The sequence below is a fragment of the Sporosalibacterium faouarense genome (genome assembly GCF_016765695.1).
Classification (GTDB): domain Bacteria; phylum Bacillota; class Clostridia; order Tissierellales; family VENL01; genus Sporosalibacterium; species Sporosalibacterium faouarense.
Genome location: NZ_JAETGO010000047.1, coordinates 1 through 56,249, shown reverse-complemented (window position 1 = coordinate 56,249; position 56,249 = coordinate 1). Strand labels below are relative to the sequence as shown.

The window sequence follows — 56,249 nt, the reverse complement described above, 5'->3', positions numbered from 1 at the left end:
CAGGTGGAGTAGAGTCTCCATCTGAAGCCCCGATGTTCTGCTTTAGCAGAACGAGTTCACTTACAGAATTATTTGAAGCACTATTAATAAAATTAAACCTGGAATTCCTAAAAAACCTACTATTACAGCATTAATGGGATTAATTCCTATAGAGAAATTTAGAAATCCCCCAATAAAGTTAACTATTATAAGGGCTATCCCACCAAGAATACCATTTATTATTAACTTTCCAATTATTTTTATTGGAACTATCAATATCCAACCTATAAAGTATAATAATATCAATCCAAAAACATATGCTAATATTACGCTTAATTCTATTCCCATTCCCATATTCCTCACCTCTATATTAAATAATATAAAGGTTCTATTAAAAATATGACTCTTTGTCTATTTTTTTATAAATCAATTTTTATATTGCTCTGCTTAGCCTGTTTTATGAGATATCTATATTTTGTTTTAGTAGCTTCAACTCTATATATTGCATAATCTATTAAATCTGGCTCAGTTGCATCTTGAAAAAAACTTTCCGCCTGTTGCCATTCATTATGAGCTTCTTTAATCATATTTACTAATTTATCCTTTTCGCTCTCTTTACTTGGAGTTACCTTTTCTTTAATACTGACTAAAAAGTTTAAAAAACCATTTTTTGATTCAAAGGATTGCTCTTGTTCCACCATTATTCTAGACATATATATACCCCCACATTTGTAATATTTTCCTATTTTTGATTATTGACAAATGTAGGGGATTTATACATAATATTTTTATTTTAAACAATCGTTGATTCTTTCTATTATTTGATTAGAAATATTATTTTTAGGTTCCTAAACTTCAAATTTAGCAATAATTTCTTGAAGATCTTGAGCCAAATTTGATAAACCCTCACTTGCGTTAGAAATTTCCACCATTGATGCAGATTGCTCTTCCATAGACGCTGAAGCCTGCTGAGTTGAAGCCGAGTTCTCCTGAGCAATAGCGGATAAGTTTTGTAGAGTATCCATTATTTCATCTTTTATTTTGTTCATTTCTCTTCCCGATACGTTTAGTTTTTTAACTGCATTTGTTGCTTCATCAATTGCCTCAGCTATGTTCATATATTTTTCTCTACTTAACTTAACACTTTCTTCTTGCTCTCTTAAAGTTAAAGATACTTTCTTCATTACTTCAACAGAAGCTTTCGAGTTCTTTTGTAACTCATTAACAACATCATCAATAGTTTTAGTAGATTCCGTAGATTGTTCTGCTAATTTTCTAATCTCTTCTGCTACCACTGCAAAGCCTTGACCTGACTCTCCTGCCCTTGCAGCCTCAATTGCAGCATTTAAGGCTAATAAATTAGTCTGCTCAGCTATGGAAGCAATGACTGTGCTGGCTTCTCCAATCTTATTAGCGCTATCATTGGTATTAATTATTCCAACATGTACCTCTTCTGTTGCCTTTTTATTTTCATCAGATATTTTTGTTAACTTTTCTATTTCCTCAAGACCTTCTTCAACAATAACAGATACCTTTTGCGATGCTTCATTTAGATTTCTCATGTGGGCTTGGTCATTTTCAACTGCTTGCCCTAGATATAAAGCTTTAGTAGATCCTTCCTCTGTACTTTTTGCTTGTTCTGACACACTAGATGCAATCTCTTCTACTGTTCTCGATACTTCTTCAATTGAAGTAGACGACTGTTGAGAAGTAGCAGTTAATTCTTCTGACGATGATGCCACTTGTTCTGATGAGTCGCTAATCCCCTTAATTATATCTCTAAAGCTATTGGTAATTGTCTGCAATGCTACAGACATCTTACCAACTTCATCTTTTTTCTTCAGAAGATTTTCTGGAACATTTTCTTTAATATTTAAATTAGCAATTTTTTCTGAATGCCTAATCATACTAATTATTGGCTTAGTTATTGAATTACCTATAAAATATGTAATAATAATACTAATTAATAGAGTAATAATGGTTAATTTTATAATATTTCTTTCTAGTACTGGTAATGCTGACAACACTTCTTTTTCATCAGCAGTAATTACTAAAAACCAATTAGTATCTTTTACCGGAGCATATCCTGCATATAAGTTTTTTCCTTGATAAGTATAATTACTAACTCCACTTTTTTCATTCAATATTTTTTTAAATAGTGTTGATGCGGTTTTTAAACTTTCATCCTTTTTTGCTTCTTCTATTGGATTGAATTGATTTAGAACCTTTTCTTTATCCTTATGGGAAATTACTGTACCACTATTATTAATCATGTATGCATAACCATTTTTTCCATAACTTATTTCATTAGTGATGCTACTCAATGCATCACCATCTTTACGCCCTACTAATACACCTACTACTCTTCCATTTTTCTTGATAGGAGCTGCATACATTACAACAGGCTCATTAGTTACTCTACTAATTAATAGTTCAGATATATTAGTAGTCCCTTCAAATGCCTTTTTTATATACTCCCTATCTCCTAAATCTGAAGTTTGCCCATCGTTATAGTAGGATTTGCCACCTGGATATACAATACCTAAAGCAAGGAAATTCGTATTTTTCAACTGTCTTTCTAATACAGGCTTCTGTAACTCCCAATCCATACTTTGTATATCTTCTATATTGGTTAACATACCTAGAGCTTGCTTCGTAGCTTCTATTTTACTTTCAATTGATTTTGTACCTTCGTTTACTAATGATTCTAGTCCTTCTTCTGCTTGTCCAACTATTGAATTATTAGCACTTATAAGTGATAAAATACTCAAAGAAAAGGATATTAACAGTATAAATATCCCAAAGTAGACAATAAGTTTTGTTTTTATACTCTTCATTTCAAATTCTCCTTCCATAAATTAGCATTGTAGATTTACATCAATTTTTTCTTTTAACTCATAGTCTTTGATTCTTAACCCTTAGGATCTATAGATAGCTAGTCTTTTATTATTTGAAATTTATATCTTTTACAAAAAATATAAAGCCCCTTATCTCTTAATCTCTAATAATAAGGGGCTCCCTAAGTATATCTGCAACCGGCTACCGTATCCTATGATGTAGGCCCTTGGCTTTGCGTCCTTACCTTTCGATAAGTTTGCCCTCTTATAAAATTCTATTACACAACTATCATAATATCTTATGTAGTGTACAGATGCAACAAATTTCTAAAATTTTTTACTTTTAACTTGTATTGAAACAGTTTTTATATGAGCCAATCCTAATAAAAGAATTTGTTTAAGGTCTAGCCCTTCGTTTACCTTTCTAATAAAAAGACTAGAAGATAGATGGGTTTCCATCTATCTTCTAGTCTCTTCTTATGCATTATTCCCTTTAAACATATTAGTTATAAAATTTAGTTTTAACTAATTATTTTGCAAATCTATTTAGCAATCCTTCTAAAATTCTTGCGTGTCTTGCTTCATCTTTAGCCGATTCATTGAAATAGTCCCTTGCTGACACTATCCCTAACTCTTCTGCCTTAATTGCTGCCTCTCTTTTTCCTTTATTGGCATTTGTTTCTCCATCTAGCATAACTCTAATATTTTCAAAAATATCCTCGGATATCATTCCATTTAACTGTGCAAACCTAGATGCATGCTCTATTTCCTCTATACCTATAGTTCTTAAAGCTTCAGCTATTTCAGGATATCCTTGTCTTTCAGCAAGCCTAGCCATGGCAAAATACATCCCCGCTTCAGCTGTTTCTCCTTTAAAGTTTTGCTTTACAATATTCTGTAATTCTGAGTCCTTAGTTTCACCTATTTTTTGTTCAATAACAAATTCTAAATTTTTCACAATAAACTCCTCCTTATATTTTATATGCTTTAACTTAACTAGTTTGATTAAAATATTCTTTAATTTTCATTCCAACCTCTGGATTTTCTTCACTTATAGCTAACAAGTACATCAGTACACTTCCCTCATACTCATGGGATTCACCTAGTATAGCTATCTCTAGTGCACTCCTAACTATATTGATGATACAATCTTCATCATGATAAGTCTTGCAGTTCCTACATTGCTTAAGTAAATTACCAATACTTTTTAATATAGTTTCTTCATCATAATTTTTTACATCATATAACGGTAATTCATCTAGTACTCCCTCTAAAAATTCTTCTCTACTCTTTAATGAATCAATTAGTTGTTTTTGAGAATATCCAATAAGACACTTTTCCCCTTGACAACTCTGACAGTAAGAATCCTTTAAGCAACAATTTGACAAGTCTTTGATTAACAAATCATAATTTATGTTACTCAGCTCCTCACCCCCTAATCTATAAAATTCTAATTTATGTCTCTTCGTAATTTGCAATGGTTTTATATTTGTTTTTATTTTATATTTGTAATGATTACAAATAATATTATAGTTTAACTTTTTCATTTTGTAAAGGGATTTTTTGGTTTTTTTTAATTAATCTTTTAGAAATAGTTAATAGAACAGCATTTAACTTGTTTTAACAGAATAAAAAAAACATGATTTTAAAGAATTAATTCTTTAAAATCATGTTTTTAGTAAAATTATATTTAGTATTTTATTATATCTTTTATATTTTAAACTTCATAATTATTGATTGTAAATCTTGTGCTAAATTTGAAAGCTCTTCACTTGCACTTGATATCTCTGTCATTGATGCATTTTGTTCTTCCATAGAAGCTGAAGTTTGCTGAGTAGATGCTGAGTTTTCTTCTGCTATAGCAGATAAGCTTTCTAATGTCACTACTATTTCTTCTTTCATCTTCTCCATTTCTTCTCCCGATATGTTTAATTTTCTAACAGTATTCTCAGTTTCATTTATTGCTTCTTCTATCAGTAAATATTTTTCTTTATTCAGATTAACGTGTTCTTCCTGAGCTCTTAATATTGTTGCTACCCTTTGCATTATTTCTACTGCTGATTTTGAATTGCTTTGAAGCTCATTAACTACTTCATCTATGGTCTGAGTCGAATTAGTAGATTGCTCTGCTAATTTTCTAATTTCATCTGCAACCACAGCAAAACCTTTTCCTGCTTCTCCTGCTCTTGCAGCTTCAATAGCTGCATTTAAAGCCAATAGATTTGTTTGTTCTGCTATTGAGGCTATAACAGTACTGGCTTGTCCAATTTTATTGGCACTATCATTTGTTCTAATGATTCCTTCTTGTACCTCACCAGTTGCTTTTCTGCTTTCAGCAGAAATTTCAATTAGTTTTTTTATTTCTTTTAGCCCTTCCTGTACAGCTGTTGATACTTTATTGGATGCTAAATTCATATCTTGTAAATAAACTTGTTCTTGTTCAATAGTTTTTCCTAACTCCACAGCCTTGAAGGATCCCTCCTCAGTACTCCTTGCTTGTTGGGTTGCGCCACTTGCTATTTCTTCAACTGTCTTAGTTACTTCTTCTATCGCTATCGCTGATTGTTGAGATGTCGCTGTTAATTGCTGAGATGAAGCTGCTACTTGCTCAGCTGACTGTATAATTTCCTTTATTATATTTCTAAAACTGCTATTAATAGTTTGTAATGCTTTTGCTAGCTTTCCAGTTTCATCTTTATATTGAATAAGTTCATTAGGAAAATCTTCTTTTAAATCTAATTCAGCCATTCTAGTTGAGTATCCTATTATACTTATAATTGGTTTTGTAATTGAATTACCTATAAAATATGCTATGACTACACCTATTATCAATACTATTATCGTCATAATAATTGTATTTCTCTGGAGTGATGGAATAGCAGATAGAACTTCTGTCTTATTATCATTAACAACTAAAATCCAATCAGTATTTTTAATTGGAGCATATCCAGCATAATATTCATCCCCTAGATATGAATATTCACTAACACCTTGTCCTTGTTCTAATATTTCTGTAAATAGCTTTGCAACAGACTCTAATTCTATATTACCCTCCGCTTCTTTAGTTGGAGTAGATTTGTTTAAAACTTTCTGTTTATCAGGATGAGCGATAACTGTCCCTTTACTATTTATGATATATGCATATCCCTTTTTACCATAAGACATTGAATTAGTAATTTCACTTAGCGCATTACCATCCCTACGTCCAATTAATACACCAACTATTTCTCCATTTCTTTTAATTGGAGTAGCAAAGATTAGAACAGGCTCATTGGTTACTCTACTGATTAATAAATCAGATATATTTGTTTTTCCCTGAAAAGCCTTTATAACATGTGCTCTATCACCTAAATCTGCAGTGGTTCCATCGTTAAAATATGTCATACCATTTGGAAAAGCAACCCCTAGTACTTGAAAACTCGTATATTCTAGTTCCCTATCTAATACTCGATCTTGAGTTTCCCAGTTCATACTTTGTATTCCTTCCATAGTCGCGATTAATTCCAAAACCTTTTCTTGAGTCTCAACTTTGCTTCCTGCCACATTAGCTCCTTCTTTAGCAAAGTTAAGAAGTCCTTTCTCTGATTCATTAATAATCGATTTACTAGCTTGTTTCAAAGATAATAACCCCAAAATGGAAGCTACTATTATTATTAATATACTAAAATATAATATCAGCTTACTCTTTACGCTTCTCATAACTACACCTCTCCTCTCATGATACTCAATTCCTTAAACTTATCTGTATAGATTGTTTTTTCTTTTTTAAATATGATATTAGTGACTCTATTATAGCTTGAATTTTATGACAGAGTTATTGATAAGAATATTAATATGATTCTATAAGTTCTGTGTATTTTGTTTTTTTAGGTCCTGTATTTTACCTTGCTAAAATTATACTTTATATTTGTAAATTTTCATCCTTCTTTTGTAAAGATTACATAAGTTTTTTTTCATATTCATTCCTAATATCTGCTAATATATCTTTTTAATAAAAAACATGCCTTAAAAACATCGTACGATGTTTTTAAGGCATGTTTTTGATAAATGTTTATATTAACTAAATTAGTTCAGCATTTTCATATATCTTTTTTACTCCTGACTCATTTGTAAGAAAGCATAAAACATGTGAAATTATGATTATCCCAGGAATATCTATAAATAATCTTGTTATGGCAAATTTTGCTCCCAAGGCCGAAAGTTCAAATAAAAACATAGGAATTTTTGTTGTAGACCATGCTCCTATAAATATTAAAATATTCCTAAATTTAACTCCTTTTTTCATAAACACTGCTGCAATAGGAAATGCGCCATACAACGGTCCTGCTGCCACAGATCCTAATAAAAAGGACAAGACAACTCCTTTTACACCTGATTTTTCTCCCATATATTTCATCATTGTTTCTTTTGGAACCCATACATCCAGTAGCCCTAAAAAAATGAAAATCGGTGGTACAATTAGAAGCATTTCCTTTAAACTATGTCCAGTAATCTTAATTGCTTTTATGCCTATCTCTTTATTGATTAAAAATATAACAACCATAGCAAAAATAGTAGTTATAGGAAATCTATATTGCTTTATTAAAGTCATATTCCACCAACCACCTTTCCAATAATATAAGCTACAATAAAACAAAATAAAAATGACAGAAAATTTCTTATAATAGTAATTCGTTTACCAAAATATTTTATTTCTACCGGTGCTGTTACAATACCTACCATCATTAAGGCAGATACAAATGCGCCTATTTGCATATACCCTGCTCCACTATTTAATAACATAGCTGATGTTGGAAATGCTACAAATCCAGGAATTAATGTAATTGCGCCGACGATAGCAGAAACTATTACACCTATCCATCCAGATTCATTACCTATTATCTTTGATATAAGTTCAGCATTAAAAACTGAAAGCAGTATTCCCACAAGTATTATTACTCCTAAAAACTGTGGCAAAATATTCTGAAATGCCTTATAAGCCTTCTTAATGACCATTCTTGTTTTGTTCTTATCTTTAAAATACGAAATTATTAATAGCATTGTAACTACTATATACATAACATAACTATTCATTTTTCAATCTCCTTAAATTTTCCGTATATTCATATATAAAAAGACATTTACTCTTTAGCAAGTGCCTCTCATTTCCTTGTAATTTCTAATTATTATCTCTCTGACAGCATTTATTTTTATTTGATTTACATGATGCTTTACATCTATCGGGTATATTTATATCTAACTTATATGCATTAATTGCTTCATCATTATTCAACTGTCCAATAAATTCTTCTATATCTAATAGTAACTTTTTTTGTAAATCATAATGGACATAATAACCGACCTTTCTTCCAATAATAATTCCTGCTTCTCTGAGAACTTTAATATGCTGTGATACTGCTGCTTCAGAAATGCTTAAGTAGTTTGCAATTCCTTTAGCACATATTCTTCTTCTAGAAAGTATTATTAATATTTTCAATCTTGTTTCATCAGCCAAGGCTTTAAACATCTGCACAATTTGATCCACAATTTACCCCTTTCTTTTAATTAAGTATTAACTTAATTAGATAATATAATACTTAATTATATTTGTCAACGCCCAGTTGTAATCCTAAAATAACGTTCTTCAAAAACATAGGATAAAATGGAGGAATAGTCATAAAAAAGAAGGAGAAATCATGGAATTAATTCCATGATTTCTCCTGACCTTTGAAAAACTTTATTTATTTTAAAAAAACTTTAGTTTTTAAAACACTCAATTGTAAAAATTATATTTCTCTTCTACCTTCAAGAGCTTTTGAAAGTGTAACCTCGTCGGCATATTCTAAATCTCCACCAACAGGTAATCCATAAGCAATTCTAGTAACCTTTATTCCCATTGGTTTTAATAACTTAGATATATACATGGCTGTAGCTTCACCTTCAATAGTAGAATTAGTTGCTAAGATAACTTCTTCTACAGTATCATGTTGTATTCTTTGGAGCAGTTCTTTTATTTTAATATCCTCAGGCCCTATGCCCTCCATAGGAGATATGCTTCCATGTAAAACATGATATAAGCCATTAAATTCCTTAGTTCTCTCCATAGCAACCATGTCTCTAGGATCTTCAATAACACAGATTACTTCCCTATTTCTTTTTTTGCTACTACAAATAATACAAGGATCTCTATCTGTTAGATTGCTACAAACACTACAATATCTTATGTTTTTCTTAGCACTTATGATCGAATTGGCTAAGCTATTTGCTTCTTCATTTTCCATATCTAAAACATGAAATGCTAGTCGTTGGGCTGTTTTCTTTCCAACTCCAGGAAGCTTAGAAAACTCTTCTATTAGCTTAGCTACTGGTATAGGAAAATATTCCATATATTCACATCCTTCACAAAAAGGAAACCTGTGAAGGTCTCCTTCTATTACAATTTAAGTAATTGCTAGAATAGTCCTGGTATGTTCATTCCTCCAGTTACTTTTTCCATTTCACCTGAAACCATTTCATCAGCTTTTCTTAAAGCTTCGTTAGTTGCAGCAAGAATAAGATCTTCTAACATTTCCACATCATCTGGGTCTACAGCTTCTGGATCAATTGTTATATCAATTACTTCTTTCTTACCATTAGCTTTAACTGTTATTACTCCTCCACCTGCACTTGCTTCTACTTCTTTTTCCTCTAATTCTTTTTGCATATCAGCCATTTTTTTCTGCATTTTTTGAACTTGCTTCATCATATTTCCCATGTTTCCCATTCCTTTAGGAAATCCACCTCTTGCCATAATATCATCCTCCTATATATTATTAGTTTTATATAAAATGTAATATTTTACTCCACTTCAACTAAATCTTCTCCAAATACTTCTTTAACCTTTTCAACTACTTTATCTGTTTTTTTTTCATCCTGTTTAATGTCTACTATATCACTATCCATTATGAACTTAACTTCTAAACCTGAATTAAAGAATTTATTCAATTTCTCTTGGACATATTCTTTATTCTGCTTTTTATCTACAGCATCTCTATGGAATCCAAACCCTTCATTAAATGATATTATAAAAGTATTACCTCTTACTTCAACAGGTTTACCCTCCATTAATAAAGCATGTATACTTATTCTTTCTTTCTTAATATCTCTCAACACCTCAGGCCACTCTTTAACTGCTTTTTCAGTAGTTATCTTGGCAGTACTTTTAAGATTGTCAGCACCTGATTCACTAATCATATTAGTCTCTTTCACATTTACATTGTTTCGTTCAATTTCAGTTTTATTATCCAAACTATTACCATTACTAGATGGTATGTTACTCTTTTTATTATAATTATTATCTTCTTTATTCTTTACACTAACTTTTCGCTTATTACTTTCATTATTACCTGTACTTATTTTTCCACTTCTTATCATTTCCTCTAACTCTTCTACCCTTGAGGATAGTTCTTCTAGCGATAAACCGGTAGCTTTGTTGCACAGCTTGATTATAGTTATCTCTAATACAATTCTTGGCTGAGATGACCATTTACTTTGATTTTCTGCTTCTGATAGTATTTTTATACACCTTAAAATACTAGCTAAGGTAGTACTAGAAGACTGCTCTTTAAGTTCCTCAATAAATTCTTTAGAACCTTCAATTATACTATCAATGTCATCTGTTGATTTTATTATCATAAGATTCCTAAAGTGAACAATCAAATCCTTAATAAATTGATTTATATCCTTTCCACTCTGCACTATATCGTCTACAATCCTAAGGGATTTATTAACATCTAAATTAATTATTCCATTAGCTATATCAAATATTATGGTATTATTTACTGTTCCTAATGTTGATATTATATCTTCATAGGTTATTTCTGATTCAGCAAAAGATATACATTGGTCTAATAAACTCAAAGCATCTCTCATAGCTCCATCTGCATTTCTTGCAATCAGATATAGACCTCTCTCATCTACTTTTATCTTTAATTGTTCACAAATATCCTGCATATGCTTAAGCATATCTTTAACACTTATTCGTCTAAAATCGTATCTTTGACACCTAGATTGAATTGTTGTAGGTAGTTTTTGTGGTTCAGTAGTTGCTAAAATAAACAACAAGTGTTTAGGGGGTTCTTCCAAAGTTTTTAATAAAGCATTAAATGCTCCTTTTGAAAGCATATGAACCTCATCTACTATATAAACCTTAAATCTACCTTTAGCTGGAGGATATTTTGCCTTTTCCCTTAGGTCTCTTATATCTTCCACACTATTGTTAGATGCTGCATCCATTTCTACTACATCCATTATACTGTCATCAAGTATACCTTTGCAAACCTCACATTCGTTGCAAGGGTTGCCATCAGTATTGTTAAGGCAGTTAACAGCCCTTGCAAATATTTTAGCAGCTGAGGTTTTTCCAGTTCCTCTAGTACCACAAAATAAATATGCATGGGCAATACTATCATTAGTAATTTGATTTTTCAATGTAGTAGTTACATGCTCTTGACCTATAAGCTCGTCAAAGTTTTTTGATCTAAATTTTCTATATAATGATTGGTATGCCATTTAATCACCTTCAAATTCATAAGTTCTCCATTTATAGCTATTTATCCATAGTACATATATTATAACAAATATAAGTGCATTCTACCAGAATTAATGCTTATATGTCCAAACTGAAAGAAACTTTGACCGATATACTGGCCTAAAAGGACCATCTATCATATATATACTTCTCTTTATATACAAAGTATTACCTAGAAAATTATTCGAATTAGAATTCTTTTGAAAACTTAATAGAAATTATCAAAACCCACAATAAAAATTGTGGGTTTTGTCATCAAGCTGTGAGCTATATATCAGCCTAACTTTTTATTTAGTATTATACGTAACTGCAACTTCCCTTATAAATTCTGCATTAACACTATATATTTTTTCCATTATACTGACGATATCAGGATGAAATTGCGTTCCACTATTACGTTCTAGTTCTTTAACAGCATCTCTAAAGCCCATTGGCTCTCTATATGACCTTCTAGATGTCATAGCATCAAAAGCATCAGCTACTCCAATTATACATGCTCCTAAAGGCAATTCATCTATATATTCATCATATGGATATCCATTTAAATCATATCTCTTATGATGATATTTTATGGAATTCATAATGAAATCTGAAAGATTTACATCCTTTAATATTTTACTTCCTATAGATGGATGCTTTGTTATTTCTTTATATTCTTCACCTGTTAAAGCTCCAGGCTTTGTTAATATATGATCCCTTACTCCAATCTTCCCAATGTCATGTAAGATTCCTGCAATTTCTATTTCATCTATTATATCTTTAGAAAACCCACCATATTCTGCAATCATAACAGCATATTTAGATACTCTTAGGGAGTGACCCTCCGTATATTTATCCTTAGCCTCTACGGCGGCAGCTAACGTTTTAATAGTCTTCATATAGCTATCCTTTAAATTTTGATATAAATAAATATTATCAATCTTCATAGTTATCTGACTAGATAGAGAAGATAATATATTTTGCTCACTTTCATCAAGAGTACTTATTGATGATACTATTAATACACCGAGCACCTTATCTCTGGCCTTTAATGGGAAAATAGTTGAATAATTTGCCTCCTTAGACTCTAATACTTTTTTATTAAAATGATTAATATGTTCTTCATCTGACACAGAAATACTAAAAACTTTTCCAGTTCTAACCGATTGTCCAATTATATCTTCATCAATATTGATATATTCTTCTGTAATCAGATGACATAACTCTCCTGCACACGCCGTTAGTTTTAGTTGTTTTTCATCTTTAATTAGCCTTATTGTGCACAAAGGAACATCCAACATTTTAGTAATACTTTCAACTATATCTTTTCCTAGTAAATCTATATCCATAACTAAGTTTAGTATACTGCCTATGTTATTTATAGTTGAAAGCTCTTTGTTTCTCTTTAATATTTCTTTTTCCATCAGCATACGTTTAGTAACATCTCTTGTTACTCCTTGAATCGCAACTACTTTACCATCTTCAAAAATCCTATTTGTGTTTAACTCCGCAATTATATTTTCATTATATTTAGATTTGAGAGTTATTATCTTATTTCTTAAGTCTACTCTTTGTATTCTTTCAACTTCTCTAGAGCTTAATATACCATCTTCATTGATATCTAACCGCCTTATATCCTTACCGATAACTTCTTTTGGTTTGTATTTTAACATTTTGTGAACATGATCATTAACATATAATAATCTATAGTCTAAATCTATAACCCAAACAAGGTCATGCATATTTTCAATAAGTGTTCTATGCTTTGCCTCAGATTCATTTAATTGAATTGTAGTTGCTTGAAGCTGTTCATACGAGGCCTCAAGCTCTGTATTCATTTCTTGAAGTTGATTGTTGTTTGTGGCAAGCTCTTCAGTTGTATTAATTAGCTTTCTATATGTTTCCTTAAAGTTTGCAGCCATAATATTAAAGGCATTAGATAGTTTACCAAACTCATCATTTCTATCAATTTTAATCCTATAGTCATAGTTTCCTTTTTGAATTTCTTGAGTCCCAAGCTGTAATTTTTCTAAAGATTTTGACAAGAGCTTGGAAAAAAATATCGATAGTAAAATTATTAAAATTACTGAAATAAGAATAGTTATTATTACAAAGGTTTTTAGATTTGTTAAACCGGAAAATAGTATATTTTTATCTACCAGTGAAACCAATTTCAAATCTAAAGAATTAATCTTACTATATACCCCAAAATATTCATTTTTTAATTTAACTGTTGTGTTTCCAACTTTATCACTTGACATAGTGTTTAAAAGCTTTTTTGCTTCTTCACTATTACTATAATAAAATTCACCTTCATCATTATCTATATCAAAAATATCTGTTCCATCTATAATTAATATTTCATTTCTAGAGTTAACTATGTATGTAGTAGCCTCAGGATGAATCTTAGTTATCTTAAATTTATCCATCAGATACTTAAATTTTATGTCAGCTCCTATTATGCCATCAATACTTCCTTCTTTATCCTTTACCGGCATGGAAACACTAACAACTCTTTCACCTGTTAATAAATCATTATATGGCTGAGTCCAAGCTATATCATCTGTTAAATATGCATTTATAAACCAATCTCTTAGCCTAGTATCCTCCGGTATGTCTGCTAACTTAGAATTGTATTGAGTTCCATCTATCATAGTAATATAAATATTAATAAATCCATCTTCTGAATTAATATGAGATTTAAGATAACTGCTAACCTGAGTAAACGCATCAGGTTGATTCATCATATCCTGCAATAGGGGATAATTTCTAGAAATAGATTTTAAAATTTGCTCCTTATCTCTAAACCAAAGTTCAATATTTTCCATTTCATAGTTCATTCCATCCATCTTCACTTGGACGCTTTCATTAGCTACTTGATTTCTAATTCTGTAATTAACACTAATACCAATAATTACGATGGGTATCATTGCAATTAAAATAAAACCGATAATCAACTTAATCCGATATGAATTAAAGAATCTCCCCACCTCCTCACCTTATGTCACATAGCTTATTTTGTCTTTTTAATTAATATTGAAATTGCTATAGGCTTACTGCAATAACTGTAACAATATGCCAATTAGCTAATCCTAATTGGCATATTCCCTTATTTTATATGTAGTTTATATAATTCTATAAAGTTTACTAAACTCCTTCTTTTTTGTACGACTATACAAGTTCATTGTAAATATTTGTCTTTTTATGTCTTTTTTTGAATTATTTTTATGCACTAAAAAAAGCCACCGTAACTTTTTTAAGCTACTGTGACTTTTTTTAGTCGTGCACCTAGAATCGACATACAAATACCAGCGTTACCCAAGCAGTTAACTCAGATCAGGCACCCCTGCGGCACACGAGAGTGTCCACTTACCGCTGCTTCCTTCCGGACCTGACGGAGTTCATGGATTCCCGTTGCGCAGGACCCAGTCTTCAACGCCACTTACCTAGGGCAGACCTAACATTGGCAGGCCTCAACCAGGACTTCAACCCTGCTATAGCGGATTGCAGGTTACAGGGCACCGCTACCTCCCCATCTAGCACGACAAACTTTTTGATGGCGGAGAGAGGGGGATTTGAACCCCCGAGACGGTTATAGCCGTCTACCCGCTTTCCAGGCGAGCGCCTTCAGCCAGACTCAGCCATCTCTCCAAACTTGTTTTTTAAAAAGATATTTTATTGCTAACAGATTTATATTATAACTAAATATAGATAATATGTCAACTATATACTACTTGTAATTTATGTAATTCATGCCAAAATTATAAGGAAACTGTGAACTAATACTCCATTGACCCCGTATAAGTGGGGTCTTGGAGTAGATATCTATATAATAAAAATTAATGATATCATATCATTTTCTTTATGTTTCTTTATATTTATATTGATCCATGAATTGATTTTTTTATATGATACCAATTTACTTAGATTTACTAAAAATATTTGAAATTACTTTTATTATTTCTCCAGCTGCCTTTATGTATGAACTGATATTTTTACTACCTTCATTAATAGTAACCACTGTATCATTAACACCTTTGCTCACCGTGCTAACTGTACCTTCTACCATGTCTATGCTTTCTCTGATATCGTCACTTATTTCAGTAACATTATCAAGTATTATAGGTAATGAATCCCCTACTTCCTTTACTTTCTCGTCCACATTTTTTGATATGCTTTCAACATTATTTGTTATATTAGGTAATGTTGATATAGAGCGTTGAAGAGCATCTTCATTTTTTTCAATTACCCTATTTATATTTTTCATAGTTGTAATTAAGTTCTTTAGAGCAATGATTAAGTATATTCCAAAAACCCCTAAAATAGAAAACAGGACAAAAATTCCTATTTCTTGAAGTGTAAAAGTATTTGCCATAATCCTTATCCCCCTTAATTTGTTTTTTTGTAAAAAGCATATATTTAAATTTCAAATATGTTTTTGATACTTTTCAATATGTAACTTCCTAACTTAAGAATTTCCTATTCTTCTTCCGAATCATTTTTTTCTGACTTTAGTTTATCCTTAACTTTATTAATGGTATGAGTCAAATCTATTTCCATACCTTCCTGATTGTTTCTAAAGCCTTCAGTAGATTCTTTTACATTCCCTTTAATCTTATTAGCAGATTCTTTTATTGTATTAATTGAACCTTTTGTGGTTTCTTTTAAGTCATTTCTAATTTCTTTTCCTGATTTAGGTGCTAATAATACTCCTGCTATAGCTCCAATAAAAGCGCCAATAGTAAGACCTGTAGCTACCTTTTTTCCAGTATTTCTTCTCTTCTTTTTCTCAATTATTTCCTTCTTCTCTTTTAACATATTCTTAATAGCCATTAAAAACCCTCCTCTATCATCTATTCAACTAATTAATCTTCCTTATTGTGTAAATACCCTTTTCTTCATGATTTTATTCTTTTTTTTACTTAACTCCATTTTTTCTATACTATATACAAAAATTGGATATTACTTTTGCAAATCCTCTTTTTATTTTTCTTTTAATTTAAATCCTTTTTGAATTTCCTTAACTACTATCTCATCGGCAGTATTATAGTTTTCTGTTTCCTTGAAAGTACGCATAAAGAAGTCATATAAATTATCGATAAGTTTTAATTCTTCTTCTGATAAATTGTCTTGTTCTTTTATTTCACTCTTGGCTTCCTTATATGCTTCATTATATATATGAAATGGAATAGTTCCAATCTCTATAGGCATAAACATAAATCTGTAATTACAATTTAACCTAAATTTTTTCATAAAATTAAATAAAATCTCCCTCTCTGTCATAAAAAACTCCTCCTATATAATTTATATATTATTATTAGCATAGTCAATAATAATAATAATTTTAATCATATATTTTCCATTTTTATTTTCAAAAAAGTAAAAGAGAGTAGGATTTATGGGGGGACCTACTCTCTTTAATAATAAAGTTTTGCTTGGGGAGTTTTAGTATAATTCAATATACTCTTGTTAAGGGGCTGAAATCTTAATGCTCCTAAACTTACAAGAATATATTATCATATTTTGTCGTATTTTGTCTAGTGGTTTTTTTATATATCTACTTTTTCCTTAGCTTCAAATGGAACTTTTTACAGAAAATGTAATAAAAATGCTTTCCCTGTAGCAACCAATTTTACCGTTTGCTACAGGGAAAGCATGCCATATTTAGTCTTTCTAATCAGTTATATTTTATTATTTCTCCATCCCATTTATATTCCTTATGATTTACTAATTTGTTTTACTTTCTTTAGCCTAAAGAAATCTTCCCTTTCCTTTTCTTCTAAAGTTTCTTCAATAAATTTTATTTGTTCACCATATTTTGGTATTTGGATTTTCTCTAGAGCATTAGCTCTTTTTTGAGTTTTCTTAATTTCCATGGCGAGCTTAAAGACTGATGTTTCAACTTCTGCTAATTCATATACTAAATGTTTAACTTCCTTAAATTTAGACACTGCAATGTCTAGAACTGGATTGCTTCTAAAAAAACCATATTGTGTATTTATTCCATTTTTCGAGTATTTAACATTAGGAATTTCTACACCCATAATACTATTTAACAATATATCATGCTCTTCTTCCTTCATTATAGATAGGGCGATTTCCTCCACGCTATTTATACCCATAGTCATATTTACTAGTTGCAGGGCCTCATAAGCATCTTCAAATATATTTGTAATTTTCTTTTGAATTTCCTTTGCTTTGTCTATAAGCTGCATCATTTCCCTAATTAAAACTGTCCTTTTTTTGTCTAACAAATCAAATCCTTTTTTTGAAAATTCCAAAGAGTTTTTTGCCTTTATTAAATTTGCTTTTGTTGGAGCTACCTTTAAGCCCATAAAAAACTTCCTTTCATTTCTCTCAATTAGATTGATTCCTTTATATTTTATAAAATTTAAATATGAATCTCTATTTATTGATTAATTTACTTTAATTTTTTAAGATACTTATCTATAAGTTTTGGATCAATCCTATCCAATTCTTCAACAGGTAGTACTTTCAGAATATCCCATGCAAGGTCAAGAGTTTCTTCGATGCTTCTATTCTCATTGAAGCCCTGACCTATAAATCTATCTTCAAAGTCTCTGCCAAAATCCATATATTTTCTATCTGTTTCCGATAAATCATCCTCACCAATTATCTGAGATAAAGCCCTAACTTCTTGCACCTTTGAATATGATGAGAATAATTGATTAGATACATCAGGATGATCCTCCCTTGTATAGTCCCCGCCTATGCCATCTTTCATTAACCTAGATAAAGAAGGTAATATGTTTACTGGTGGAACAATATGCTTTTGGTTAAGTTCTCTTCCTAATACTATTTGTCCCTCTGTTATATATCCAGTTAAATCAGGAACAGGGTGAGTTATATCATCATTAGGCATAGTAAGTATAGGCAATAATGTGATTGACCCCTTCCTATTTTTAAGCATTCCTGCCCTTTCATATAGAGAAGCTAAATCCGAGTACAGATATCCTGGATATCCTTTTCTACTAGGAACCTCCTCCCTAGCAGATGAAACTTCTCTTAATGCTTCACAATAGCTAGTTATGTCAGTCATTATAACAAGAATATGCATATCTTCTTCAAAAGCTAAATATTCGGCTGCCGTTAGAGCACATCTAGGTGTTGTTAATCTTTCAGCAATAGGATCATCAGCATAATTGATATACATTACAACTCTATTAATGGCGTCGGACTCCTCAAAGCTTTTTCTAAAATAATCTGCGTCATCATGCTTTACACCAATAGCTGCAAAAACTACTGCAAACTCTTCATTTGAATCGGCACTAATCTTTGCTTGTTTTACTATTTGTGCAGCTAATTCATTATGAGGTAACCCATTACCTGAGAAAATAGGTAACTTTTGTCCTCTTATTAATGTAGTAAGACCATCAATAGATGAAACCCCCGTTTGTATGTAGTTTCTTGGATACTTTCTAGCTACAGGATTGATAGGTCGCCCATTAATATTAAAAATTTTACTGCTGAATATCTCTCCTCCACCATCTATAGGCTCACCAATTCCATTAAAAGACCTTCCTAATATTTCCTTAGATAAATGAAGCTCAAAAGGCTTTCCTGTAAAGCTTACAGAACTATTATTAACAGATATCCCCGAGGTGCTTTCAAATACTTGAACAACAACTCTATCATTATCTATTTTAATTACCTTTCCCTTTTTTCTTTTATCTTCTCCCTTTACTTTTATATCTATAACTTCTCCATAGGATACATTCTCAATATCTGATAATTCAATTAAAGGACCTTCTATTCTATCGAGTTTTAAATATTCTTTTTTCATCTTATCACTTCCCTAATCATCTGAATACTTTCTTTCAAGTCCATTATAGAACTCATCTATTCTACTATTTAGATTTTCTAATCCTTGAAGGTCATCGTTCGGTATGTTATATTTCATCTTAATAATATCATTAAATAATTCTTCATCTTTAATCTGTGATATTGGTATACCTTTTTTTACAGCACTATAGCTCCTATCATATAAATGCTCTATAGTCTTTAACATTTGGAACTGCTTTTCAATTGGAACATAAGTGTCCTCTTTATGAAATGCATTTTGCTGTAAAAATCCTATTTTCATAACTTTTGCAATTTCAAGAATCAGTCTCTGGTCATCAGGAAGTACGTCCTCCCCAACTAACATAACAATTTCTTGAAGCTTATTTTCTTCATAAAGGATCTCTAGCATCTTTGCCCTTACATCTGGTACATTTTCAGAAACACTTTCTTTATACCAATTATCTAAGACCTTTACATATCCACTATAACTATTAAGCCAATTAATTGCAGGATAGTGTCTAGCATAGGCCAACTCTCTGTCTAGAGCTAAAAATACATTTACAAACCTCTTGGTATTCTCTGTCACAGGCTCTGAAAAATCTCCGCCTGGGGGAGAAACTGCTCCTATTATAGTAACAGACCCATCATTATCATTTAAAGTCTTTACATAACCTGCTCTTTCATAGAATTCGGCAAGTCTTGATGGCAAATATGCTGGATACCCTTCCTCAGCTGGCATCTCTTCTAATCTACCAGAGATTTCTCTTAAAGCTTCTGCCCATCTTGATGTAGAGTCTGCCATTATTGCAACATGATATCCCATATCTCTAAAGTACTCTGCCATCGTTATTCCAGTATAAATACTGGCTTCCCTTGCTGCAACAGGCATATTGGACGTATTAGCGATAAGAATAGTTCTTTCCATTATAGGTTTATCGGTTTTTGGATCTATCAGTTCGGGAAAGTCTTCTAGAACCTCTGTCATTTCATTTCCTCTTTCTCCGCAACCAACATATACTATAATATCAGCGTCTGACCATTTAGCCAGCTGATGCTGTGTCATGGTTTTCCCAGTACCAAATCCACCAGGAATTGCTGCTGTCCCACCCTTAGCTATTGGAAAAAATATATCTAATACCCTTTGTCCTGTAGCTAATAACTTACTTATAGGCATTCGTTCATCTACTGGTCTAGGTTCTCTTACTGGCCATTCTTGATACATTTTTAATTCATACTTTTCTCCATTTTTATCTTGTACAATAACTAAACTCTCTTCAACAGTATAATTTCCATTCTCTTTTACTTCAATTATTTCACCTTCCACATTTGCAGGAACCATAAGCTTGTGCACAATCAAAGAAGTTTCTTGAACTTCTCCAAAGATTAAGCCTGGTGTTACTCTATCTCCTCTTTTTACAAATATATCTACTTCCCATTCTTTTTCTGTATCAATTGATATCAATCCTATACCTTCTGCAATAAAATTTTCTGACATAGAATTCATTCTTTTAAGAGGTCGCTCTATTCCATCAAACATATTTCCTATCATTCCAGGACCAAGCTTTAAAGACAAGGGCTTACCTGTAGAAACAATTTCTTCTCCAATCTTAAGTCCTTCTGTCTCTTCGTAGACTTGAACAGTTCCTATATCTCCCTCAATAGAAATAACCTCACCTATAAGTCTTTTATTGCCTACTGTTACCATTTCTCTCATTTTATAGTCAGACATATTACTGCCTTGAATAACTGGTCCATTTATCATTGTAATTATACCTTGAGAATTATTCATTTTCATCACCTGATTCTTCTAAAGATTCATAGAGCATCTGTCCAATTAATTCTTTATTATCTTCTATTCTCGTTTTAATGGTATGATCTATGCGTATGTCCTTATCATGGTCTATAATTATAAATCCTCCTATGATATCTTCCTCAATTGGAATTATATCTATTTCATTGGAGCTTAAATCTCTTTTTTCTATCAATTTATATATTTTGTCTCTAAATCTATTAACATCTTTCTCAGTAACATATATGGAAAGATGTGTATCCTTTTTCATATTAGAAAATATATCTGATAATCCATATATTAAAAAGGCTTCATATTCATTATTTTCAATAAACCTTCTTCCTCTGTTTTTAATTTCACAAACAAGATCCGCTAGCATTCTTTTTTTCTCATTTAGAATTTTGTTTCTTGCTTCTAAACTGGCTTTAGATGTCATTTCATTTTTTTTAGTTTTAGCTTCTTTAACTTTTTTCTCTATTAATAAATTACACTTTTTAGATATTTCCTTTTTATGATTTTCAATTATTCTTTGATTTTCTTCTCTCATATTTTTTAGCTTCTCGTCAGCTTCCTTTTGTTCTTTCTCAAAAATCATCTTAGAAAAAGTATTGAGTTTTTCTTCTATAGTAATCATTATCTAACACCTCAAATCTTAATTCCTACAGACTCACTAATATATTTTGTAATCGAAAGCCCTTCTTCCCCAAATCCGTGGCGATCAGGGATTACTACGATTAATGGAAATGTTCGTTTTAACTTAATCTCCATAATCTCATCATGGGCCTTTGACATAATATTTTTTGTTATGATAATTATTCCAATTTCTTTATTTTTTAAGGCTTCATTTAATTCAGCTAGAATATCTTTCCTCTCATGGACTACAACACCTGTAATACCTGCTAGCCTCATACCAACTTGAGTATCTCTATTATCGCTAATTAAAAATGACTTCATAATATCACTACAATCTACTGATTATTAATATTGAAACTATTAAACCATAGATAGCAATACCTTCGGCTAGACCAACAAATATTAAGGTTTTACCTAATATTTTAGGATCTTCAGAAACTGCCCCTAATGCTGATGCTCCCACTGCTCCTACGGCATAACCAGCTCCTATAGTTGCCAAACCAGTTGATAATGCAGCTGCAATATAACCAAGTCCACTTCCATCTGTAGGTGCCATTCCATTAGAAACGGCAAAGGTGATTTTAGGAGCTAATAACACTAAAGCTCCTATAAGTAGCGGAATAAATGTAAACAAATTATATTTTAAAACTTTTTTAAGCCTGCTTTTAGTAGTTTTATATTCCTTATACATTAGAAACATACCTGATGAAATTGTCATTAATACCATAATGCTTGTTGTTATCATAATTAATGTCATGTTATACCTCCTTAAAAATTGAAACTTAAAGTTAATAATTTAATTTGATACTATCTTTCTATTTTTTTTAATCATTTAATTTTATAGGACTAAACTCTACACCTTCTCCCTTATAATATTTGCTGAAAAGCTCATAATATTCTAGTCTTAAGCCTTGAATAAACACTATTAAGCCTTCTAATCCTATAACTATTATATTTGCTATGATATAAGTAATTAAACTACCAGTAAAACTTCCCAATAGATGAGCTATTATTTCAAATGCTACAAATAACCCCACATGGGTTAATGTAAAAGCTCCAACTCTTATAAATGAAACTGTACTACTCAACATATTAAGCAATGTCTCTAAAATATCAAAGCCACTTTCAATATAATAGCTAGAAATAGTTTCGTGATAAAGGGGCTTCTTTCCTAATATTAAGTTTGACAGAGGCTCTCTTACCACCATTAGTCCAATTAGTACAATAAGTACAGAAACTATGACTATAGTAGGTATAATCTCAGCATTATTGACTTTACCGCCAACTAGTATAAGTAGGAGAATATAAAACACTAACCCAACTACACCATTTCTTCCAAAAAGACCTTCTTTTAAATCTTTTCGCTTTATAGCGTTTATAATACTATAAACATAACTTATAAGTAATAGTACAACTCCTATTACAACTGCACTTATCAAAATAATATTTATACTATCAAAATCCTCAAACGAAGGACTTATTAGCACAGGATTAATAATGTGCTCAAACCCAAATACACTTCCATACAATAACCCAAATACCATAGAGCTAATACCTAATCTACTAAGTATATTCCCAAATAATTCTGACTTTGTCCTTGAAAGTAATCCTCCAATAAAAAGTATTAATCCCTGACCAACATCTCCAAACATTGCTCCAAACAAGAACATATATGTTATACTTAAAAATACCGTCGGATCTATTTCATTGTAAGATGGAATTCCATACATCTTTACAAGATATTCAAATGGACTAAATAGTTTATTATTTCTAAGCTTAGTAGGTGGACTAAATCCCTCTTCAAATTCTTCCTCACCTTTAAACACTATAATTAAATTTCCGAACTGATCTAGTCTTTCCATTATTTCTTTTTCATTCTTCTTAGGAATCCATCCAGATAAATAGAAAAAATTATTACTTGAAACCATTTGATTTTTAACTTCTTTTATTTTAGATTGAAGGGCCAATTTGCTATAACATTCTTCTACTAATGCTTTACATTGACTCTTTAATTGATTAAATTTATTATTTAATTCAGATAATTTTTCGTCTATTTCTTGGTTTCTTGATTCTAATTTTTTCACTATTTCCATAGGAGTACCTGTGAAATTCATTTTCATTTCTATCTTATTAAAATTTAACGATCTCAATATTCGATTAGTTTCTAATTCCATTTCCTTAGGCGAAATAACTAGATACACCTCACCTGATTTACTAGTTCCAGTATGCAATACAATTGCTGTAATATTCTCATAATTCCGCTTAAGCTTTTTAACATTTTCTTTAGATAATATTCCAAAAGTATAAGTGAAATAATTTAAATTCTTAAATGTCTCTACCTCTACATCTAAATCCTTTATGTACATGAAGTTCCTATAAAATTCTTCTATCTTCTTCTTTTCTTCCTTCAATTCCATTATTTTCTCATAGGGTGCTATTAGTTTGTCGTATAAACTATCAACATTATCTGAACATAGCTTATAATCAAAGGATTCATCTAAATAGTTTTTATTAACTTTAAAATTCTCCTCATAGACATTACTCAAATCATCAATTTTCTTAAATGTATCTTCATAGCTAACATCATCTGACATCGGCTTTATTAGTGACATATCAACAATTTCTTCAACATTTTCTTCTTCAATAGTTAAGGTAAAATGACTTTCATTTATCTCATTTAAAGCATTGATAATATCGACGTTTTCCATCAGTACTATTTCTCTTGCCACATTATCGACAGAGTCTTTTAACCCCACCACATTCATTACTACCATCTGTTCTATAGCCATCTATAAATCACTTCCTTCTATTTTCCGAACTAGATAGCTCTTTACTTGACTTTTATCTAAGTCATATCTTATAGCTTCAGTTATAGAAATAATATCCCGAATTTCATATTCTAATAAATGAATATACGCAATTGATTGAGTTATATTCATTCTTTCCTTTCTATAATACCCTAAAAATTGAAAATAAAGATATCTCTCAATTCTTCTTTCCATAAATAAGTCGAGAGTGTCTTCATTATCAAATAAAAATCCATATTGTGAATTAATCATTCTTTCTATTAGTTCCTTTTCATCCTTAGAGTAACAAAGATTTTTTATATCATTAAAGCTTAATGAATACCCACCATTCAGAGTATAGTTAATTAATTCTTCAGGTGATAACTTATAAAATTTTATCCCTCTATATATCCATTCTAAATTTAATAAATCAATATTTTTCCCCAAAAGCTCCTTAAGGATTTTTTCATTCTTCTTATCTAAACTACCTGCTTGTTCATACAATTTAGTAAAGTATAATATATCTAGATTCATTTCTAAATAGAAAGTCAATTTACTTCCCTGTTCATCTTGATAACCCTTTAGTCCATCATAATAAATAGTACCCTTAAGATTTCTAACAAATTCGCTTATACTTTTAGAAGTTATTAATAAATCATGGTCTATAGAACTGTAAATCCCTGAATATAAGACCAGTTTTTTTACTTCTTCTAAACTTTCTCCCCTAGATAATGCCCTTATATATAATTTTAAATCTTCTATCTCATATCTCATAAATAAAATTTTAAAAAGCTTTCTATACTCACCTGTAAAGTGATGAAGTATCTTTTCAAATTGTATTATAATATGTTTTTTAAATAATAGCTCCAACCTATTTCTATGAATATTTTTTATATCTTCGTCCTTTAAAACGTCAGTGTAATATGTATTGTTCTTTAAATATTCAGCTATTTCAGGTACGGATTTTTTTGATATAAGCTTTAAATAATCCTTTTCATCAAGCATCTTACCTTTTAAAGCTCTTATTTTAGTGTTTATGGCTGCAAAATCTTTCACACTTCCCATTCCCATTTTATCCACTCCCTAGAGTATATAGAATGATTATAACCCATTAATGGTTATTGCTTTCTTTAAAGATTTTATCAAATATCATATTCTGTAATTTAGGCTTTTTTCTTTCATACATATCTTCAATTTTTTTATATTTTTCGTTCCCCTGTGTAGTTATATCCTCAGAATTTCTCTCTCCTTTAGATATTATTTCTGCATACTTGCTTTCCGCTTCATCCTTTGCATTTTTAACCATTTCTTCTTGTATTTTATCCAATTCCTTTTTAAGATTTTTTTTATTATTCTGAATAATTTTATCGGTCTTTTTCTTAATACTTAAGGCTTGTTCATCAATGGCTACTATTTTTTTTATTATCTTATCCATCTAAACACCTCTTTTAATATATTATGTAATATATTTAATTATATTTAATTTATGTTCCAATAAATATCATACCCATATTTTACTCTTTCAAATATGGGTAAATGTAAAAATTTAAAAGACCTAGGCAAGCCTAAATCTTCTTTAATAATTATATCATATTTTTTGTATTTGTTGTAATTTTTGCCATGGGTTTCCTTAAAATGTATACTATTGAGCTTCTGCTTCTCTTAACCTTACATTCATGGGTAATTCTATAGTAAATACTGTTCCTACATTTTCAAAACTCTCCACGTAAATTATTCCCTTATTTTTCTCCACTATACTTTTTACGATACCTAATCCATATCCATGCCCACTACCCGCTCCTTTTGTAGAAAAACCTCTATCAAAAACTTTTTTATATAAATCGGGAGATAGTACTGGATATGAATTTCCTATACTTATCCTATATTTATCATCTACTTCATTAATATCTAATGTCAAAACTCTTACTTCATCTCTACAGTTATCAAGTTCATATATAGCATTATCAATCAAATTAAAAAGTATTTTACATATATCTATTGGAGCAATTTTAATGTATTCTAAATTTGAATCTATATAAAGGTCTACTTCTATTCCTTTGCTCTCTGCAATTGCACATTTTCTATATAAAGTAGCGGCAATCTCCACATTTTTAATTTTAGATATAGAAAATACCTCTTCTACCTTTCCTGATATCTTAAAAATATATTCTAAAGCTTGCTTATCTTTTCCTATTTGTAAAAGTCCAGCCACAACATTAAGATGATTATTAAAATCATGTTTTTGTCCTTGAAGAGCATCAATTATACCCTTTGAATCATTTAATTTTAGTATAAAATCCTTTTCTTTTTTTAGAAATTTTATTATATAATGTACGGATATAACTCCAATAAAACCTAATATATTTATAAATATTGCTACAAATAGAGGATATCTATATGCATCTATGGTTTGGTCTAAAAAGCTAACAAAGGTCTTGTTAGCTAATAATAATACTACAACATTTTGAGCCAATATTGCTATAACTAATATATATGCTTTAGAATCAAGTTTCATTGATACACCTACATTCTTTTGGCTTCTTTAAAATAGTTTAAATCGATTATAGTAATTTTAAAAATGTAACATAGAATAAAAGCTATTATTAAAGGTATTTCAGACATAAGTCCTAATCCTATGGTCATTCCAGGCTTCCCTAAAACTACTGCAAGATTTATATGTAATAAATCTATCAATGGAAAGAGAAATACTCCTTCTCCTAGTACTATTAGTCCTAGACTAAATAATACAGCAATAGTGCTATCCAATGCCTTTTTCTTTCCTATAAGTATTAACATTATAACTAAACTAATACATAATATTATTGTATGAGTCCCGAGTGGTATTCCGCGCATTTTATAAAATGTTCTTATTCCATAAGTAAGTAATGAATAAATCGCTGATATTGATGCCATTTTTCCTTTGCTAATTCCATTTCCAGTTACACCAAGCCCAGCTCCTATCATTAAAAAAGGTTCTATGAAAAATATTATAAGTTTCTCTATAATTACCAACATAGTTTCACATCCTTTTATATAAACTTGTGATCATAGTAAAAGACTCAAAGAGTCTTTTACTATCTACTCGATGTCTTTTAATTCTTCTGGCAATTCTGGTTGATAGGCAATTACGCTTGTGGCAGCTGCCACGTTAGCAAAGGCGATTAGTGTAAAAAAAACCACTGATAGTTGTAGCATTTTTTTAAGCATACATATCCCCCTTTATAAAGAATATTTTATTTAATGCCATATCCCAGATATGACAAAACTTATATCCAATTGGAGTAAGGGTAAATGATTGCCAGATTATTCCTATTGCTGAAATATAAATAATCTGATGCATCTCCTTAAAGATAAAATGCCAAGCTATAGTACTCCCATACCAGATACATATTATTAAAAAAGACCTTTTTCTCAACTTAACTTTTTTTACCTTAGATTCTATAGGTTTACCGGGTGTATCAGCAGGAGCATATTTATTTATTGTCCAAATTGCAAATAAAAATGCTAGAAAGCAAAGTACTAAAATAATACCTTGATTAGGTAAGATCGTTTTAGAGACTAATAATCCCAATAGGTTTATTATAATCATACCATATACTGCACAATTTATCATGCTACTGCAATGGGCACCTCCTGAAAAGGATCTATATATAGATATAGTAATCATAATTGTTAGAACATAACTAAAAGTACCTAAAAAGTATGCACATACTAGTGCCAACAAATAGCCAATAATTGTGCTAATTACCAGTCGTAAGGAATATTTTACTATTGATATTTGACTTTTATCAATATCTAAATGCTTTTCATATAAACTAATAATCTTCGTAATTAAAGTTTCTATTTTATTTGAGATATAATCCATTTATTTTCTCCCTTTCAATAGTCATATTTGAGCTATATATTACTAGAAAATATTTTATAAAGCACTTTAAATGACAAATATTCTTATAAAATCATATTTCAAGATTAATCTGCATAATCCTTCAAATTTTTATCTTTTTTTTATTTTTTTATAAATTTTTTCATTAACTTTAAATATTCTTACTTATTTTTATCTATTGTATCAAATATTCTTTTTGCTTCTATCATTCTCTGAAAAGCTGTTATAGTCACAAGAATAGTAAATATGATGGTGCTCCAAACTATCAAATTATTAAATAAAATCATGATACTAAGTAATATAAATCCTTCTGTCCTTTCAGCCACTCCTGCTTGATAATAAAATGATTTTTCTCCTTTTTTTTCTGTTAATGCCCCTACTGTGAGAAAGATCGTCATTGAAAATATTATGGCAGATGTTAACATTAAAAGCTCTATTCTTATATTAGTATATTTAAAAGCTAGTCCAATAATAACAGCTAATTCTACTATTCTATCAAAAGTTATATCCATAAGGGTTCCCCAAGCTGTTATATTTTTTTTCATTCTAGCCACTGCTCCATCTACTGCGTCTAATAATCCAGAAATCCATAAAAAAATACATGCTAAAATAGGGAAATCAAAATAAATAAGAGGACCTGTTAAAACACCTATTAAAAAAGCTAATATTGTAATTTGATTAGCACTGATATTGTATTTCAAAAATGCCTTTGCAATTATTCTTATGACTGGACTTACATATCTTCTTGCATGTGTATCTAGCATACTTTACCCCCTAACCTTCTTTTCAATAAAATGTATTTTTTCAGGCATATATTCTACTAAAATATTTTGTCCTATTTTCAAATCTTCGCTAAATTTATTTTTTTGAGTAATAAATATTTCTTCTGAATTATATTTTATCTTTAAATAGAGTAAGCCTTGATTGTAATTAACCTCCTCTAAAATACCAAGAAAAGCATAATAATCCTTACTTTCTATTTGATGCATTTTTTTTATGTTTTGATTGTTTTTTTCTACAAGATTAACCTCTAGACTTTCCGAAGGGATTACTATATATCCATAGATTGACTTATTTTTTAAATAATTTTGATTAGGTAACTTAAATTTCACATTTTTTCCTACAAATTCATTTACATTTATATGACCTTGAAAAATATTCTTGTATCCCATAAATCCTGCAATATACTTAGTCAAAGGATTTTCATAAATTTCTTTAGGCGACCCTATTTGAAGTATTTCTCCACCTCTCATTATTGCCATGCGATCAAAAAGAGTAAATGCATCCTCCCTATCATGGGTAACAAAGATCGTAGTCATTTTATATTTACTGTGAAGCTTTAGAATTAAATTTCTCATATCTTCTCTCAAGGCAGGGTCTAAAGAACTAAAAGGTTCATCCATTAGTAATACTTCTGGCTTATATGCTATAGCTCTTGCTATGGCAACTCTTTGCTTTTGACCTCCACTTAATTCCGATGGATATCTATATAGATATCCATTTAAACCAACACTTTCTAATATTTGTTTTGCTCTTTTCTTCCTTTCAGTTTTATCTATCTTTTTCATCTTCAATCCAAATGTAACATTTTCTTCTACTGTCATATGTGGAAATAACAGTGGCTGTTGGAAAACCATACTAATGTTTCTATTTTCAGCAGAAATTTTAGTAATGTTATTACCATCAATTATTACTTCTCCTTTATTAATTTCTTGTAATCCAGCTACTATTTTTAAAAGCGTTGTTTTGCCACATCCCGAAGGCCCCACTATTCCAAAAAATTCTCCTTCATTAATTAATAATTCGTCAATCTGTATTCTAAAATCATCTTCACTTTTATTCTTAGAGCTATTATTCTTTATATATGACTTTTCGATTCCTTCTAAACATAATTTTGTCATCAATATTATTCCTTTCTTAATCAAAGGTTTTCATAATTCAGGTTTGTCTTTTAATATTAATTAATTTTCCTATCATTATAATATCTTTTAAGTAATAAGTCCATAGCAATTAATGCTATAACAGCTATTAAAGCAAATAAAATAGAGTAAGCTGCCCCTATCCCCTGATTCCCTCCATTTATAAAGGGAAACATAATCATAGGCAAAGTAACTACTTGACCACCACCCATTAGAACTGTAATAATGTATTGACTCAATGATATCACTATAGATAAACTCGATCCCGCCACAATTCCAGGAATTAAGAAAGGAAAAACTATGTTAAAAAAACGATCTATTTTTCCAGCTCCAAGCATTTTACCTTGCTCTTCCCATTTAAAGCCTAGTTGATTATAGCTTATTGTTACTGCCCTAATCATATAAGGTAGTGTCGGAACTATATGACATAAAATAACTCCTAGAGTAGATTCTGTAAGATTAAATACTATAAAGGTTTTATGCATCCCCATCATTATTATAATCGGCGGGATTATTATTGGCATTAGTAAAATAGCTTCTATTATTTTCTTTCCTTTAAATTTATATCTACCAAGGGCATCCCCTGCAGGTATAGCTAATACTAGATTAATAATAGTTACTACAATAGCCACCTTCAAACTGGTGAAAATGGCATTTATAGTGCCAGAGGTAGGCGCAAATACATATTTCCATGCTCCAAGACTTAGAGAATTCGGTAATATTTTAGGCCATGCCCATCCTTGAGAAAAGCTCAATATAGATAGAAAAACAAAGGGTAATATGCTTATTAAAGCAATAAATATAATTCCTATTAATATAACTCCATTTGTAGTCTTATCCTTCATTACCTTCTCCTTTCTTTAGTAAATAAAATATCAGTCCTATTACTATAACACAAAAAGTAGAAGCTATATTTATAGCCATTGCCTTGGGCCGTTCCGATAGATTACCAGTTGTATATGTTAGATATGAATATACCGATAGAGTTTTTGGATAAGTGACTCCCAATATATACGGTACTTCGAAGGCAAGAAATGAATAGGAAAATACTATAAATGCAGATAATTTTAAAGGACTAATTAAGAGAGGAAAAACAACTTCCTTGAAAGCTGTAAATTTATTAGCTCCAAAGACCTTAGCTGCATCTATTAGTGATAATGGGACCTTTAATAAGACAGGATAAAGCATAAGTACTACAAAAGGACTTGTCTTCCATACATATGCGATTATAATTCCCCATCCAAATCTATCATTTATCATAATAGGAAAATTATCCATTGAATCAATAATACCTAAGCCATATAAAATTCTCGAACACCATCCAGTAGATGAAAAAATAATATATACTATATAAGAAAAAACTAAATATGGAAAAAGCATAGGAACTTGAAATAATCTTTGGGCTAATATAGCTGATTGATTTTTTTTATTAACCTTCATTATATATAAAAAATAAATGATTAATACTCCCAAAATAACTGAAAATATTGTCGATAGAGATGCAATACGTATTGTAGTAAAAAAGGCTTGCCAAAAATCATCACTATTAAAAATCTCTAGATAATACTTAAGAGTGACCTGTTTTTCACCTACAAGAGGCGAAAAACCGATACTCTCAAAAATTCCATATAATATTCCTCCAATAAATAAGAAAACTGTAGCTAATAAAGAAGGTAATATTAGTAAATATGGTTTTCTATTTTGCAACATTCTCTAGCCAATCCTTTTCAATTGTATCTACATACTTTGAAGGCATTTCAGGTATTCTATGAATCTGCAATTCTTGTGGAGATAAGGTTGCATCACCTCTATCAATTGATTCTAACCCTGCCTTATCTTCTTCATTTAACTTTTCTGTAGATATTACTAGGCCATCTCCCCAATTATTAGGATTAAATTTAGCTATCTGAGCTTCTGGTGATAGCATGAAATTAATAGCAACTAACGCTCCTGCTCTATTTACACTATTATAAGGAATGCTTAAATAATGTGTATTAGATAAGGTCCCTTCTTCAAGTACAAAAGTTTTAGTAGACTGTGGAAATTGTCCTTCTTTTATTCTATTAGCTGCGTGAACAGGATTATATGACATAGTCATCCAAACTTCTCCATTACTATACATTTGATCTAATTTCCCTGAGCTTTCAGGATATGTTTTGCCTTCTCTCCATAGATATGGTTTTATTTCATTTAAATATTCCCAAAATGGACTTATTTTGCTTAAAAGAGACTCTTGGTCCATATCTTCCATATATGATTCATATCCACTAGTGACTTCTATAATACCATTACGTATAAAAGCGCTTCCAGTGAAGTCTGGTGGTGCAGGATATGTGAACTTTCCTGGATTATTTTTAACCCATTTCTTTAATTCATCCATAGTTGTAGGTGGATTTTTAATTTTCTCAGAATCATATATAAAAACAAATTGAGATTTTCCCCATGGAGCTTCCATGCCCTCTGTAGCTTGTCCAAAATCATAATTTAAATCATCAGCTTCATTATCAATATACATATTATAATTTGGTAGTTTTTTAACAAATGACCCCAATAATAAGTCATTGTCTTTTGCATTTTTAAAATTTTCACCATTAATCCAAAAAATATCTATGCTGCCTTCTTCTTTTTCTACCTGTTTTTCTGTTAATAATTTATTTATCATATCTTTTGCATCATTTATAGGTACACGATTCAATACTATGTTAAACTGAGATTTCAATTTAGGTGATACCCATTGGTCTATATATTTATTAACAGCTTCATCTCCACCCCACATATGCATATTAACAGTTTGGCCATTTGCTTTTTCAATAATTGTATTCCAATCTTCATCTAGTAAGTTTACAGTGTCCACTTGTTTATTGTCTTGCGAGCAACTAACAAAGGTTAAAGCAACTAGCATTGTAGCTAATATAACTGCAATTTTTTTCTTCACAACTATTCATCTCCTCTGCAATTTATCATCAACTAGATAATTTTTAAGTCTATTATTAAATAACCTTTATGAAATTTCAGTTTATGATTTTCTAAAGTTTATCCATAAATACCATTTTTCTAATCTCTTAAGATTCAATATTATCTAATTTTCTTCGTACTTTATCAATACTTATATATTTTTTAAGTACCATCGATATTAAAAGTAATGCCAATAATAGAAAAACTGAAATATAGAAGTCCATTGAACCAAATTGAGTAGATTTGTCTCCTAAATTTGTATAAACTAAGATTCCTGGTATAGTGCCAATAATGGTAGCAGAAATAAAATCTCTATATTTAATATCTGAAAGACCTGCACTATAGCTTATTACATCAAAAGGAAATAAAGGGACTAATCTTAATATTAGTATAATAAAAAAACCTTTCTGTTTTAACTGCTCTCCTATAAACGATATATCTTTTTTAATAATCCGCTTTATAAAGTCTTTTCCTAAGAGTCTTGTTATATAGAAGGATAATGTGCCTCCAAGTAAAGCTCCTATCATTGTTAATATACTTCCTTTAATTAAGCCAAACCCCATACCACCAGCTATTGCAAGTATCGAGTCTGGAAAAAGAGTTAAAGGAATAAATGTAAACATAACGATATAAACTATTGGAGCTAGTAATCCAAAGGAATCTAGATAAGCTTTAATATCTTCTGGGCTTAAACCTTTAAATACATTCATCTTATTTAACACATAAACTATTCCAACAAATAAAACTATTAGTAAAACCTTTATACTAGTTTTTGTGATTTTTTTATTCATAATCTATCCTTCGCCCCCTTTTTATACTAATAAAAAATTAATTTAAACAATTCTTATCTGAAAATATAATCTAACACAAAATTATATTACTCTGTTTTTATATTTATTTAATTTTATTTATTTTCTGCTTGCTCTTATATCTATTTATCCATTTTTTTATGGTACCTTGGTCTTTTTGAGTAAAAGTAGAATAAATATGAGTGTTAAAAAGTAAGTCTAATATATGAAAAGATTGCTTTCCTCCTCTTTTCATTGACTCCACACACTCTTCACAATAGCTTAATATATGGTCTGTATCTGCTTGATTAGCCCTTTTTTTCATCTGACTTTGTGCTAAAGAATTATTAGTCACATTTAACATACCACCAGACCCACAACATAGAGTTTTTTCTCTTGAAAACTCCATTTCTTTAATTTTCAATCCCAACTGATTAGTTATATCTCTTATAGAGTCATGAATAATCCTTTCATATCTAGTGGGACAAGGATCATGTATTGCAAATGATAAATCTATCCCTTTGCCAATACCTCTCACCTCATTTGGTATTCCATAATTCGATATTATCTCCCATAAAGATGTAACCTTAACATTACTACTTACCTCAAATGTTTTAAAGCAGTTTTGGCAGGCTACAATTATTTCATCTATATTATTATCTGAAAATTCCTTTTCTAGTTTTTTGCTATATTCTTTAAACTGCTCCATATCTCCCATGGAATATGTTGGCTTTCCACAACAATTCTGCATTATTCCTACTTCAGGCAACTTCTCTTTTAGATAATCATAAGTTCTCAAAACTATGTCTGGACTATAAGAAGACAAACTGCAACCAGGAAAGAATACACTTCTTTTCCTATGAACCTTTTCATCTTCAAATCCTTTAATACTAGTGCTGAAAATTTTGGAGAAGCTGTTCTTTTGATGATTTTTCACAGTATTGTATCCTAACTCTTTTATTTTCGATTTTTCTCTTGAAAATAAATCCTTTCGCATATCTAAAAATGCATTTTTTAGACTAACATCATTAGGACATACTACATTGCAATAATTACATAAAGTACATGAATATGGAATTGATGGGTCAACTTCTTCTCCTTTAACAATATTCTTAAGTAATTCCTTAGGAGAACTACAAAACTTATTTAACATAGGACAATGTTCCATACACAATTTACATCCTATACAATTTTTTTCAGTATCTTTTACTGTTTCTATAGCACTATTAGATAGCTTGGACTTTTCCATTTTATCCCACCACTTTATTTGACTATTTTTAATTTATCTGTTTAGCTTTTTTCTCATTCCACACTTTTTTTATAAGGAAAATCAATATACTCAATGAGAATAATAATAATAATCCAAATACAAATTTCTTAACACCACCAACTAACATACCTCCAACATATGAATAAATTAATGTTGCAGGAAGCTGACCTAATCCAGTAGCCCAGAAAAAGGACCAAAAGCTCATAGATGTCAACCCAGCAGCATAGCTTACTATATCAAATGACATAAATGGAAGAAGTCTTGCAATTAATATAGCATAATTCCCATATCTGTCAAAAAAACTATCAACATTATCTAACGCAAATTTACCAGTCAATTTTTCAACGGTCTTTCTTCCATAAAGCTTAGCAATATAAAAGCATAAAGTAGCTCCTGCCATTGCACTAGCCCATGATAATATAGCACCCTTTATCCATCCAAATAGGCCTGCATTTGCAAATGTGATCAGAAAAGCTGGTAACGGTGCTGCTACAGATTGAAAAACCATAAGAAAAAAAGATATTACAGGTGCCCATATACCAAAGCCTAGTATATATTCCTTTATTGCATTTACATCCATTTTACTAAATAAGGCGAATAATTGTTTTACTGTACTATTAACAGGTTCAACAAAGAAATATACAAGAATTATGGCAGCTAAAACTCCAATTTTTATCCATGTTGACTTTTTAATTTTATTCATTAGCAACACCCTCCATGTCTATGAAAAATAAGCCCTTTCCACATAAGAAAGGGCAATTATTGACTATTTAGCTAAAAGATCTTCATATGGCCATCCAGCTTGACCATCTTCAAGTATGAATAAACGATCTTCATTAATTCCTTTTTCTAATAAGTACTTATATGTTCTTTCTGCACCACCTGCACCACGTGGGCATACTATTACTATCGGGTTTTCTTTCCCTTCAAGCTGAGAATAGATAGCATCAATCTTAGCTTTATCTGTATCCTCTTTTACAGGATAAGCATTAGTTTCAATTGCTCCAGCAATATGGTGCTCATCGTATTCCTCTTGCACTTGTATATCCACTAAATCAAATTCTTCATCATTTTCAATACTTTCTTTTACCTTCTCTGCACTGTAATACTTAAACTCCACATCCTGTGATGTTTCTTCACCTTGACTACAAGCTGTCATCATTACTGGTATTAGTAATAATCCAACAAGTAATAAACTAATAATTTTTTTCATTCCATATACCCCCTGTTAACTTCATTTATTGTCGTTTTCATAGTTGTTCGTGTAAAGTATATCATGGGGAAAAAACTTAGTTAAATAGAAATTTGTTATACTTTGTCCAAACTCTATAGATATATCTTATAACTCAATTTATAAGTTTAATTATGTAATTTCTTCTCATAATAAAATAGCGCTATGAAATATATTCATAACGCCTAAACTCTATCTATACTTTTATATTTAAAGAAATTACATAGTTCATATGAAGTAAAATTATTTTTTATACCATATTAATTCTAAAGAACCTTACGTACATCATATAAGGAGCTTAAAACTAACCAATTTTGTGGGAAGAACCTATTTATAGTCCAATAGCTTACTCCACCGAGGTCATATTCGTCTACAAGAAGTAATTTTGCTTCAATACTCCTAGCATCTTCAAACCATACCTCATGTTGTACTCCATTCTCATCATAATATCTAAAATAAGGTGATTTAGATTCTGAATCAAATTGTATAGCTGCTCCTACCCTTGCAGCTAACTCTACAGCTGCCGTATTAGAGATTGAGCTTGCAGCTGTTCCAGGAGTATATGGTAAGGTCCAGTTATATCCATAATTAGGAATACCCATAAGAATCTTCTCACTAGGAATAGCTGTTACTGCATAATCTAGTATTGTTCTAACTTGATTAATTGGCGCTACAGCCATAGGAGCACTATAAGTGTATCCCCATTCATATGTCATTAAAATAACGTGATCTACAAGAGCTCCATGTACAGGATAATCATGTGCCTCATATAGTAATCCCTGTTGATCAGCAGATACCTTAGGTGCTAAGGCAGTACTAACAGTATAGCCTAAGTCATTAAGACGTGCTGTTATCTTTCTTAAGAAATTATTATAATCTTCTCTGTTTTCAGAGTAAATAAACTCAAAATCAATATCCAATCCATAGTAGTTCTTTTCTTCTAGTGTAGTAATAATATTTTCTATTAGTGTATTTTGTACTTCTTCATTAGTTAAAATTGTCTGAGCCAAATCACTACTGAAGCCCCCTTCTTCTTCATCTATATTTGTAATTACCATTAAAGGACCTACATTAGCATTTCTAGCTGCTTCTATCAGTGACTCATCTTCTATACCACTCAAACTGCCATCTGAATTAACATGATAACTAAATATACTCAAGTAAGTTAAATAAGGAAGCGTTTTACTAAGAACCTCCATATCTATATTTGGCAAAGCATATCCATTAACATCAATAGTTCCTAATTTTCTTGTTCTAGGCGGTATGTTAATAATCTGACCTACATATAATTGCCTTGGATCTGTTATCTGTGGATTTACTTCAAGTATATCTTCAACAGTTACTCCATATAATCTTGCTATTGTATACAAAGATTGTCCTTGAACCACCCTATGTCTTCTAGTTCCTTCTAATATCACTAAGGATTGACCTGGTGTTAACAAATTAGGCGATTCTAGTTCATTATCACTAGCTATTTTTGATGGCGATACCCCATATAGCTGTCCAATAGTATATATACTTTCACCTGGCTGCACTACATGAATAATCAATATAAACCCCCCTTTCTCGCTAATTTAATATATGCTAAAAAGGCTAAAAAGGTACGAATATTCAGGCATTTATATTAAATTTTAATGTATCTAAATCAGATATTTTTTCTTAACTCTATGGCTATACATCATCGTGATGTTTTATTATAATTATACATATAACTAAACAATTTTATGGATCTAAATACTTTGTATCATACATATAACAAATCTTTTTCCAAAGGAGGTTTTTATGCTTCAAAAATTCGAGAAAAACCAACGCAGTTATTTTCGCATATATTTTAATAATCCTTTATGTGCAACTATGACTATAGCTCTAGTTAATAAAAAGCCAGTAAATACAGGTAGAACAAGAGTATGTATAGAAGATATAAGTGCCAGTGGCCTGAGATTTATATCTAATATGAAAATGCCAATATCTGAAGGTATTATTTTAGACTTTCAAACAGATATATTGGACCAATCAAAGCAATTTTCAGGATTTATTGTAAGACGACAAGCGCTCAAGGAAGATATTTGGGAATATGGAGTTCAGTTTATAGCAGTTGATAAAACTAGCAGTCAATATTTAGAAACTTTCAACAAACTATCAATTAAAATTAGAAAAAACTATAATATTCAAGACTGTAGCTTTTGTGAAAGTGATAATCAAGAAGAATGCCTTAAATTTAGAATAAGGAATATAAATAAATAAAATCACATCTGCAATACCACTAAACAGATGCGATTTTTTTATTTATTGTTCTATTAAAGTTATATTAGTTTTCTTTTACATATGTTGCTACAATTTCACCATAATATAATACATGGTAATCATTATTGGTATAATACTTTTCTTTTATTTCATCACTTAATGTGCCTGGTTCCATTGCTTGCTTATATACAACCTTGCATTCATAATGCAACTCACATTCTCCGACTATAGGAGTAGATAGAACTTTTCCTTGCTCAGGTGTAAGCTCGCATTCTGTAAATTTATCTATATCTCTTCCTGATTTTGTACCACATATTCCTAGCTCTTCTTTTAAGTCTTTATTTAATGGAATACTTACAGTAAATTCTTTGGAGTTCTCAAGTAGTTCATATGTGTATCGACTATATCTTACTTCAACAGTAAATATGGGCTTACCCCATACTACACCAATGTTTCCCCAACCTATAGTCATCGTATTCACTTTATCTCCATCTTTTACAGTTAAAAAAGCACCTTTTTTTAGTTGTTCAAGCATCTCAGTTGAATACTCATTAAAATTTATATCTTTTTTCATGAAACCCCTCCTCGAAGCTTTGTTTAATCATAATACTAAAATTTATCCAATTATGTTCTTAATAAATAGTCTTATGACATCAGCTCCACCTATAGCTGTACCTAAAACACTACCAAGATTAGTTAATGCTACAACTAGAAGTATTCTAGTAACTTTATTTCTCCAAAAGCCTTTTATTGTAAATACGTCATCAGATAAATTTTGAAAATCTTCTACCTTTGGTTTTCTAATAAAAGCCTCAACTATACCCGAAAACCAACCTGCCGCTAGAGCTGGATTTAGAGAACTTATTGGTGAAACTACAAAAGCTGTAAGAATTGATAATGGATGTCCCAAGGCAATTAAAGCACCTAATGAAGAAAGTGATCCATTCCATAATACCCAACTAATTGTTTGATCTATTCCAGTATTTCTATTCGTATAAAATGTATATCCAATGATACTGAGAATTATGATAGGAATCATCCAACCTATAATCTTTCCAACTTTTGATTTCGGTGGAACCTTTGTTAAATCTCCTAAATTCTGATCTTTAAGTATTTCCTCCTTAATTCCAGGCACGTGTCCTGCACCTAAAACTGCAACTATTTTTTTTCCTGGAGCAGTTTTTATTTTATGGGATAGGTACTTATCTCTCTCATCAATTAATGCATTTTTAAGCTTTGGAAATGAGTCCCCCAATTCACTGAGCATTGATGTTAGCATATCTTCTGTTTTTAATTTTTCTAATTCTTCTTCTGTAATCTCTTCGTCACTAAAGATACTGAAAAACAACTCAAAAAAAAGCTTTATTTTTCCCCAAAAATTAATTCCTCGCCACACTCTAGTAAAGGTAATATTTATATCTCTATCTGCTAAAACTAGATTCGCATCTATATCTTCAGCTGACTGAATACCTTGAATCATCTCTTGTCCTGGATTTATACCAAACTGTTTTGCCATTCTTTTTTGAAAGGATGACATTACTAAATTGACTAATAATAGTAACGCTTTATTTTCCTTTACTACTTTAAATATATCCATGTCTTTCCATTTCTGACCTTCTCGTATTGACTTATATCTCTGTTTATCTAATTCAATACAAACTGAATCAGGCTGTTCTTCTTCTATTACTTGTTTTACTTGTTCCGCACTTTTCTTTGATACATGGGCAGTTCCTATCAAAATTATTTCTTTATCCTCAATATGTACTCTATGTATATTTTGATCTTCCATACAATTCCCTCTTTTCTGTAATAAAAATAAAAACTAAAGTCAATATAAAGTATATCACAATATTATTTTTCTATCTATTTTATTTAAAGATGTAAAAACCTTAAAAATAAAATATATCATATTTAATATTTCACTATAAAATTTACTTATTTAACTGCTTCTTCTAGCTGTTCATATAACTGATTTACACCCCACCACCATCTTTTATCTTCAGCATATTTTCTATTAATCCATTTAAATGAGTTAACGTCATTAGGTTTATTCTTAAGCAAGTTACATATAGTCCTAGCTGCTATCTCTGATGAGTCTTTTATATTTGTATTATATTTAACCCAACTCCCAAATACATTAAAAGGATTATTAGCTATCTCTTCAGCATGTTCATGGTCAATAGGAACAAAAGACTGTTCTTGACCTGTTATGGCAAATAATACATTTGGATTTAAACCGAATTCCTCTGCAGTATCAATTAAACTAGAAAAATAAGGCTCTTGATATAGTATAGAATTTCTTGACTTAAGATATTTCTTTAGTTTCTCCCTATCTATTACCTTGTATCTCAGTTCATCTGGAATATGTAGGTAGTAAGAGTCTTCACTTAAATGGAAATCACTAGGTTTATATTCAATAATTTCTGGTTTCATAATATTTCTATTCTGATAAGATAAATCTATATAATCACTCTTATTATTTCCAAATAATCGTAACTTAAAAAATGAATCAGTATTTAAATGTTTACTAAATATCATTAAAGTAAACACTAGGGATATACTAGCAGCTATTATTATTTTTTTATCTTTATTTTCAACTAATGATGTTAACGAATAACAGATTTTTTCTTTTAAATAATTATAGTACTTTTTAAATACACTAATGATATCATTGCTATAAGTTGTATCTACTGCACATGCAATATATTCACTTATATCTTCTTTTCTAACAAAATTCTGTATATTGCTGTTAATCCAAGATGTAAGACTTTCCAGAAACTCTTCTGTATTATCTTGAAGCTCAGAACAAATAAATAAGACATCTGATTTATCTATTATCCCCTTATCTTGATAAATAAATATCTCCACTAGCTTTTTCTTGATTGCTTCTTTATGCTCTTTACTAAATCCATTTAAATTATTGTCTATAGATTTATATATATAACGAGATAACAAAGAAGCCCGTTTACCAATATCAGTATTAGGATATTCTTGTTCAATATGTTCTCTTAGTTTAGAAATATCATCCTGACTAAGAATCTTTTTTTCCTTAAGTTCATTAACTAAAGATTCCATACGTTATCACCCTATATAGATTTAGATTAGTCATTATTTGATAATTCTACATAGGTTAGTGAATTCCTTTAAATTGACAAAAACATCCATGGATTTATCCACGGATGTAAGTTTAAAAGACCTTATATTAATATTAACTTTAGATTAAAATATTAGTTTTCAACTATCTGTATTTTTATTTCTTATTACGACTAAAACCAATAATAACCAATCCAAGTATAATTATTGATATAATAACCATATTTATTCTTGAGAAACTAACTTTTGTCATTCCAAGAAGCTCTCTAATAATAGCTGCTGGAAGAATTTTAGTTCTTTCTATTCCAATAATAATTATAGTAAAAACTATCATTAGAATAGTATTAATAAAAGCAAATTTAAAGCTTAATATTTCGTCTATATTAAATCTATTGATTTTCTCAAATAAAATAAATACTATAAAAGCAATTATAATGGTTATCGGAATAATGATTCCTATATTTATCCTCATTTCTAACCATTTATTTTGAAATGCTAACACAGAAAATATAATTCCCCATAAAAAACTATTGTATAAGATATTAAAGTATTTCATGTTAACCCTCCATATAACTACTAATAAGGTACGGCATTATTCGCCGTACCTTATCATTAATTTTTATTCAGCTAACTTAAACGTTACTGTTACTTTAGTTCCATCTTCAGGTAAAACTTCTTTATTTCCATAAAACTTAACTGTGTCAGATTCTCCACTGCCATAACTATTATCACTTGTAATACCTACAGCACAACTATCAAGGCATAAAACACATCCGGTATTTTTAGACTTTGCCCTCTCAAGATTTCCACCGAATCTAATATCCATTGGTCTAGGATCACTAGAAGTGATTATATCACTAAAAGGAATTTCCTTACCTAATCCTTCCCAAGTTACAGTTACATCTAATTTATCTCCTTCAACCTTCTCTCCACTTCCTACGTCCTCTAAAGTAATGTTATTACCTGCTTGTGCTCCAATATCTATTAAAGCTTGATAAAATTCCTTTTCATCAGCTAATCCTCTTAAAACTGATTTTTCACCATTTGAACCACCTTCAAATACTATTCCATGTCTTGTTGGCTCCGTAAAATATTTAGCATTAACCTCTGTTACTATTTCCACTTCTTTTGATTCTTTGTTAACTTTTAGCATTTCAGCTGAATTATTATTGCCAGTATCTTTATCAGAAGAACAAGCAATTAATGTTGCTGCTACTATCACTAATGATATAAGTAAGATTGCTGTTTTTTTCATTATATTCCTCCTAAAGCTCGTTATTTTATACTTTATACCTACCACCTAATAATTATATTATTGTTTTGAGTATTAATCTAATAAGTTTTATTTATATCAAAGTATATAAGTATTAATTTTTTCTATGATAATTTTTTTAAAAGTTTAGCTTAATTTAATTTGGTACTTTAGTACCTTGTTTTAGATTTTTTTATGTTATAAAATATATTGTATAGTAAAAAATTGGAATATGTTGTGGAGGTGCTAAAGTGAGTACTCGAAAGGCAAAAATAACACATTTGTTTCACAGTAGCTTTTTAGTTGAAACTGAAAATCATACTTTAATCTTTGACTATTTCGATTACACCTGTCATCACATTATAAACTCTAGTAAAATTTTAACCTCGGATTTCTTCAATAATAGAAAAAACGTTTATGTATTTGTGAGTCATAGTCATAAGGATCATTTTGATCCAGAAATATTTCAGTGGAAGGAATCAAATCCTGACATTAGATATATATTAAGTAATGACGTAGAATTAAATGAACAAATATCTGATACTTACTTTGTAAGTAAAAATGAGGAAACCAAAATAGATAGCTTGAAAATTAATACATATGGTTCAACTGATTTGGGCGTATCTTTTTTAATAGAAGTTGATGGGTTGATAATATTTCATAGTGGAGATTTAAATTGGTGGCATTGGCAAAATGATAGTAAAGAAACGCAATCAAAAGAGGAAAAAGATTTTAAATCAGAAGTTGACAAACTAATAGGTAAAAAAATAGATATGGCATTTGTTCCAGCTGATCCTAGACTCCAAGAATTTTATTATCTTGCATGTAAATATTTTATTGAAACCATAAAACCAAAAGTACTATTTCCTATGCATTTCAGTGATAAATTTAATATACCAAAAAAGCTATCTAAGAAGCTTCAGCATTTAGACACTAATATTGCAGTAATAACTGAAAAGAATAAAGAGTTTTTATATAAAAAATAAAAAACCGTGTAGATATTTTTTATCTATCACGGTTTCTTTTCACTATGAAAAATTTATATTCCAAATAAACTTAAGTATTCTACTTGTTTAATATCAAGTTAACTCGTTATACCTTATCAATTTTTATGATTAGTCATTTTCTTGTTAAATGTTTAATAGCTTAATTCTTAGCCTTTGATTGGGAAAACTTCCTTTTTACTTCTAATACCTTTCCACAGGACAACCTTCCTTCCTTACATTTACCATTAACACATGAAGGAAGAGCCTTCTCATATAATGTATCCGACAATGTTCTTAAAATCATTAGCTTCTTTGTTGATAAATCTCTAATTTCCCATTGAGCATTTAGACATATTCTCTCCGAAAGCATATTTATATCCATTCTAGCATTTGATGAAATGATTATTTTAATTTGATCTGCATTTAATAGGAAATATAGCGCTTTATCAAATCCATATTTTTCATAAATATATATCCTAAAATCCTTTATCTTATCAATTAAATTTAAGTACTCATTATTAAATTTAGATTCTCTTATGGTTGGTGGACTTACAGCTAGACGTTCTTTGTCTTTAATCAAGTTTACAAGTGGTTCTCTATGATTGTTTGTAAGTCTATGCCTCACCTGCTGATGGTATGTTACTAGACTACACATCATTCCAAATGTCGTTCTTGCTTGTTCTGCAATACTATCGTGTCCATAACCTAGTACCCTCTTAGCAACATTCTTTGCCTTTGTCTTAGCTTCATCTTTCCATATTTCAATGGTCTCAGATGGGGTTCTTTTTTGAGTACTTGTTAAGGCTCCCAATCCTACTTTTAAATCTAAGTCTTCAAATGAATTAACTAATATCATATTGTTATCTTCATCTATTTTATTAAAATCATCAATATAGAATGATTCTGAAATATTAATTATTTCTGAATTAGTATTTTTTTGATTATGTAAAACACTTAATATGTTGGAAGGTATATATTTTTCTAATTCCTTGGAAAAGTCATAAAATATTGATGAGTATGCTTCATCTTGTATAAGAGAATATAAATCTATTAATTTATCTCCCGTCATAGCACAAAATAGATTTGTTTTTGTTGATATAGGTAAAATATATCTGGCATCCTCAATGGGTATACCGTATTTATAATTTTCATTTTTAGGTCTCCCTTTAAAGTCACCGTCTTTTAATTGTGACATATCAGAATATAGTCTAAAAAGCTTATCTACTAACTCCTTTGCCTTATTAGTATCCTCTTCTTCTAATTCAGGTAAGTCATAGGCATTTTCACCCATGGTTACGTATCTTTGACTCTGTTGAACATATGAATCCTTTAATTCACAAAGAAGCATACTTTGTATCCTATTTACTTTTTCAGCTACAAAGGATATATTAACAGTCTTTAAAACTTCACTTAACACGTTATCATCTAAATTAAGATGTCTATTTTTTTCTATCCATTGTTCAACTCTATCTAAGCCTGTATTATCAAAGTTAGTTATTCTCACTATTTATCCCCCTTATAGATTTGTTTATAATATAATTATAACATGACATATATTTTCACCAGATAAACAAAATATACATCTCTCACTATATATAAGCTTCATACGATACCATCAAAATCGTATCATACATACTTTTTACAAAAGTATTGTTTTTCTTATAAAGTATATCATACTTTGAAATTAGTAAAATGAAAAATATCAAAAATATATATTTATAAAAATCCATCAGAAAAAGGCTATCGATTATATTTTCCAATAGCCTTAATATGTTTATTTAGAATATTTTCTATAAAAGAATTCTTCATTCGAAGAAATTAAATATGAAAATTTTATTTGAAAATATATTTAAGTTGTAACTATGAAATTTACTCATTCAAAAAAGCATAAAATAATTTATTTCCGTTTTTTACGTAGTTTTCTGAAAAAATCTGTCATTATAGAAGAGCATTCCTCTTCTAACACTCCCCATTGTACTTGAGCTTGATGATTAAATTTTTCATTTTGTGTTATATCAATTATAGAGCCACAACTTCCCATTTTAGGGTCTTTTGCACCTACTACCACTCTATCTATCCTTGAGTTAATAATAGCTCCTGCACACATAGGACATGGCTCTATGGTTACATATAATGTACATCCTATTAAACGCCATCCTCCTATATTTTTACTAGCTTCCCTTATTGCTATCATCTCAGCATGGGTAGTTGGATCTTTAGAGCTTTCTCGAATATTAAATCCTGAACCAATAATTTTATTTTCTTTAACTATAACAGCCCCTATTGGAACCTCATCTATATCATAAGCTTTATAAGCTTCATTAAGGGCCATTTTCATAAAATATTCATCCATATCGAATACCAACCTTCATAGTATTTTAAAAGTGTTTAAAATTCTTTCTAAACTTAATTAAGTAATATTAATTCAATACTAGTTTTATAAAATTGCTTTTGATTAGAAGTAATAGTTTTATATTAAATTTCTTATGAATTATATATTTATTTTTAATAAAAACTAATATATTTATTCCATAAATTACCAAATGTTAATGGAGTAAATCTTCATTAAAACTATAATATATTTTTTCTTTAGTTAATAAAAAATCTTCCTTATAAGGAAGATTTAAATAATGGTGCACCCGGGAGGATTCGAACCCCCGGCACATGCCTTAGGAGGGCACTGCTCTATCCTACTGAGCTACGGGTGCAAATATAATATTCACTAGATATATATTTTAATTTATTTTATCATAATTGTCAAATATTCTGTTACTTATTATTTACTATCACCTAGAAATTCTATTCTTAAAAACATATTTAGTCTATTTCACTTTCCAAATTAGTTTAACCATATCTATATCAAATTAATCAATAAGTATTAAAAAGCTATGATTTTATAGTTATAGAAATCATAGCTTTTCTGCTATCATTATTCAAATTTTTCTATTCTAAGAAATTGTATATTCATAAATCAAATATAGTCTTACAAGATATGATTTTAGACAAAAATCACCTATTTAGCCACTTTTTTATTCTTAATAATATTTGAATCATACAGGTATCATCTTATACAGAGTTTTAATTATACAATTTCCTCATTTATTCTATTTTCCATATAAGAATTCATCAACTAAAGGTTCAAAGTCTTGACCAGTTATTTCTTCACATACTTCTACAAAATCATCAGTAGTAGCATTTAAAAACTTATATTTATTATAATATTCATTCAGAATCCTATACAATGTCTCTTCACCATATCTCTCTTCTATTTCATGAATAAACATTGCACCTCTATTATATGCTAATGCTCCATAGTCGTCCCAATTTGTAAATTCACTCAATTTTTTTAAAACCACTTTATCCGTTAAACTGTTGGCGATGGAATTATAGCTATTTTCCGTACTACTCTTATAATAGGTTTCAGCAGTATCATCACCATATTTCTCATCTGCATATATAACTTCAGAGTAAGATGTTATTGACTCATCTAGCCAAGCTTCATCTACCTCATCATTACCAACTAAGCTATACCACCATTGATGCCCAGTTTCATGCACTATAACAGTTTCTAAGTATCCTTTATATGTGTTATTATAATATTTTTCTCCTATGAACACTATTCCTGGATACTCCATTCCACTTGGAAAACTAGTGGCTACAACAGAATATTGTCCATATGGATATTTACCAAATACGCGATTGAAAATCTCAATTGAATTGAAAGCTGCCTCTGCAGCATAATTATTAATGCTTTCATTATCTTTTAATACATATACCTGAACAAGTGTACCATCAACATCCTTTTCAATAACTTTAAAATCTTTACTTGCTACCCAAGCAAAGTCCCTCATCAACTTTGCTTCTATATTCCAAATTTTACTATCACCTTGAACTTTTTCTGAAGTGATATTGCCTGATGATGCAATTTTTATATCTTTAGGAGCCTTTATTGTAACATTATAATTACTTGTATCACTGTAGAAAGGATCTCCTATACTGTAGTATGGATCTAGATTCCATCCTTCATCATCATATACTGCAGCAATTGGATACCAGTTACCAAAATTAAAGGTATTTTGTCCATATCCAAATCTATCTTGTGCAGAAGGCAACTTGACTGTATATTTCATGCTGATTTCTACACTCTTTTTTGGCTCTAGATTTGATATTAAAGGTATCTTTAATATTGTTTCACCAGTTCCACTCGTCTCAAAGTTTGTTATTGATTCTTGATTAATTGACACTTCACTTATATCAATATACCCTGAATCAAACCCATTTGGAAATGCTGATTCAAAACTATCAAATAAAAATGGAGCTGTCTCTTTTTTTCTAAAGGTATTCGGATATAAGTGAAAATATATCTCTTCTAGTGACACATCTTCATTATTTATATATCTTATCTTTTGTTCAGCAGTATAAGTTTTTGAATCTGGATTAAATTCTAAACTTATATCATAATTATTTAATTCATCCATTTTTAATCCATTATAATCGTCTATTAATAGAGTGGAGTAAATTTTGCCGCTTTCATTATTTAATGTACTCTCATCATCATTATTAAGATTTTCATCACCATTTAACTGGTTTTCTGTTGTACAACCAGAGATTGATAAGATAATAATTAATGATAGGACTATCATTAGAATCTTCTTTCTAATAAACATTTATTTCACCTCCTGAAATCATAGCAATACCTTTTATTATTTACATTTAGATTATTAAAATTCTTGTTAATTTATTACTTAATTCTTTCTATTCCACCAAAATATGGTCTTAAAACTTCAGGAATCAATACAGAACCATCTTCTTGTTGATAATTTTCTAGTATTGCGGCTGTAGTTCTTCCTACAGCTAATGCTGATCCATTTAATGTATGAACAAACTCAGGCTTTCCTGTATCTTCACTTCTATATCTAATATTTGCTCTTCTAGCTTGGTAATCTTCAAAATTACTACATGATGATATTTCAACATATCTATTGTAGCTAGGCATCCATACTTCTATATCGTATGTCTTGGCTGATGAAAAACCTAAATCTCCAGTACAAAGTTCAACCACTCTATATGGTATTTCTAAAAGCTGTAATATTTTTTCTGCATTTTCTGTAAGCTTTTCTAATTCAGTATAAGATTCTTCTGGTTTCACTAGCTTTACTAATTCAACTTTATCAAATTGGTGATTTCTTATTAATCCTCTTGTATCTCTACCTGCTGAACCTGCCTCTTGTCTAAAGCAAGGAGTGTAAGCTGTAAAATACTTAGGTAGGTCTTCCTCTGATAATATTTCATCTCTATGTATATTAGTTACTGGCACTTCAGCTGTTGGTACCAAGAAGAAGTCTTTACTTGGAATATTAAATGCATCCTCTTCAAACTTTGGTAATTGTCCTGTTCCAGTCATGCTATCCCTATTAACCATAAATGGAGGCGATACTTCAGTGTATTTATGATCCATGGTGTGAGTATTTAACATGAAATTTATTAAGGCCCTTTCTAGTGTTGCACCAAGTCCTTTAAACAAAGTAAATCTAGCACCGGCCAACTTTGTAGCCCTTTCAAAATCTAGTATATCAAGATCCACACCTATATCCCAATGAGCTTTAGTTTCAAATTCAAATTCTCTAATATCTCCCCATTTTCTTATTTCTACATTATCTTCATCACTGTCTCCAACATTAACCTCTGGATTTGGAGTATTAGGTATAGTTAACAACATATTATTTAACTCTTCTTCTATTTCTTTTAACTTAGGATCCATATCCTTAATTGATTGAGATAACTCCTTCATCTCTTTTAAAATATTAGATATGTCTTTACCTTCTTTTTTCAATTTAGGTATTTCTTTAGATACTGAGTTCTGCTTTGCTTTCATTTCTTCTACTTCCATTATTAATTGTCTTCTTTTTTCATCTAGTCCAACTATAGTATCAATATTAAAGTCTCCACCTCTTTTTGCTAGTAGTTCCTTAACTTCTTCTGGATTCTGTCTAATTTTTTTAATATCTAGCATTTTTAATCCTCCTTAATCTTTTATATCATTATTATTTATTGCTTAGTTTTATAAATACAAAAAACCCTCGTACCTAAATAATTAGGGACGAGAGATACCCGCGTTGCCACCCTAGTTAATCACAATGTGATTCACTTATTGTAATATATCCCTTACAAGGTTTACCTATTCGGTAAAAAGCTCAAGGACAGATTCAATAAACTATTTACACTAGTTTTCACCAAACACTAGCTCTCTGAAGAAATTAGCTTATCTACTATTTCCCTTCATTGCATTTCTAATATTTATTTTGAAAGAATTATAGCATATTAGTTACTTTTTTACAAGTATTCTAAATTTATTTAACTGACAAAGTTACATATTTAGTACTTAAATATGTTTTTGGAAAATTAATTCTCAGATTAAAACAACTTATAAAGTCATTTTTTCCTTTAATTAAATAGTAAACCGGAGTCACGAGAATATAATCTTGCATAAAATTTTAATATGCAATTTCATCAAATAATAGAGTCTTGATGATATAATCTTACATTAGATATTGATATATACTTTCCTAGACTAAAAACTTATTTTTTAGTTTCTATATATAATGTAAACAGTATACATCTTAATAATAATTATTATATTTAGTCAATTATTATATACCTAATAATTAAATTTTTCTGTATATCTTACATTTATATGTTAATAATATAAATATTAACATATTTAAGGGGGATTTGATGTGAATGAACTAGAAATATTAGCCAAGTTAGGTGATATGAAGGAAGTAGATTATAGAAATACCTTAGCATTAGCAAGTATTATAGAAGTTCTCGTAGACAAGGGAGTAATAAATAGAAGAGATATAGCTACTAAAGCCAAGGAACTTGATTCAATGTCCATAGAAGATATAAGATTAAGAAGGATGAGATAATCCTATGTATATGCATAGGATTTTTTTATATCAATAATTATTGTCCTAGTATATAAATTAAATTAGTTACATGTCTACCATCAAACATAATTTAGCATAAGAATTCATTATATATTTCCTTAATTAAGTAAAATTTAAAGGAGTAGTCCACCAAGACTACTCCTTTTTATATTATTTTATTCGTCAATATTATCATCAGAGTAATAATTATCTAACTGTCCTAATATTTCTTCAAGCTGATTGATATACTCGCCATATTCTGACCAATTACCTTCTCTTGAAGCCTCTTTAGCTTGATTAAATAATTGATTAGCTTTTTGAATAATACTTTTTACATTTTCATCTTCTACATCTGTATCAATATCATCTATTACCCCACTGTCGTCTTTCTCTTGGTCTACTTGACCAAATATTTGAGAAAGCGCCCTATCTAAGGTCTCCTCCATCACTATTCTATCTTCATATGCTACTATAACTCGTTTAACCTCAGGTAAACTATTCTCATTGTCAGCCTTCAAGTATATTGGCTCAACATATAATAGAGAATCTTCTACAGGTATTGTTATTAGATTTCCCCTTAATACGGTTGAACCCTTTTGATCCCATAATGAAAGCTGTGGTGAAATATTTGAATCCTGATCTATTCTTGATTCTACCTGCATTGGACCTCTAATATTCTTACTTTTTGGAAACTTATACAATATTAGTTGTCCATAATTTGCACCATCATTCCTACCTACAAATAGGGCAGTCATATTATCCTTATTATTTGGTGTATATGGTACAGTTAATAAGAATTCTGCTTTTTCTTCTTCTGGAAGCTTGACCATAACATAATTTGATTCGACATTTAGAATATCTTCCATATATTTTTCTTGTGCAATAGCCCAATAATCTTCCCTTGCAAAGAATACTTCAGGATTATTCATATGATATGCTCTATATATATTTGATTGAATATCAAATAAATGATGAGAATATCTTAAATGCTCTTCAATACCTACTGGCATATCTTCCTTACTTGAAAATAAATCTGGAAAAATATTTTTATAGGTCATAATTACTGGGTCATTTTCATCCATTACATAATATTTAGCATCTCCATTATAGGCGTCAATAACTATTTTAACCGAATTTCTAATATAATTTATTCCTTTGCTATTATATGGTTGAGAATAAGGATATCTTTGACTAGCAGTATAACCCTCTATTATCCAATATAGTTTTCCATCTTCCTGATTTACAACTAAATATGGATCATCGTCATATTGTATAAACGGAGCTATTTTCCTTACTCTGTCAGCAATATTCCTATTTAATACGATTCTACTATCCGATGTTATATTTCCTGATATTAAAAGCTTTAAGTCTCTTTGCTTTATTGAGAATAATAATTTGTTTAATCCATTTAGCTTTATACCTGCAGTTCCTTTATAGGTAGTATATGCATTACTTGAGCCTTGTGGATAATCGAATTCTTCTTCATCAGTATTTAAGATAACATAATTATTGGTCATTTCACCAAAATATATTTCTGGACGATTTATAACTAAATTAGTATCAGTTTTAGGTGGTATATCCTTAACCAAAAGCTCTGGTTGACCTTCAGATGTCACAGAATTAACTGGTGATAATGTAAATCCATATCCATGTGTATACTTTAAATGCAAGTTAATCCAGTTTTGAGCTTGCGAATCTAACTCTTTTTGATCTAATTCTCTTGCAGATAAAAATACTTGAGTATACTCATCATTTATAGTATATCTTCCAACATCAATATCATTAAATTTATAATATGGTCTTATTCCTTGAAGTTGAAAATATACTTGTTTTATTGGTCTGTAATCGTTTATTCTAATATTTTTTATAGTTTCTTGATTTTCTAATAAATCTTCTTTTGTTAAGTTTTGTTCTACTGGAAAATCCTTCTCTACAACATCTTCTAATCCATAGGCCTTTTGAGTATATTCAATATTATGAGCTAGATATGGTAATTCCTTAGATATTTGATCTGGCTCAACTATATATTTTTCTACTGCAACACCAGCTAAACCGCCAATAATTGATACGACTATCATAATTACTGGACCTGTTAAAGCTAGCTTTATATTTTTCTTCAATACTCCTATTAAGAATCCTATTCCTGAAACTAATGCACCTATTGCCATTATTCTATACAACCATAGAGAAACATGTACATCTGTATAGCTTGCACCAAATACTTCTCCTCGCGTTGAGTAAAGTAAATCATAGGCTCTTAAATAATAGTTTATAGCAATTATTATAAATATCATTAACCCTGATATTCCTATTTGAAACCATGCTCTTTTAAAAAGCTTCTTGTTAAAAATTTTATTAATATTTACTTTTCCATTATTAGCAAATTCATTAAAATCAAAAACATTTTCTGCTTCATTTTTAGGTCTCCTCAATGTAATTAAGACTAAATAAAATACTACTGTTGATATTATGAAAAGGAATATTATTAATAATAATATATTCATAATATCCTTTATTAAAGGAAGTTTAAATATGTAGAAAGATAAATCTTTATTAAAGATTGGATCATTCGTATTAAACTTAGTTGAGTTTATAAATTGTAAAATGCTAAACCATAAATTCCCAGAAATTATGGAAGATACAAAAAACGATAGAAGGGCTGATATTAATCCAAGAAAAACATTAAGCTTCCTCTCTCCTTTTTTATCAGGCATAATTCCAACATCTTTATAGTACCTCTTCTTAATAAATAGTAGATACCCTATCATTAGTCCAAATAGTATAAGAAAAGCTGGGATACCTATCTTGAACTGTGTAACTAACTTTGTTAAAAAAGTTTTAGTATATCCTAATTCATTAAACCACTTATAATCAGTAACAAATTCAATAATACTAGAAAATGAACTGATTATAAATATAACAATTATTATTCCAACTGCAGTAATATATTTAGTTTTTCTATTCAAATAAACATCTCCTCTCTATTTACAAAAATTGGTTAGCTTTATGTTTATTACATTATATTATACTACCCAATTATACTTTTTTCAAACTTTGTTGAGCTTCTAGTATACTAATAAAGAGGCTACCCTACAATTAAAATAAATAATACTTTTTTTCAGCAATGTGTTAAAAATTTTATACTACAAAAAACTACTAACTATCAAAATGAAAAAATGATAGGTAGTAGCCTTTATTTTTTTATCTATTTATTTTTATTTATTATTTCTCTAATTAAATTATTTTCTAAAATATAGTTTGAGTAATCTGTTTTCTTAATAGCTTTTTCATAGCCTTCACGACAGTTCTCTATATCTATTGGCTCCTTTGTTATTAAGTTCCATGCCCTACTATTTTTAAAAATACCATCCTTTGACATAATAAATATTTTTTTATCATCTATAAATGACCCTTTAGGTACAAAATATTGTAAAGCTACAAACCCTTCTTTAGCATTATTTAAATCTTGACCAAACATTATCCCTTTATTATTTTTTAAACCTAGTAAGTTAATAATAGTAGGAAATAAATCAACATGACTTCCAACTATTGATTTATTTTCATTAATTCCAGTACCAGGTACATGAATAATTAATGGAACATTCATTGACTCATCAAAATCATAATTAACTCCAAGAAATTCTGTCATAATTTCTTTGTTGTCTTCTCTATTAGGAAAAAGGCCTGAATGATCACCATATATCATTATTAAAGAATTATCATATAATCCATTTTCTTTTAGTTCTACTATAAATTCACCTAAAGCTTCATCTGCATAATTTACTGACTGGATATAGTTTCCAAATAATGTATCTTCATGTTCTTCAGATAATTTTATTTTTTGTTTTTCTTCTGGTATTTCATAAGGATTATGACTAGATAATGTTATCATAAGTGAATAAAATGGTTTATTTATTTCACTAAGTTTTTTTATTGATTGATTATAAAATGATTTATCACCTATTCCTAATCCTATTGTGTTATCATCATTTAAATCTTCTATACTAATAAAATCATCAATTCCTTGATTAGGATACATAATATTTCTATTCCAAAATTCTTCTTTATATCCATGTAAAGCTATCGTTGAATATCCATTTTCCTTTAATAAATGAGGTAATGTATAGAAATTATTTTCCGTATATTTTTTATATACACTATATTTATATATTGGATACATAGAATTGTTTACAGTAAATTCAGCATCTGATGTATTCCCTGGCCCTACCTGTTGATAATAATTATTAAAATAAATACTATCATTATTTAATAATTTATTTAAATTTGGTGTTAATTCTTGACCTCTATACTTCCTATTAATTACAAAGTCCTGTAATGATTCAAATTGAATTATTATAACATTTCTATTTTTAGCAATACCGTGATATCTCCTTTTATCTGAGAGATATTCTTTATTATTTACTTCTTCTATGATTGTATCTAAATCATAGATATTAGTACTGGTTTCCTCAGTACTATCGGATATTATGTTAACTATATCATAAACATGGTAGCTATATACACCATGATCACTATAAGCATACATACTTTCTCCATTTATAAATGTTATATTAACTATAAAAGCTATAAGCATTATTATAACTACATATCTATTAATACGTTTAGATCTCCTGCTGTATGTGATGTTCCTTTTCTTCTTGCTTTTAAAGTATATTATTAGTGGTATTATATCTATTAGCATAATTAAATACATAGGATGTATCATAAAAGCTACACTGTTAGCAACAGATGGTACTAATTTAAGCAAAGGTATTAACCTAACTGAAGGTAAAAAACCAAAATGTTGATAATACATTAAATCAGCAAATAATATAAATGATATTATAGTATGTCCTATAATTATATATAAATTCCTCTTCTTGCCTTTAATCAGATTTAATAATCCATAGACAATCAATAGTGGAGGAATTACAGCTATAATAATTTCAAAATAATGTTGTGATTCTAGATATACATGTAAAATCATAGTCTTTACTAAAGAAATGCAAAATAAAATAAATATTTCTATCAGATCTATACGATTTCTACTCTCCATTATATTCCTCCTAACTTTAAAGCTTTACTTAATCATAGATACTATATATAGTAAACTTGTTCTGCTAAAGCAGAACATCAGACTTCAGATGGAGACTCTACTCCACTTTTTTATTTCAAGATTTTTTACTTCATGATAATCATATTTCTGCAGTATTATATTTTTTAAATATTTTCTAGTCTTCATACTAATTATGGTTTATTTTACATTATTTGTAAGGTTAAGGTCAAAAAAATAAAACAATCCAGCGACGACCTACTCTCCCAGGCAGTTACCCACCAAGTACCAT

Annotated in this window: 54 protein-coding genes, 2 tRNA genes, 1 other RNA gene, 1 riboswitch and 1 other annotated feature; of the genes, 3 read left to right on the top strand and 54 right to left on the bottom strand. The window is 29.6% G+C overall.

The genetic code is table 11. The annotated features are described in order from the left end of the window. Nucleotides 1-60: 60 nt before the first annotated feature. From JMO20_RS09885 to JMO20_RS09685, 42 genes are all read right to left on the bottom strand, one after another. Entirely contained in the window at nucleotides 61-327 is a 267-nt protein-coding gene (locus JMO20_RS09885; RefSeq protein ID WP_202709457.1) for a pro-sigmaK processing inhibitor BofA family protein, read from the bottom strand. Between the two features lie 71 nt (nucleotides 328-398). Further along, nucleotides 399-692: a YaaL family protein gene (locus JMO20_RS09880; protein ID WP_202709456.1), complete on the bottom strand. Its 294-nt coding sequence runs from the start codon at nucleotides 690-692 to the stop codon at nucleotides 399-401. Between the two features lie 135 nt (nucleotides 693-827). Beyond that, on the bottom strand, nucleotides 828-2,816 hold the full coding sequence (locus tag JMO20_RS09875; protein WP_202709461.1) for a methyl-accepting chemotaxis protein: 1,989 nt from the start codon (nucleotides 2,814-2,816) through the stop codon (nucleotides 828-830). A gap of 190 nt (nucleotides 2,817-3,006) precedes the next feature. Beyond that, nucleotides 3,007-3,088: riboswitch (cyclic di-GMP riboswitch) on the bottom strand. A gap of 55 nt (nucleotides 3,089-3,143) precedes the next feature. Further along, a complete protein-coding gene (locus tag JMO20_RS20355) occupies nucleotides 3,144-3,275 on the bottom strand; it encodes a hypothetical protein (protein WP_279380096.1) in 132 nt (43 codons plus the stop codon). Between the two features lie 70 nt (nucleotides 3,276-3,345). Further along, on the bottom strand, nucleotides 3,346-3,774 hold the full coding sequence (locus JMO20_RS09870) for a ferritin family protein (protein WP_202709454.1): 429 nt from the start codon (nucleotides 3,772-3,774) through the stop codon (nucleotides 3,346-3,348). A gap of 34 nt (nucleotides 3,775-3,808) precedes the next feature. Next, the gene (locus JMO20_RS09865) at nucleotides 3,809-4,219 is read right to left on the bottom strand and encodes a hypothetical protein (RefSeq protein WP_243414703.1); all 411 of its coding nucleotides are present in this window, start codon (nucleotides 4,217-4,219) and stop codon (nucleotides 3,809-3,811) included. 307 nt (nucleotides 4,220-4,526) lie between these two features. Further along, nucleotides 4,527-6,515, bottom strand: a complete 1,989-nt coding sequence (locus JMO20_RS09860) for a methyl-accepting chemotaxis protein (RefSeq protein ID WP_202709453.1) — start codon at nucleotides 6,513-6,515, stop codon at nucleotides 4,527-4,529. Nucleotides 6,516-6,876: 361 nt separating this feature from the next. After that, a complete protein-coding gene (locus JMO20_RS09855; RefSeq protein ID WP_202709451.1) occupies nucleotides 6,877-7,407 on the bottom strand; it encodes a permease in 531 nt (176 codons plus the stop codon). After that, on the bottom strand, nucleotides 7,404-7,889 hold the full coding sequence (locus tag JMO20_RS09850; RefSeq protein WP_202709449.1) for a permease: 486 nt from the start codon (nucleotides 7,887-7,889) through the stop codon (nucleotides 7,404-7,406). The genes JMO20_RS09855 and JMO20_RS09850 overlap by 4 nt, the downstream gene beginning before the upstream one ends. An 85-nt stretch (nucleotides 7,890-7,974) precedes the next feature. Beyond that, nucleotides 7,975-8,340 carry a metalloregulator ArsR/SmtB family transcription factor gene (locus JMO20_RS09845; protein ID WP_202709447.1) on the bottom strand — a complete coding sequence of 122 codons (366 nt, stop codon included), beginning with the start codon at nucleotides 8,338-8,340 and terminating at the stop codon, nucleotides 7,975-7,977. Between the two features lie 241 nt (nucleotides 8,341-8,581). Beyond that, a complete protein-coding gene (gene recR, locus JMO20_RS09840) occupies nucleotides 8,582-9,181 on the bottom strand; it encodes a recombination mediator RecR (protein WP_202709445.1) in 600 nt (199 codons plus the stop codon). 65 nt (nucleotides 9,182-9,246) lie between these two features. Further along, nucleotides 9,247-9,585: a YbaB/EbfC family nucleoid-associated protein gene (locus JMO20_RS09835; protein WP_202709444.1), complete on the bottom strand. Its 339-nt coding sequence runs from the start codon at nucleotides 9,583-9,585 to the stop codon at nucleotides 9,247-9,249. A 47-nt stretch (nucleotides 9,586-9,632) separates the two neighbouring features. After that, nucleotides 9,633-11,345: a DNA polymerase III subunit gamma/tau gene (dnaX, locus tag JMO20_RS09830; RefSeq protein ID WP_202709442.1), complete on the bottom strand. Its 1,713-nt coding sequence runs from the start codon at nucleotides 11,343-11,345 to the stop codon at nucleotides 9,633-9,635. A gap of 306 nt (nucleotides 11,346-11,651) precedes the next feature. Continuing rightward, a complete protein-coding gene (locus tag JMO20_RS09825; RefSeq protein WP_202709440.1) occupies nucleotides 11,652-14,300 on the bottom strand; it encodes a cache domain-containing protein in 2,649 nt (882 codons plus the stop codon). A gap of 323 nt (nucleotides 14,301-14,623) precedes the next feature. Then, nucleotides 14,624-14,888: signal recognition particle sRNA large type (gene ffs, locus JMO20_RS09820), an RNA gene on the bottom strand. A gap of 12 nt (nucleotides 14,889-14,900) precedes the next feature. After that, a tRNA-Ser gene (locus JMO20_RS09815) sits at nucleotides 14,901-14,994 on the bottom strand. 268 nt (nucleotides 14,995-15,262) lie between these two features. Further along, complete coding sequence (locus JMO20_RS09810; RefSeq protein ID WP_202709438.1) at nucleotides 15,263-15,718, bottom strand: hypothetical protein; 456 nt, start codon at nucleotides 15,716-15,718, stop codon at nucleotides 15,263-15,265. Between the two features lie 104 nt (nucleotides 15,719-15,822). Further along, nucleotides 15,823-16,176, bottom strand: coding sequence for a YtxH domain-containing protein (locus JMO20_RS09805; RefSeq protein WP_202709437.1), 354 nt, complete (start codon nucleotides 16,174-16,176; stop codon nucleotides 15,823-15,825). Nucleotides 16,177-16,326: 150 nt separating this feature from the next. Continuing rightward, nucleotides 16,327-16,626, bottom strand: coding sequence for a hypothetical protein (locus JMO20_RS09800; protein ID WP_202709435.1), 300 nt, complete (start codon nucleotides 16,624-16,626; stop codon nucleotides 16,327-16,329). Between the two features lie 434 nt (nucleotides 16,627-17,060). Then, nucleotides 17,061-17,678 carry a V-type ATP synthase subunit D gene (locus JMO20_RS09795; protein ID WP_202709433.1) on the bottom strand — a complete coding sequence of 206 codons (618 nt, stop codon included), beginning with the start codon at nucleotides 17,676-17,678 and terminating at the stop codon, nucleotides 17,061-17,063. 86 nt (nucleotides 17,679-17,764) lie between these two features. Further along, complete coding sequence (locus JMO20_RS09790) at nucleotides 17,765-19,147, bottom strand: V-type ATP synthase subunit B (RefSeq protein WP_202709432.1); 1,383 nt, start codon at nucleotides 19,145-19,147, stop codon at nucleotides 17,765-17,767. Between the two features lie 12 nt (nucleotides 19,148-19,159). Continuing rightward, complete coding sequence (locus JMO20_RS09785; protein WP_202709459.1) at nucleotides 19,160-20,935, bottom strand: V-type ATP synthase subunit A; 1,776 nt, start codon at nucleotides 20,933-20,935, stop codon at nucleotides 19,160-19,162. Further along, entirely contained in the window at nucleotides 20,928-21,569 is a 642-nt protein-coding gene (locus JMO20_RS09780) for a V-type ATP synthase subunit E family protein (protein ID WP_202709430.1), read from the bottom strand. Before JMO20_RS09780 ends, JMO20_RS09785 begins: the two co-directional genes overlap by 8 nt. 11 nt (nucleotides 21,570-21,580) lie before the next feature. After that, entirely contained in the window at nucleotides 21,581-21,889 is a 309-nt protein-coding gene (locus tag JMO20_RS09775; protein WP_202709428.1) for a V-type ATP synthase subunit F, read from the bottom strand. Between the two features lie 7 nt (nucleotides 21,890-21,896). Next, the gene (locus JMO20_RS09770) at nucleotides 21,897-22,325 is read right to left on the bottom strand and encodes an ATP synthase subunit C (protein WP_202709427.1); all 429 of its coding nucleotides are present in this window, start codon (nucleotides 22,323-22,325) and stop codon (nucleotides 21,897-21,899) included. Between the two features lie 67 nt (nucleotides 22,326-22,392). Further along, nucleotides 22,393-24,357, bottom strand: a complete 1,965-nt coding sequence (locus tag JMO20_RS09765) for a V-type ATP synthase subunit I (protein ID WP_202709426.1) — start codon at nucleotides 24,355-24,357, stop codon at nucleotides 22,393-22,395. Continuing rightward, complete coding sequence (locus JMO20_RS09760; protein WP_202709425.1) at nucleotides 24,358-25,425, bottom strand: V-type ATPase subunit; 1,068 nt, start codon at nucleotides 25,423-25,425, stop codon at nucleotides 24,358-24,360. Nucleotides 25,426-25,465: 40 nt separating this feature from the next. Then, on the bottom strand, nucleotides 25,466-25,789 hold the full coding sequence (locus tag JMO20_RS09755) for a hypothetical protein (RefSeq protein WP_202709424.1): 324 nt from the start codon (nucleotides 25,787-25,789) through the stop codon (nucleotides 25,466-25,468). A 207-nt stretch (nucleotides 25,790-25,996) separates the two neighbouring features. Beyond that, nucleotides 25,997-26,869 (bottom strand): sensor histidine kinase, encoded by an 873-nt coding sequence (locus tag JMO20_RS09750; RefSeq protein WP_202709423.1) that lies wholly within the window; start codon nucleotides 26,867-26,869, stop codon nucleotides 25,997-25,999. An 8-nt stretch (nucleotides 26,870-26,877) separates the two neighbouring features. Further along, nucleotides 26,878-27,369, bottom strand: a complete 492-nt coding sequence (locus JMO20_RS09745; protein ID WP_202709422.1) for a hypothetical protein — start codon at nucleotides 27,367-27,369, stop codon at nucleotides 26,878-26,880. A 63-nt stretch (nucleotides 27,370-27,432) separates the two neighbouring features. Next, the gene (locus JMO20_RS09740; protein ID WP_202709420.1) at nucleotides 27,433-27,561 is read right to left on the bottom strand and encodes a cyclic lactone autoinducer peptide; all 129 of its coding nucleotides are present in this window, start codon (nucleotides 27,559-27,561) and stop codon (nucleotides 27,433-27,435) included. Further along, nucleotides 27,554-28,219 carry an accessory gene regulator ArgB-like protein gene (locus JMO20_RS09735; RefSeq protein ID WP_202709419.1) on the bottom strand — a complete coding sequence of 222 codons (666 nt, stop codon included), beginning with the start codon at nucleotides 28,217-28,219 and terminating at the stop codon, nucleotides 27,554-27,556. The genes JMO20_RS09740 and JMO20_RS09735 overlap by 8 nt, the downstream gene beginning before the upstream one ends. Before the next feature lie 179 nt (nucleotides 28,220-28,398). Then, nucleotides 28,399-29,001, bottom strand: a complete 603-nt coding sequence (locus JMO20_RS09730; protein ID WP_202709418.1) for a CDP-alcohol phosphatidyltransferase family protein — start codon at nucleotides 28,999-29,001, stop codon at nucleotides 28,399-28,401. A 3-nt stretch (nucleotides 29,002-29,004) separates the two neighbouring features. Next, entirely contained in the window at nucleotides 29,005-30,138 is a 1,134-nt protein-coding gene (locus JMO20_RS09725) for an ABC transporter ATP-binding protein (RefSeq protein WP_202709417.1), read from the bottom strand. Nucleotides 30,139-30,194: 56 nt separating this feature from the next. After that, nucleotides 30,195-31,001: an ABC transporter permease gene (locus tag JMO20_RS09720; protein ID WP_202709416.1), complete on the bottom strand. Its 807-nt coding sequence runs from the start codon at nucleotides 30,999-31,001 to the stop codon at nucleotides 30,195-30,197. Then, nucleotides 30,991-31,863, bottom strand: coding sequence for an ABC transporter permease (locus JMO20_RS09715; protein WP_207753480.1), 873 nt, complete (start codon nucleotides 31,861-31,863; stop codon nucleotides 30,991-30,993). Before JMO20_RS09715 ends, JMO20_RS09720 begins: the two co-directional genes overlap by 11 nt. Beyond that, nucleotides 31,853-33,091, bottom strand: coding sequence for an ABC transporter substrate-binding protein (locus JMO20_RS09710; RefSeq protein ID WP_341534017.1), 1,239 nt, complete (start codon nucleotides 33,089-33,091; stop codon nucleotides 31,853-31,855). The genes JMO20_RS09715 and JMO20_RS09710 overlap by 11 nt, the downstream gene beginning before the upstream one ends. A gap of 127 nt (nucleotides 33,092-33,218) precedes the next feature. Next, the gene (locus tag JMO20_RS09705; protein WP_202709414.1) at nucleotides 33,219-33,902 is read right to left on the bottom strand and encodes a TVP38/TMEM64 family protein; all 684 of its coding nucleotides are present in this window, start codon (nucleotides 33,900-33,902) and stop codon (nucleotides 33,219-33,221) included. A gap of 103 nt (nucleotides 33,903-34,005) precedes the next feature. Beyond that, nucleotides 34,006-35,148 (bottom strand): (Fe-S)-binding protein, encoded by a 1,143-nt coding sequence (locus tag JMO20_RS09700; RefSeq protein WP_202709413.1) that lies wholly within the window; start codon nucleotides 35,146-35,148, stop codon nucleotides 34,006-34,008. 28 nt (nucleotides 35,149-35,176) lie between these two features. Further along, the gene (locus JMO20_RS09695) at nucleotides 35,177-35,872 is read right to left on the bottom strand and encodes a TVP38/TMEM64 family protein (protein WP_202709412.1); all 696 of its coding nucleotides are present in this window, start codon (nucleotides 35,870-35,872) and stop codon (nucleotides 35,177-35,179) included. A 63-nt stretch (nucleotides 35,873-35,935) separates the two neighbouring features. Then, nucleotides 35,936-36,382, bottom strand: coding sequence for a rhodanese-like domain-containing protein (locus JMO20_RS09690; protein WP_202709411.1), 447 nt, complete (start codon nucleotides 36,380-36,382; stop codon nucleotides 35,936-35,938). Between the two features lie 284 nt (nucleotides 36,383-36,666). After that, entirely contained in the window at nucleotides 36,667-37,950 is a 1,284-nt protein-coding gene (locus JMO20_RS09685; RefSeq protein WP_202709410.1) for a glycosyl hydrolase family 18 protein, read from the bottom strand. A gap of 232 nt (nucleotides 37,951-38,182) precedes the next feature. On the opposite strand from JMO20_RS09685, the gene JMO20_RS09680 reads away from it, so the two are divergent. Then, complete coding sequence (locus JMO20_RS09680) at nucleotides 38,183-38,644, top strand: PilZ domain-containing protein (protein WP_202709408.1); 462 nt, start codon at nucleotides 38,183-38,185, stop codon at nucleotides 38,642-38,644. Between the two features lie 64 nt (nucleotides 38,645-38,708). Here the strand turns inward: JMO20_RS09680 and JMO20_RS09675 are convergent, their stop codons facing one another. From JMO20_RS09675 to JMO20_RS09655, 5 genes are all read right to left on the bottom strand, one after another. Next, entirely contained in the window at nucleotides 38,709-39,218 is a 510-nt protein-coding gene (locus JMO20_RS09675) for a flavin reductase family protein (RefSeq protein ID WP_202709406.1), read from the bottom strand. Between the two features lie 42 nt (nucleotides 39,219-39,260). Beyond that, nucleotides 39,261-40,433, bottom strand: coding sequence for a TraB/GumN family protein (locus tag JMO20_RS09670; protein ID WP_202709405.1), 1,173 nt, complete (start codon nucleotides 40,431-40,433; stop codon nucleotides 39,261-39,263). 146 nt (nucleotides 40,434-40,579) lie between these two features. Further along, nucleotides 40,580-41,719, bottom strand: a complete 1,140-nt coding sequence (locus tag JMO20_RS09665; protein WP_202709403.1) for a hypothetical protein — start codon at nucleotides 41,717-41,719, stop codon at nucleotides 40,580-40,582. A 175-nt stretch (nucleotides 41,720-41,894) separates the two neighbouring features. Next, a complete protein-coding gene (locus tag JMO20_RS09660) occupies nucleotides 41,895-42,293 on the bottom strand; it encodes a hypothetical protein (RefSeq protein WP_202709401.1) in 399 nt (132 codons plus the stop codon). Between the two features lie 63 nt (nucleotides 42,294-42,356). Beyond that, complete coding sequence (locus JMO20_RS09655) at nucleotides 42,357-42,992, bottom strand: YdjY domain-containing protein (RefSeq protein ID WP_202709399.1); 636 nt, start codon at nucleotides 42,990-42,992, stop codon at nucleotides 42,357-42,359. A gap of 248 nt (nucleotides 42,993-43,240) precedes the next feature. Here JMO20_RS09655 and JMO20_RS09650 point away from each other — a divergent pair, with 248 nt between their 5' ends. After that, the gene (locus JMO20_RS09650) at nucleotides 43,241-43,975 is read left to right on the top strand and encodes an MBL fold metallo-hydrolase (RefSeq protein WP_202709397.1); all 735 of its coding nucleotides are present in this window, start codon (nucleotides 43,241-43,243) and stop codon (nucleotides 43,973-43,975) included. A gap of 160 nt (nucleotides 43,976-44,135) precedes the next feature. Here the strand turns inward: JMO20_RS09650 and JMO20_RS20605 are convergent, their stop codons facing one another. The 5 genes from JMO20_RS20605 to serS all read right to left on the bottom strand — a co-directional run bounded on the left by JMO20_RS20605 (nucleotide 44,136) and on the right by serS (nucleotide 49,988). Next, complete coding sequence (locus JMO20_RS20605) at nucleotides 44,136-45,479, bottom strand: FAD-dependent thymidylate synthase (protein ID WP_202709396.1); 1,344 nt, start codon at nucleotides 45,477-45,479, stop codon at nucleotides 44,136-44,138. Nucleotides 45,480-45,872: 393 nt separating this feature from the next. Beyond that, complete coding sequence (gene tadA / locus JMO20_RS09640; RefSeq protein WP_202709389.1) at nucleotides 45,873-46,328, bottom strand: tRNA adenosine(34) deaminase TadA; 456 nt, start codon at nucleotides 46,326-46,328, stop codon at nucleotides 45,873-45,875. 278 nt (nucleotides 46,329-46,606) lie between these two features. Continuing rightward, nucleotides 46,607-46,683: transfer RNA gene (locus JMO20_RS09635), tRNA-Arg, on the bottom strand. A 396-nt stretch (nucleotides 46,684-47,079) separates the two neighbouring features. Continuing rightward, on the bottom strand, nucleotides 47,080-48,642 hold the full coding sequence (locus JMO20_RS09630; protein WP_202709388.1) for a M1 family metallopeptidase: 1,563 nt from the start codon (nucleotides 48,640-48,642) through the stop codon (nucleotides 47,080-47,082). 74 nt (nucleotides 48,643-48,716) lie between these two features. After that, nucleotides 48,717-49,988, bottom strand: coding sequence for a serine--tRNA ligase (gene serS / locus JMO20_RS09625; RefSeq protein ID WP_202709386.1), 1,272 nt, complete (start codon nucleotides 49,986-49,988; stop codon nucleotides 48,717-48,719). A gap of 80 nt (nucleotides 49,989-50,068) precedes the next feature. Further along, nucleotides 50,069-50,267 (bottom strand) — a binding site (T-box leader). Between the two features lie 445 nt (nucleotides 50,268-50,712). Between serS and JMO20_RS09620 the strand changes: the two genes are divergently transcribed. Further along, nucleotides 50,713-50,904, top strand: a complete 192-nt coding sequence (locus JMO20_RS09620; protein WP_202709384.1) for a hypothetical protein — start codon at nucleotides 50,713-50,715, stop codon at nucleotides 50,902-50,904. Between the two features lie 176 nt (nucleotides 50,905-51,080). Here JMO20_RS09620 and JMO20_RS09615 read toward each other — a convergent pair whose 3' ends face one another. Together JMO20_RS09615 and JMO20_RS09610 are read right to left on the bottom strand one after the other, a co-directional pair. Then, the gene (locus JMO20_RS09615; RefSeq protein WP_202709382.1) at nucleotides 51,081-53,870 is read right to left on the bottom strand and encodes a UPF0182 family membrane protein; all 2,790 of its coding nucleotides are present in this window, start codon (nucleotides 53,868-53,870) and stop codon (nucleotides 51,081-51,083) included. A gap of 239 nt (nucleotides 53,871-54,109) precedes the next feature. Beyond that, nucleotides 54,110-55,960, bottom strand: a complete 1,851-nt coding sequence (locus JMO20_RS09610) for an LTA synthase family protein (protein WP_202709380.1) — start codon at nucleotides 55,958-55,960, stop codon at nucleotides 54,110-54,112. Between the last annotated feature and the right edge of the window lie 289 nt (nucleotides 55,961-56,249).

Coding starts and splice junctions, on each gene's coding strand:
- JMO20_RS09760 (WP_202709425.1), bottom strand. CDS start 25,425: ATGGGAATGGGAAGTGTGAAAGATTTTGCAGCCATAAACACTAAAATA.
- JMO20_RS09735 (WP_202709419.1), bottom strand. CDS start 28,219: ATGGATTATATCTCAAATAAAATAGAAACTTTAATTACGAAGATTATT.
- JMO20_RS09740 (WP_202709420.1), bottom strand. CDS start 27,561: ATGCTTAAAAAAATGCTACAACTATCAGTGGTTTTTTTTACACTAATC.
- JMO20_RS09675 (WP_202709406.1), bottom strand. CDS start 39,218: ATGAAAAAAGATATAAATTTTAATGAGTATTCAACTGAGATGCTTGAA.
- JMO20_RS09670 (WP_202709405.1), bottom strand. CDS start 40,433: ATGGAAGATCAAAATATACATAGAGTACATATTGAGGATAAAGAAATA.
- JMO20_RS09775 (WP_202709428.1), bottom strand. CDS start 21,889: ATGAAGTCATTTTTAATTAGCGATAATAGAGATACTCAAGTTGGTATG.
- JMO20_RS09700 (WP_202709413.1), bottom strand. CDS start 35,148: ATGGAAAAGTCCAAGCTATCTAATAGTGCTATAGAAACAGTAAAAGAT.
- JMO20_RS09885 (WP_202709457.1), bottom strand. CDS start 327: ATGGGAATAGAATTAAGCGTAATATTAGCATATGTTTTTGGATTGATA.
- serS (WP_202709386.1), bottom strand. CDS start 49,988: ATGCTAGATATTAAAAAAATTAGACAGAATCCAGAAGAAGTTAAGGAA.
- JMO20_RS20355 (WP_279380096.1), bottom strand. CDS start 3,275: ATGGAAACCCATCTATCTTCTAGTCTTTTTATTAGAAAGGTAAACGAA.
- recR (WP_202709445.1), bottom strand. CDS start 9,181: ATGGAATATTTTCCTATACCAGTAGCTAAGCTAATAGAAGAGTTTTCT.
- JMO20_RS09610 (WP_202709380.1), bottom strand. CDS start 55,960: ATGGAGAGTAGAAATCGTATAGATCTGATAGAAATATTTATTTTATTT.
- JMO20_RS09800 (WP_202709435.1), bottom strand. CDS start 16,626: ATGACAGAGAGGGAGATTTTATTTAATTTTATGAAAAAATTTAGGTTA.
- JMO20_RS09765 (WP_202709426.1), bottom strand. CDS start 24,357: ATGGCTATAGAACAGATGGTAGTAATGAATGTGGTGGGGTTAAAAGAC.
- JMO20_RS09790 (WP_202709432.1), bottom strand. CDS start 19,147: ATGAAAAAAGAATATTTAAAACTCGATAGAATAGAAGGTCCTTTAATT.
- JMO20_RS09725 (WP_202709417.1), bottom strand. CDS start 30,138: ATGACAAAATTATGTTTAGAAGGAATCGAAAAGTCATATATAAAGAAT.
- JMO20_RS09730 (WP_202709418.1), bottom strand. CDS start 29,001: ATGCTAGATACACATGCAAGAAGATATGTAAGTCCAGTCATAAGAATA.
- JMO20_RS09875 (WP_202709461.1), bottom strand. CDS start 2,816: ATGAAGAGTATAAAAACAAAACTTATTGTCTACTTTGGGATATTTATA.
- JMO20_RS09665 (WP_202709403.1), bottom strand. CDS start 41,719: ATGGAATCTTTAGTTAATGAACTTAAGGAAAAAAAGATTCTTAGTCAG.
- JMO20_RS09720 (WP_202709416.1), bottom strand. CDS start 31,001: ATGAAGGATAAGACTACAAATGGAGTTATATTAATAGGAATTATATTT.
- JMO20_RS09745 (WP_202709422.1), bottom strand. CDS start 27,369: ATGTTGGTAATTATAGAGAAACTTATAATATTTTTCATAGAACCTTTT.
- JMO20_RS09805 (WP_202709437.1), bottom strand. CDS start 16,176: ATGGCTATTAAGAATATGTTAAAAGAGAAGAAGGAAATAATTGAGAAA.
- JMO20_RS09850 (WP_202709449.1), bottom strand. CDS start 7,889: ATGAATAGTTATGTTATGTATATAGTAGTTACAATGCTATTAATAATT.
- JMO20_RS09855 (WP_202709451.1), bottom strand. CDS start 7,407: ATGACTTTAATAAAGCAATATAGATTTCCTATAACTACTATTTTTGCT.
- JMO20_RS09705 (WP_202709414.1), bottom strand. CDS start 33,902: ATGAATAAAAAAATCACAAAAACTAGTATAAAGGTTTTACTAATAGTT.
- JMO20_RS09755 (WP_202709424.1), bottom strand. CDS start 25,789: ATGGATAAGATAATAAAAAAAATAGTAGCCATTGATGAACAAGCCTTA.
- JMO20_RS09880 (WP_202709456.1), bottom strand. CDS start 692: ATGTCTAGAATAATGGTGGAACAAGAGCAATCCTTTGAATCAAAAAAT.
- JMO20_RS09660 (WP_202709401.1), bottom strand. CDS start 42,293: ATGAAATACTTTAATATCTTATACAATAGTTTTTTATGGGGAATTATA.
- JMO20_RS09810 (WP_202709438.1), bottom strand. CDS start 15,718: ATGGCAAATACTTTTACACTTCAAGAAATAGGAATTTTTGTCCTGTTT.
- JMO20_RS09680 (WP_202709408.1), top strand. CDS start 38,183: ATGCTTCAAAAATTCGAGAAAAACCAACGCAGTTATTTTCGCATATAT.
- JMO20_RS09690 (WP_202709411.1), bottom strand. CDS start 36,382: ATGAAAAAAATTATTAGTTTATTACTTGTTGGATTATTACTAATACCA.
- JMO20_RS09860 (WP_202709453.1), bottom strand. CDS start 6,515: ATGAGAAGCGTAAAGAGTAAGCTGATATTATATTTTAGTATATTAATA.
- JMO20_RS09835 (WP_202709444.1), bottom strand. CDS start 9,585: ATGGCAAGAGGTGGATTTCCTAAAGGAATGGGAAACATGGGAAATATG.
- dnaX (WP_202709442.1), bottom strand. CDS start 11,345: ATGGCATACCAATCATTATATAGAAAATTTAGATCAAAAAACTTTGAC.
- JMO20_RS09785 (WP_202709459.1), bottom strand. CDS start 20,935: ATGAATAATTCTCAAGGTATAATTACAATGATAAATGGACCAGTTATT.
- JMO20_RS09770 (WP_202709427.1), bottom strand. CDS start 22,325: ATGACATTAATTATGATAACAACAAGCATTATGGTATTAATGACAATT.
- tadA (WP_202709389.1), bottom strand. CDS start 46,328: ATGGATGAATATTTTATGAAAATGGCCCTTAATGAAGCTTATAAAGCT.
- JMO20_RS09750 (WP_202709423.1), bottom strand. CDS start 26,869: ATGAAACTTGATTCTAAAGCATATATATTAGTTATAGCAATATTGGCT.
- JMO20_RS09655 (WP_202709399.1), bottom strand. CDS start 42,992: ATGAAAAAAACAGCAATCTTACTTATATCATTAGTGATAGTAGCAGCA.
- JMO20_RS09630 (WP_202709388.1), bottom strand. CDS start 48,642: ATGTTTATTAGAAAGAAGATTCTAATGATAGTCCTATCATTAATTATT.
- JMO20_RS09795 (WP_202709433.1), bottom strand. CDS start 17,678: ATGGGCTTAAAGGTAGCTCCAACAAAAGCAAATTTAATAAAGGCAAAA.
- JMO20_RS09780 (WP_202709430.1), bottom strand. CDS start 21,569: ATGATTACTATAGAAGAAAAACTCAATACTTTTTCTAAGATGATTTTT.
- JMO20_RS09695 (WP_202709412.1), bottom strand. CDS start 35,872: ATGAATAAAATTAAAAAGTCAACATGGATAAAAATTGGAGTTTTAGCT.